This is a genomic window from Virgisporangium aliadipatigenens (assembly GCF_016863615.1).
Lineage (GTDB): Bacteria > Actinomycetota > Actinomycetes > Mycobacteriales > Micromonosporaceae > Virgisporangium > Virgisporangium aliadipatigenens.
This window is the reverse complement of record NZ_BOPF01000004.1, coordinates 1-56058: the sequence shown is the minus strand read 5'-3', so window position 1 is coordinate 56058 and position 56058 is coordinate 1. Positions and strand designations below refer to the sequence as shown.

At 71.3% G+C, this 56058-nt stretch carries 57 protein-coding genes and 1 riboswitch (1 of these 58 only partly in view); of the genes, 23 read left to right on the top strand and 34 right to left on the bottom strand.

Annotated features, from left to right (window positions below):
- On the bottom strand, positions 1 to 660 hold the 5' portion of the coding sequence (locus Val02_RS06805) for a cysteine desulfurase-like protein (RefSeq protein WP_203898057.1). The gene continues 525 nt to the left of window position 1, outside the view; the window shows 660 of its 1185 coding nt (coding positions 1–660); the start codon lies at positions 658 to 660; its stop codon lies beyond the left edge, outside the window.
- A 72-nt stretch (positions 661 to 732) separates the two neighbouring features.
- Between Val02_RS06805 and Val02_RS06800 the strand changes: the two genes are divergently transcribed.
- Positions 733 to 1092, top strand: coding sequence for an ankyrin repeat domain-containing protein (locus Val02_RS06800; protein ID WP_203898056.1), 360 nt, complete (start codon positions 733 to 735; stop codon positions 1090 to 1092).
- Here Val02_RS06800 and Val02_RS06795 read toward each other — a convergent pair.
- Entirely contained in the window at positions 1073 to 2161 is a 1089-nt protein-coding gene (locus tag Val02_RS06795) for an alpha-hydroxy acid oxidase (protein ID WP_239152494.1), read from the bottom strand. The two genes, Val02_RS06800 and Val02_RS06795, sit on opposite strands and share 20 nt — an antisense overlap.
- Before the next feature lie 51 nt (positions 2162 to 2212).
- Between Val02_RS06795 and Val02_RS06790 the strand changes: the two genes are divergently transcribed.
- Positions 2213 to 3949 (top strand): VWA domain-containing protein, encoded by a 1737-nt coding sequence (locus Val02_RS06790; RefSeq protein ID WP_203898055.1) that lies wholly within the window; start codon positions 2213 to 2215, stop codon positions 3947 to 3949.
- 11 nt (positions 3950 to 3960) lie between these two features.
- On the opposite strand, the gene Val02_RS06785 is transcribed toward Val02_RS06790, so the two are convergent.
- A complete protein-coding gene (locus Val02_RS06785) occupies positions 3961 to 4677 on the bottom strand; it encodes a DUF2470 domain-containing protein (RefSeq protein ID WP_203898054.1) in 717 nt (238 codons plus the stop codon).
- Between the two features lie 207 nt (positions 4678 to 4884).
- Positions 4885 to 5018, top strand: a riboswitch (cyclic di-AMP (ydaO/yuaA leader).
- A 148-nt stretch (positions 5019 to 5166) separates the two neighbouring features.
- Here Val02_RS06785 and Val02_RS06780 point away from each other — a divergent pair.
- Entirely contained in the window at positions 5167 to 6060 is an 894-nt protein-coding gene (locus Val02_RS06780) for a coiled-coil domain-containing protein (protein WP_239152492.1), read from the top strand.
- A 21-nt stretch (positions 6061 to 6081) separates the two neighbouring features.
- On the opposite strand, the gene Val02_RS06775 is transcribed toward Val02_RS06780, so the two are convergent.
- The 5 genes from Val02_RS06775 to Val02_RS06755 all read right to left on the bottom strand — a co-directional run bounded on the left by Val02_RS06775 (position 6082) and on the right by Val02_RS06755 (position 12466).
- Entirely contained in the window at positions 6082 to 6714 is a 633-nt protein-coding gene (locus tag Val02_RS06775) for a hypothetical protein (protein WP_203898052.1), read from the bottom strand.
- A gap of 128 nt (positions 6715 to 6842) precedes the next feature.
- Complete coding sequence (locus Val02_RS06770; protein ID WP_203898051.1) at positions 6843 to 7958, bottom strand: hypothetical protein; 1116 nt, start codon at positions 7956 to 7958, stop codon at positions 6843 to 6845.
- A 383-nt stretch (positions 7959 to 8341) separates the two neighbouring features.
- Complete coding sequence (locus tag Val02_RS06765; RefSeq protein WP_203898050.1) at positions 8342 to 9103, bottom strand: WecB/TagA/CpsF family glycosyltransferase; 762 nt, start codon at positions 9101 to 9103, stop codon at positions 8342 to 8344.
- Complete coding sequence (locus Val02_RS06760) at positions 9103 to 10098, bottom strand: NAD-dependent epimerase/dehydratase family protein (protein WP_203898049.1); 996 nt, start codon at positions 10096 to 10098, stop codon at positions 9103 to 9105. Before Val02_RS06760 ends, Val02_RS06765 begins: the two co-directional genes overlap by 1 nt.
- A gap of 61 nt (positions 10099 to 10159) precedes the next feature.
- Positions 10160 to 12466 (bottom strand): putative bifunctional diguanylate cyclase/phosphodiesterase, encoded by a 2307-nt coding sequence (locus Val02_RS06755; RefSeq protein WP_203898048.1) that lies wholly within the window; start codon positions 12464 to 12466, stop codon positions 10160 to 10162.
- A 145-nt stretch (positions 12467 to 12611) separates the two neighbouring features.
- Here Val02_RS06755 and Val02_RS06750 point away from each other — a divergent pair, with 145 nt between their 5' ends.
- Together Val02_RS06750 and Val02_RS06745 are read left to right on the top strand one after the other, a co-directional pair.
- Positions 12612 to 13139, top strand: a complete 528-nt coding sequence (locus tag Val02_RS06750; RefSeq protein WP_203898047.1) for a SigE family RNA polymerase sigma factor — start codon at positions 12612 to 12614, stop codon at positions 13137 to 13139.
- A complete protein-coding gene (locus Val02_RS06745; RefSeq protein WP_203898046.1) occupies positions 13136 to 14374 on the top strand; it encodes a hypothetical protein in 1239 nt (412 codons plus the stop codon). Before Val02_RS06750 ends, Val02_RS06745 begins: the two co-directional genes overlap by 4 nt.
- Before the next feature lie 24 nt (positions 14375 to 14398).
- Here the strand turns inward: Val02_RS06745 and Val02_RS06740 are convergent, their stop codons facing one another.
- The gene (locus Val02_RS06740) at positions 14399 to 14992 is read right to left on the bottom strand and encodes a helix-turn-helix domain-containing protein (protein ID WP_203898397.1); all 594 of its coding nucleotides are present in this window, start codon (positions 14990 to 14992) and stop codon (positions 14399 to 14401) included.
- A gap of 22 nt (positions 14993 to 15014) precedes the next feature.
- On the opposite strand from Val02_RS06740, the gene Val02_RS06735 reads away from it, so the two are divergent.
- The 3 genes from Val02_RS06735 to Val02_RS06725 all read left to right on the top strand — a co-directional run bounded on the left by Val02_RS06735 (position 15015) and on the right by Val02_RS06725 (position 18775).
- A complete protein-coding gene (locus tag Val02_RS06735; RefSeq protein WP_203898045.1) occupies positions 15015 to 15692 on the top strand; it encodes an AzlC family ABC transporter permease in 678 nt (225 codons plus the stop codon).
- Entirely contained in the window at positions 15689 to 15997 is a 309-nt protein-coding gene (locus Val02_RS06730; protein WP_203898044.1) for an AzlD domain-containing protein, read from the top strand. Before Val02_RS06735 ends, Val02_RS06730 begins: the two co-directional genes overlap by 4 nt.
- A 177-nt stretch (positions 15998 to 16174) precedes the next feature.
- The gene (locus tag Val02_RS06725; RefSeq protein ID WP_203898043.1) at positions 16175 to 18775 is read left to right on the top strand and encodes a putative bifunctional diguanylate cyclase/phosphodiesterase; all 2601 of its coding nucleotides are present in this window, start codon (positions 16175 to 16177) and stop codon (positions 18773 to 18775) included.
- A 12-nt stretch (positions 18776 to 18787) separates the two neighbouring features.
- Here Val02_RS06725 and Val02_RS06720 read toward each other — a convergent pair whose 3' ends face one another.
- The gene (locus Val02_RS06720) at positions 18788 to 19522 is read right to left on the bottom strand and encodes an ion channel (RefSeq protein WP_203898042.1); all 735 of its coding nucleotides are present in this window, start codon (positions 19520 to 19522) and stop codon (positions 18788 to 18790) included.
- Between the two features lie 16 nt (positions 19523 to 19538).
- Positions 19539 to 20990 (bottom strand): glutamate-cysteine ligase family protein, encoded by a 1452-nt coding sequence (locus Val02_RS06715; protein WP_203898041.1) that lies wholly within the window; start codon positions 20988 to 20990, stop codon positions 19539 to 19541.
- 391 nt (positions 20991 to 21381) lie between these two features.
- Here Val02_RS06715 and Val02_RS06710 point away from each other — a divergent pair, with 391 nt between their 5' ends.
- Positions 21382 to 21720, top strand: a complete 339-nt coding sequence (locus Val02_RS06710; protein ID WP_203898040.1) for a DUF6401 family natural product biosynthesis protein — start codon at positions 21382 to 21384, stop codon at positions 21718 to 21720.
- On the opposite strand, the gene Val02_RS06705 is transcribed toward Val02_RS06710, so the two are convergent.
- Positions 21670 to 22956 (bottom strand): MFS transporter, encoded by a 1287-nt coding sequence (locus tag Val02_RS06705; protein ID WP_203898039.1) that lies wholly within the window; start codon positions 22954 to 22956, stop codon positions 21670 to 21672. The two genes, Val02_RS06710 and Val02_RS06705, sit on opposite strands and share 51 nt — an antisense overlap.
- A 58-nt stretch (positions 22957 to 23014) precedes the next feature.
- Entirely contained in the window at positions 23015 to 24298 is a 1284-nt protein-coding gene (locus Val02_RS06700) for a citrate synthase (protein ID WP_203898038.1), read from the bottom strand.
- A gap of 153 nt (positions 24299 to 24451) precedes the next feature.
- Between Val02_RS06700 and Val02_RS06695 the strand changes: the two genes are divergently transcribed.
- The 4 genes from Val02_RS06695 to Val02_RS06680 all read left to right on the top strand — a co-directional run bounded on the left by Val02_RS06695 (position 24452) and on the right by Val02_RS06680 (position 27325).
- Positions 24452 to 25054, top strand: coding sequence for a nucleoside/nucleotide kinase family protein (locus tag Val02_RS06695; RefSeq protein ID WP_239152488.1), 603 nt, complete (start codon positions 24452 to 24454; stop codon positions 25052 to 25054).
- A gap of 36 nt (positions 25055 to 25090) precedes the next feature.
- Positions 25091 to 25834, top strand: a complete 744-nt coding sequence (locus Val02_RS06690) for an RICIN domain-containing protein (protein WP_203898036.1) — start codon at positions 25091 to 25093, stop codon at positions 25832 to 25834.
- 40 nt (positions 25835 to 25874) lie between these two features.
- Positions 25875 to 26693: a hypothetical protein gene (locus Val02_RS06685; protein ID WP_203898035.1), complete on the top strand. Its 819-nt coding sequence runs from the start codon at positions 25875 to 25877 to the stop codon at positions 26691 to 26693.
- A 77-nt stretch (positions 26694 to 26770) separates the two neighbouring features.
- Positions 26771 to 27325 (top strand): hypothetical protein, encoded by a 555-nt coding sequence (locus Val02_RS06680; RefSeq protein WP_203898034.1) that lies wholly within the window; start codon positions 26771 to 26773, stop codon positions 27323 to 27325.
- A 126-nt stretch (positions 27326 to 27451) separates the two neighbouring features.
- Here Val02_RS06680 and Val02_RS06675 read toward each other — a convergent pair whose 3' ends face one another.
- Genes Val02_RS06675 through Val02_RS06665 form a run of 3 tightly spaced genes read right to left on the bottom strand, consistent with a single transcriptional unit; the run spans position 27452 to position 30701 of the window.
- Positions 27452 to 28039, bottom strand: coding sequence for a hypothetical protein (locus tag Val02_RS06675; protein WP_203898033.1), 588 nt, complete (start codon positions 28037 to 28039; stop codon positions 27452 to 27454).
- Positions 28026 to 29612, bottom strand: a complete 1587-nt coding sequence (locus tag Val02_RS06670) for an extracellular solute-binding protein (RefSeq protein WP_203898032.1) — start codon at positions 29610 to 29612, stop codon at positions 28026 to 28028. The genes Val02_RS06675 and Val02_RS06670 overlap by 14 nt, the downstream gene beginning before the upstream one ends.
- Before the next feature lie 9 nt (positions 29613 to 29621).
- Positions 29622 to 30701, bottom strand: a complete 1080-nt coding sequence (locus tag Val02_RS06665) for a hypothetical protein (RefSeq protein ID WP_203898031.1) — start codon at positions 30699 to 30701, stop codon at positions 29622 to 29624.
- 169 nt (positions 30702 to 30870) lie between these two features.
- Between Val02_RS06665 and Val02_RS06660 the strand changes: the two genes are divergently transcribed.
- Both Val02_RS06660 and Val02_RS06655 read left to right on the top strand, forming a co-directional pair.
- Entirely contained in the window at positions 30871 to 31704 is an 834-nt protein-coding gene (locus Val02_RS06660) for a phosphoribosylaminoimidazolesuccinocarboxamide synthase (RefSeq protein WP_203898030.1), read from the top strand.
- Positions 31705 to 31735: 31 nt separating this feature from the next.
- The gene (locus tag Val02_RS06655) at positions 31736 to 32785 is read left to right on the top strand and encodes a sensor histidine kinase (RefSeq protein ID WP_203898029.1); all 1050 of its coding nucleotides are present in this window, start codon (positions 31736 to 31738) and stop codon (positions 32783 to 32785) included.
- A 9-nt stretch (positions 32786 to 32794) separates the two neighbouring features.
- Here the strand turns inward: Val02_RS06655 and Val02_RS06650 are convergent, their stop codons facing one another.
- The 10 genes from Val02_RS06650 to pdxH form a co-directional block, all read right to left on the bottom strand.
- Positions 32795 to 33763: a hypothetical protein gene (locus Val02_RS06650; RefSeq protein ID WP_203898028.1), complete on the bottom strand. Its 969-nt coding sequence runs from the start codon at positions 33761 to 33763 to the stop codon at positions 32795 to 32797.
- Between the two features lie 37 nt (positions 33764 to 33800).
- A complete protein-coding gene (locus tag Val02_RS06645; protein WP_203898027.1) occupies positions 33801 to 35072 on the bottom strand; it encodes an ABC transporter ATP-binding protein in 1272 nt (423 codons plus the stop codon).
- A gap of 145 nt (positions 35073 to 35217) precedes the next feature.
- Positions 35218 to 36561: an L-serine ammonia-lyase gene (locus Val02_RS06640; RefSeq protein WP_203898026.1), complete on the bottom strand. Its 1344-nt coding sequence runs from the start codon at positions 36559 to 36561 to the stop codon at positions 35218 to 35220.
- A gap of 16 nt (positions 36562 to 36577) precedes the next feature.
- Positions 36578 to 37435 (bottom strand): DUF4230 domain-containing protein, encoded by an 858-nt coding sequence (locus Val02_RS06635; RefSeq protein ID WP_239152487.1) that lies wholly within the window; start codon positions 37433 to 37435, stop codon positions 36578 to 36580.
- Between the two features lie 74 nt (positions 37436 to 37509).
- Positions 37510 to 38664, bottom strand: coding sequence for an acyl-CoA dehydrogenase family protein (locus tag Val02_RS06630; protein WP_203898025.1), 1155 nt, complete (start codon positions 38662 to 38664; stop codon positions 37510 to 37512).
- Positions 38665 to 38679: 15 nt separating this feature from the next.
- Positions 38680 to 38970 carry a type II toxin-antitoxin system VapB family antitoxin gene (locus Val02_RS06625; protein WP_203898024.1) on the bottom strand — a complete coding sequence of 97 codons (291 nt, stop codon included), beginning with the start codon at positions 38968 to 38970 and terminating at the stop codon, positions 38680 to 38682.
- A 75-nt stretch (positions 38971 to 39045) separates the two neighbouring features.
- Positions 39046 to 39699, bottom strand: coding sequence for a nitroreductase family protein (locus tag Val02_RS06620; RefSeq protein WP_203898023.1), 654 nt, complete (start codon positions 39697 to 39699; stop codon positions 39046 to 39048).
- Complete coding sequence (locus Val02_RS06615) at positions 39699 to 40634, bottom strand: aldose 1-epimerase family protein (RefSeq protein WP_203898022.1); 936 nt, start codon at positions 40632 to 40634, stop codon at positions 39699 to 39701. Before Val02_RS06615 ends, Val02_RS06620 begins: the two co-directional genes overlap by 1 nt.
- Positions 40635 to 40645: 11 nt before the next feature.
- Positions 40646 to 41899 carry an MFS transporter gene (locus Val02_RS06610; protein WP_203898021.1) on the bottom strand — a complete coding sequence of 418 codons (1254 nt, stop codon included), beginning with the start codon at positions 41897 to 41899 and terminating at the stop codon, positions 40646 to 40648.
- Entirely contained in the window at positions 41896 to 42510 is a 615-nt protein-coding gene (gene pdxH / locus Val02_RS06605) for a pyridoxamine 5'-phosphate oxidase (protein WP_203898395.1), read from the bottom strand. The genes Val02_RS06610 and pdxH overlap by 4 nt, the downstream gene beginning before the upstream one ends.
- Before the next feature lie 232 nt (positions 42511 to 42742).
- Here pdxH and Val02_RS06600 point away from each other — a divergent pair, with 232 nt between their 5' ends.
- From Val02_RS06600 to Val02_RS06585, 4 genes are all read left to right on the top strand, one after another.
- A complete protein-coding gene (locus Val02_RS06600; RefSeq protein ID WP_203898020.1) occupies positions 42743 to 43849 on the top strand; it encodes a citrate synthase 2 in 1107 nt (368 codons plus the stop codon).
- Between the two features lie 156 nt (positions 43850 to 44005).
- On the top strand, positions 44006 to 45115 hold the full coding sequence (gene serC / locus Val02_RS06595; protein ID WP_203898394.1) for a phosphoserine transaminase: 1110 nt from the start codon (positions 44006 to 44008) through the stop codon (positions 45113 to 45115).
- Positions 45116 to 45246: 131 nt separating this feature from the next.
- Positions 45247 to 46338, top strand: a complete 1092-nt coding sequence (sepH, locus tag Val02_RS06590; RefSeq protein WP_203898019.1) for a septation protein SepH — start codon at positions 45247 to 45249, stop codon at positions 46336 to 46338.
- A 30-nt stretch (positions 46339 to 46368) separates the two neighbouring features.
- A complete protein-coding gene (locus Val02_RS06585; protein ID WP_203898018.1) occupies positions 46369 to 47355 on the top strand; it encodes an aldo/keto reductase in 987 nt (328 codons plus the stop codon).
- On the opposite strand, the gene thpR is transcribed toward Val02_RS06585, so the two are convergent.
- The 4 genes from thpR to Val02_RS06565 all read right to left on the bottom strand — a co-directional run bounded on the left by thpR (position 47285) and on the right by Val02_RS06565 (position 50243).
- A complete protein-coding gene (thpR, locus tag Val02_RS06580) occupies positions 47285 to 47935 on the bottom strand; it encodes an RNA 2',3'-cyclic phosphodiesterase (protein ID WP_203898017.1) in 651 nt (216 codons plus the stop codon). The two genes, Val02_RS06585 and thpR, sit on opposite strands and share 71 nt — an antisense overlap.
- Positions 47936 to 47948: 13 nt before the next feature.
- Positions 47949 to 48407 (bottom strand): hypothetical protein, encoded by a 459-nt coding sequence (locus Val02_RS06575; protein WP_203898016.1) that lies wholly within the window; start codon positions 48405 to 48407, stop codon positions 47949 to 47951.
- A gap of 63 nt (positions 48408 to 48470) precedes the next feature.
- Entirely contained in the window at positions 48471 to 49781 is a 1311-nt protein-coding gene (locus Val02_RS06570) for an MFS transporter (protein ID WP_203898015.1), read from the bottom strand.
- Between the two features lie 15 nt (positions 49782 to 49796).
- Complete coding sequence (locus Val02_RS06565; protein WP_203898393.1) at positions 49797 to 50243, bottom strand: MarR family winged helix-turn-helix transcriptional regulator; 447 nt, start codon at positions 50241 to 50243, stop codon at positions 49797 to 49799.
- An 85-nt stretch (positions 50244 to 50328) separates the two neighbouring features.
- On the opposite strand from Val02_RS06565, the gene Val02_RS06560 reads away from it, so the two are divergent.
- Positions 50329 to 50586, top strand: a complete 258-nt coding sequence (locus Val02_RS06560) for a DUF2530 domain-containing protein (protein ID WP_373317861.1) — start codon at positions 50329 to 50331, stop codon at positions 50584 to 50586.
- A gap of 3 nt (positions 50587 to 50589) precedes the next feature.
- Here the strand turns inward: Val02_RS06560 and Val02_RS06555 are convergent, their stop codons facing one another.
- Entirely contained in the window at positions 50590 to 51429 is an 840-nt protein-coding gene (locus Val02_RS06555; RefSeq protein WP_239152484.1) for a DUF3027 domain-containing protein, read from the bottom strand.
- A 49-nt stretch (positions 51430 to 51478) separates the two neighbouring features.
- Here Val02_RS06555 and Val02_RS06550 point away from each other — a divergent pair, with 49 nt between their 5' ends.
- Genes Val02_RS06550 through Val02_RS06540 form a run of 3 tightly spaced genes read left to right on the top strand, consistent with a single transcriptional unit; the run spans position 51479 to position 54671 of the window.
- Positions 51479 to 53248 carry an MFS transporter gene (locus Val02_RS06550; RefSeq protein ID WP_203898012.1) on the top strand — a complete coding sequence of 590 codons (1770 nt, stop codon included), beginning with the start codon at positions 51479 to 51481 and terminating at the stop codon, positions 53246 to 53248.
- Positions 53245 to 53856, top strand: coding sequence for a futalosine hydrolase (locus tag Val02_RS06545; RefSeq protein ID WP_203898011.1), 612 nt, complete (start codon positions 53245 to 53247; stop codon positions 53854 to 53856). Before Val02_RS06550 ends, Val02_RS06545 begins: the two co-directional genes overlap by 4 nt.
- Positions 53853 to 54671 carry a 1,4-dihydroxy-6-naphtoate synthase gene (locus Val02_RS06540; RefSeq protein ID WP_203898010.1) on the top strand — a complete coding sequence of 273 codons (819 nt, stop codon included), beginning with the start codon at positions 53853 to 53855 and terminating at the stop codon, positions 54669 to 54671. The genes Val02_RS06545 and Val02_RS06540 overlap by 4 nt, the downstream gene beginning before the upstream one ends.
- Here the strand turns inward: Val02_RS06540 and Val02_RS48145 are convergent.
- Genes Val02_RS48145 through Val02_RS06525 form a run of 3 tightly spaced genes read right to left on the bottom strand, consistent with a single transcriptional unit; the run spans position 54668 to position 55941 of the window.
- Entirely contained in the window at positions 54668 to 55066 is a 399-nt protein-coding gene (locus Val02_RS48145) for a cold-shock protein (RefSeq protein WP_203898009.1), read from the bottom strand. The two genes, Val02_RS06540 and Val02_RS48145, sit on opposite strands and share 4 nt — an antisense overlap.
- Before the next feature lie 48 nt (positions 55067 to 55114).
- A complete protein-coding gene (locus Val02_RS06530) occupies positions 55115 to 55726 on the bottom strand; it encodes an HAD family hydrolase (RefSeq protein ID WP_275415554.1) in 612 nt (203 codons plus the stop codon).
- 11 nt (positions 55727 to 55737) lie between these two features.
- Positions 55738 to 55941 carry a hypothetical protein gene (locus tag Val02_RS06525; protein ID WP_203898007.1) on the bottom strand — a complete coding sequence of 68 codons (204 nt, stop codon included), beginning with the start codon at positions 55939 to 55941 and terminating at the stop codon, positions 55738 to 55740.
- Between the last annotated feature and the right edge of the window lie 117 nt (positions 55942 to 56058).

Here is a 56058-nt window from a genome sequence, read left to right as displayed (position 1 = left end):
CCACTTGTAGGCGCTGGTCACGTAGAAGTCGGCGCCGAGCGCGACCACGTCGGTGGGCAGGTGCGCCGTCGCGTGCACGCCGTCCACATAGGACAGCGCGCCGGCCGCCCGCGCCAGGGCGGCGATCGTCGCCACGTCGGGGCGGGTGCCGATCGCGTTGCTCGCCGCCGTGACCGCGACGAGCCGCGTTCGCGGCCCGATGACCCGGTCGAACGCCTCCGTCGGCAACGCACCCGTCTCCGGGTCGAACTCGGCCCAGCGCACCACGGCACCGACCCGCTCGGCGGCCTGCACCCACGGGCGCACGTTGGCGTCGTGGTCGAGGCGCGACACCACCACCTCGTCGCCGGGCCGCCACGTCGCCGACAGCGCACGCGACACCGTGTACGTCAACGCGGTGGCGCTCGACCCGAACACCACGCCCTCGGGCGCGGCCCCCACGAGATCCGCGACGGCGGCCCGCGCCGCGGCGACGATCTCCCCCGCGCGACGCCCCGGGGCGAACACGGTGGTCCGGTTGCCCACCGCGGCCCGCAGCGTCGCGGCGATCGCGTCGCTCACCGGCCCGGCCACGAGCGTGCCGGCGGCCCCGTCGAAGTGGACGTATCCCTCGGCGAGCGCGGGATAGGCGCCCCGCACCCGGTCGATCTCGAACGCCATGCGCTTCAACTTAGGCGCTGTCACGCGTTCGCGCGTCGTGCGTGCCGGCGACCGGTGCGATACCGATGACGCATGCCCGTCGTCGACATCGTGCTACTGAGCGTCATCGGCCTCACGCTGGCCGGTCTCGCCTGGGTCCTGCTGCGCGTCGCGCAACAGGGTCGGGCGCAACGCCGCCACGAGAACGAACTCGCCGACCGGGACCGCCGTGTCGCCGCCGTCTACACCGCCGCGGTGGAGGGCGGCACCGGCCTCGCGCGCGTGCTGGACGGCGGCGCCGACGTCGACGCGCAGGACCGCAGCGGCGACACCGCGCTGCACCGGGCGTTCTACGAGGGCGCCGCCGCCCGGTCCACGAAGCGACGGCGCCTTCCCGGCTATCAGATCGTCCGCATGGCGAACCGGCCCACGGTCACCTGGGGAACGTTCTGAGCGCCGTGCCGTCGATCCGGGCGATCGTCGGGCGTCCGGTGAGCGCCATCGCCTGCGCCAGCTCGGTGTGCAACATGTCCAGGACGCCCCGCACGCCGGCCGCACCGTCGACCGCCAGCCCCCACAGCACCGGCCGCCCGACGAGCACCGCCGACGCGCCGGCCGCCAGCGCCATGAGCACCTCCGTGCCGGTCCGGAAGCCGCCGTCGACCAGCACCGGCACCCGCCCGGCCACCGCCTCGACCACCTCCGGCAGCGCGTCCATGCCGCCGACCGCGTGGTCGAGCTGGCGCCCGCCGTGGTTGGAGACGATGACCGCGGCCGCGCCGTGTGCGACCGCCAGCGCGGCGTCCTCCCCCGTCAGGATTCCCTTGAGAACGACCGGAAGCCCGCCCCGTTCGCGCAACCACGCGAGGTCGTCCCAGGTGATCGACGCGTCGAACGCCCGGTTGGCCGCGTCCGCCACCGCCGAACGCCCCGCCTCGCCGCGCCGCATCGCGTTGCCGAGCGCCGGCCCCACGTTGGCGGCCCGCAGTTCCGGCCCGAGCACCAGTTCGTTGCGCAGGTCGCGCAGCCGTCGACCGACGACCGGGGTGTCCACCGTCAGCACCAGTGCCGTGAACCCGGCCGCCACCGCACCGTCCACCACCGAGCCGAACAGTTCGCGGTCCTTGAGCCAGTACAACTGCATCCAGCGCGCGCCGGCGCCGGCGGCCGCCGCGACGTCGGGCAGCGGCTGAGTGGAGAAGTAGCTGGTCACGTAGAGCGCGCCGGCCTCGGCCGCGCCGCGTGCGGTCGCCAGTTCGCCCTCGGGGTGCATCATGCGGTGGTACGCCGTCGGCGCGACGAGCACGGGGCCGGCCAGCCGGGCTCCGAGAAGTTCGACCGAGGTATCGATCGTCGAGACGTCGACCAGGACCCGGGGTCGCAGCGCGAACCGGTCGAACGCCGCCCGGTTGGCCACCATGCTCCGTTCCGTCCCGCTTCCGCCGGAAACGTAGCCCCAGTAGGAAGCCGGCACCTTCGCGCGGGCGAGATCTTCGTAGTCGGCAACGGTGAGCACGGGCACGCCAGCACCATATGCTCGAACTCGGCGGCAGACAGCACACGGGGAGCGTCGATGACACCGACCACGCTGACGCGGGGCGCCAACGCCCCCGTCCCGGACGGCACGATCCGCATCGCGGCACGCTGGCGCAGCGGCCCCGGCGCGCCCGAACCCGACCTGACCGGCCTCCTCGTCGCCGACAACGGCAAGGTGCGCGACGACGGCGACATGGTCTTCTACAACAACCCGCGGCACAGCTCCGGCGCGGTGACGCTGGACGGCGCCACGCTCACGGTCGCGCTGCCCTCGGTGCCGGCCGACGTGACGAAGGTGCTGCTGGCGGTTTCGGTGCACCAGGGTGGGTTCGGCGGGATCGGCGACCTGCACCTGGTCGTGGAGAACGCCCAGGCGGCGCCGCTGCTGCGGTTCGACGTCCCCGACACGGCCGGGTTGACCGCGCTGGTGCTCGGCGAACTGTACCGGCGCGGGCCGGCGTGGAAGTTCCGCGCGGTCGGGCAGGGGTGGTCGGACGGGCTGGCGGGGCTGGCCCGCACGTACGGCATCAACGTCGACGACGAACCGGCCGAAGCGCCCGTCCCCGCTCCGGCCCAGCCCGCGGCGGGTTACCCGGCACCGCCCGCCGGGCCCGTCCCGTCCGCGCCGCCCGCCTACAGTGCGCCACCCACAGGCCCCTTCGCCCCGCCCACCGGGCCGGTCCCGTCCGCGCCGCCGGGCCCGCCCACCTACGCGGCCCCGCCGACCGCCGCCTCAGGGCCCACGCCCGGCCCGCCGGACTACGCGGCGCCACCCACGGCACCCTTCGCCCCACCGACCGGGCCGGTCCCGTCCGCACCGCCCGGCCCGCCCGGCTACGCGGCCCCTCCCGTGTATACGGCGCCGCCGACCGGCCCGACGCCGCCCGGCGCCCCGCCGAGCTATCCGGCACCGCCGGGCGCCCCTGGGCAGGCGACCCCGCCGAGCTATCCGCCCGCCGGTGGCCCGACGGCCGCGACGGGCCCGGGCCTGACGGGTGCGCCGTCGGGCGCCGGCGCGACCGAGGAGCGCTTGCCCATCGACATGCGCAAGCGCCTCGACCTGCGCAAGCAGATGGTCCGCGTGGTGCTGGAGAAGAAGGGCGCCACCGCGATCCAGGCCCGCGTGATCATCGTCCTGGACGCCTCCGGCTCGATGTACTACCAGTACGAGAAGGGCATCGTCGGTCGCGTCGTCGAACGCCTCGCCGCCGTCGGCGCCCAGCTCACGCCGGACGGCGTGATCCCCGCCTGGATCTTCGCCTCGAACATGACCCAGCTCCCGCACCTGACCATCGGCGAGCTGCCCGGCTGGATCGCCAAGTTCGTCAAGCCGGGCAAGCTGAAGATGATCCCGCGGGCCCGACCGATGTTCCTGCCGGACGGCAGCGTCGACGGCCGCGAACTCGGCGGCGGCAACGAGGAACCGAAGGTGATGAACGACATCCTGCGCGTCGTGACGGCCGCCCCGCCCGGGCCGCCCGCGCTGGTGCTGTTCATCTCCGACGGCGGCATCTACAAGGACCAGGAGATCGAGCAGATCCTCCGGAGTTGCGCGGACAAGCCGCTGTTCTGGCAGTTCGTGGGGATGGGCGGCAGCTCCTACGGCGTGCTCGAACGCCTCGACACCCTCCAGGGCCGCATGGTCGACAACGCTGGCTTCTTCGCCGTCGACGACATCGAACGGGTCAGCGACGAGGAGCTGTACGAGCGGCTGCTGAGCGAGTTCCCCCAGTGGATCAAAGCGGCGCGGACCGCCGGAATCCTGCGGACCTGAGGCGTGTCGCCTTAGTGCGCGGTCGGCCGGGCCCGCCGGCAGGCGCGCGCCCGGGCGAGCAGCTCGAGCAGCCGGCTCGGCGCGTCCCCGGCCGTCTCCGCCGGCGAGGAGAACCAGAGCCGCACGTCGCGTTCCCGGCTCGGGAACTCCAGGCGCAGCTCGATCCCGTAGCGGTCCAGCCGCAGCGGATGCACCCGCCGCACGCCGTGCAGCCGGTCGGCGGGCACCAGCCGGGCGAGCCAGGCGACCAGGTCGGCATGGGCCGACACGAGGTGGCAGAGCAGGTTGGCCTCGCGGTCGGCGAGCGGGTCCGGGACCGCCGCCGCGAACGCCTCGGGCGTGACGGCGGTGACCTCGCCTCGTTCGGCCAGTTCGGCGGCGGCCAGTTCGAGCACGACCGTAACCTCGGTGCCGCCGTCGCCGACCGGCCCGGGCACTACGCTGAGGGCGCCGGCCAGGGAGGCGCGGGCCCGCACGCGGTCCCGCATGGCGACCGCGGCCACGTCGGTGATCTCGATCAGTGCCGGTAGTCGTCCGCCACTGGAGATGATCTCGAACGCCAGAACGCTGTCCCCCGGCACTGAAAGTTTCAGCAGCCCGTCGTTCCCGACCTCGTGGCGGCCGATCAGTTGCACCCGCCGCTGCGCGGCCACCACGTCGAGTGACGACTCCGCCAGGAGCAGCGTGCGCAGCCGCTCCGCGGTGGTCGACGCCGGCCTGTCTCCCATAGCCACCTCCGCCACTCACCCGCCAGCGCGGCAGGTAAGCCTTACCTTAGTTGACGCTCGAGAACGAAGCTAGACGGGTCAAATCTTCTACGGAGCGTAATTGCGTGAGGTGCAGCAGGTAGTAGCACTGTGCCGGGGATGCGGACCGCCTATGGACTTGGCTAGGCTGGCGCGCGGTTATTGCCTAAAGGCGTCCACCGACGCCGGTGATGACTGCCGCCTAATCGCCTCCGGGCGTATCGGGGACCCATGCAACACCGGGGTGAATCCGCGCCAGCGGTAGGGCCACTGTTCCGACCCGAACCCGTCAGCTAACCCGGTCGGCGGCCGACGGAGGGAACAGCTAAATCCATGGGAAACCCGACGACCTTGCGGCACCGCCATATCCGCCGATGGTGGCTCATATCTGTGGTGACGGCTTTCGTCGTCTCGTTACTCGGTGCACCCGCACACGCAGCACCGGGTGAGGACAATGGCACTCCGGCCGGTTTGAAAGCGGCACTCGACGCGGCCAATCGCGCATTTGTCGAGGCGCAGGCCACGCTGGAGGCATCCCGCAAACGGCAGTCCGATTTGCAGGCCCAGGTGGACACCACGGCGCAGCGGCTCACCCTCGCCGAGGGCGCCGCCCAGCAGATCGCCGACCACGCCTACCGCTCGACCCGGCTGCGCACCGCGTCGGCTCTGCTCAACAGCGCCGACCCGGACGCGTTCTACGACCGGGCGACCGCCATCCAGGGCGTGGCGTCCATCAACGACAAGCAGATCCGCAACTTCCGCAAGCAGCGGCAGGAACTGGCCGACGCGAAGGCCGCCGTCGACGCCGAGGTGAAGCTCCAGGAGCAGCAGCTCGCCGAGATGGACAAGCGCAAGAAGGACGCCGAGAAGGCCGTCGCCCAGGTCGGCGGCGGTTCGACCAGCGGCCCCAGCGGATCGTCCGCCTCGGCGCAGCCCGCACCGCGCAATCCCGACGGCAGCTGGCCCAAGGAGTCCTGCTCGGTCAAGCCGGACCCGACGACGAAGAACGGCTGCCTCACGCCGCGGACCAATCACGCGCGCCTGCAGGCCGTCGCCGCCGGCTTCAACCACTACACCGCGTGCTACCGCTCGGCCGAGGACGGCGGCGAACATCCACGCGGGCGCGCCTGCGACTTCGCGGCCGACGAGACGGGCTTCCAGAACGTCGCCGCCTCCGGTAGCGACAAGGACTACGGCGACCGGCTGGCGACGTACTTCATCAACAACTCCAGCAAGCTCGCTGTGCTGTACGTGATCTGGTACAACCGCATCTGGCAGTCGGCCACGGGCAACTGGAAGGCCTACAACGGCGGCGGCGACCCGGCCAGCAACCACACGAACCACGTGCACCTGTCCGTGCTGTAGCGACCCCGTGGTGGCGGCTGCCTAGCTGAACAGCAGCTTGGTGGCCGCCACCAGGGCGATCCAGAAGACCGGCATTCCCACGAAGCAGATCACGCCGCCCAGCCGCAGGTGCTTGGGATAGTCGGCGCCGCCCGTTCGGGGCTTGCCCAGCGTGGAAACGGTGATGAAGCCGGCGAAGAACGCCACGGCGGGCAGCCCGCACAGTGCCCACGGCGCCGTCTCCAGGGCACCCTCGTCGCTGGCGGTGAGCAGTCCACACTGGAGCACCCAGCCGATCATCGACCAGAACGTGTAGATGAGCGCGTTCCGGCTGCCGGGTGACAGTTCGGGGAAGAGGATCGGCTTGCTGGCGGCGTTGCCCGCCTCGCGTGCGGCGTCGTCGGCGGCGTTCGCCGCGTCGGCGGCCCGGTGCAGCGCCTCGGCGATGCTGGTGACCGGGCTCCGCCCGGCCTTGCCGATGTGCGGGGCGGGCAGGTTGAGCGTGCGGGAGAGTTCGACCAGGTGCTCCTGCTGGGCACCCAGGTGTTTCGTCAGCTTCTCCAGGTCCCGCTGAGCCGTGCGGGCGAGCGATACCCGGTCGGCGTCCGCGGCGTCGTCGGCGTTGCGCAGCTCGGCCAGTTCGCGGGCGGCGGCGGCGTATTCAGACCAGCTCACATCTCGGCCCAACTCACGAGCGTCACATTATCGGCCCCGGACGGGAGCGTCACATCACGGCCGCCTTTGTAGACGGCGAAGGCCGGCTCGTCACCGAGCCGGCCTCGCTGTTATGTGGTGGTGCAATATCAGGCGGTGAACTGCACCCGCCGGCGACGGGCGACCATCCAGAGGGCCGCGCCGCCGAGGACCAGCACCGACGCGCCGCCGGCCATGAGCCCGGCGTTGGCGCCGGTCACGGGCAGCGAGTCGCCGCAGTTGGCCGGGACGGTGTAGTCGAACTCGCCGTCGGGCTCGAAGCCTTCGACCTTGACCACGACCTTCAGCTTGTCCTGCCGTCCGATCTTCTTCGGCTCGCTCGTGGCGCCCGGGGCGACCTCGAACTTGTACTGCTCCTTGCCGTTGGCCAGGATCGTGACCTTCAGGGTGTCCCCGTCGGCCGGGTTGGTCAGGGTCACGGTGACGCCGTTGCAGTCCGGGGTGAAGGTGCCGGTGTAGTCGGCGTCCTTGCAGTCGGCCGGGGCAGCGAACTTGTACTTGCCGAGCGCCCTGCCGTTGCCGTCGTTCCTGATGGAGACCTTGATTTCGGCCGCGTCCGCCTTGGAAACCGTGATCGGCTCAGACTTCTTGCCCGCCGGCACCGTGACGTTGGTGCTCCAGTCCGTGGTCTGCGACTGGACCTTGAACTCCGTGTTCTTGGAGCCGGCCGGGTTGTCGATGACGACCGTGACGGTCCCGTCGCAGTTGGGGTCGAACGAGGTCTTCGGATCCGCCGGCGTCGTCTGGCCGCACTGCTCCTTCGTCCAGGCCTTCTCGAAGTGACCGTCATCAGGCGCGTCCGGCCGCGGCCACCTCTGGATGCTGCCGTCCTTGTACTTCCATTCGGCCGCGAAGTCCACCGTCACCTTGCCGGCGGAGGCCGGCACGGTGACCACGCCGACCGCGGACTTCTTGTCACCGTCCATCGTGAGGACGGTGCCGACCGCGATGACGCCGTGCTTCTTGAGCTTGTCTTCCGTGGTCGCCACGAACGAGCCCTGCGACAGGGCCGCCTTGGTGATCTTGCCATCGACGTTGTTCTGGCTGTTGGTCACCTTCCACGTGACCACGGCGTTCTCACCGACGCACTCGAACTTCGGAACGACGGTCAGGTGGTGAGCGCTTGCAGCGCTGGGGATCGTCAGGGCACCGAGCGTGCCGATGGCCGCGGCGCCGGCGACCGCCAGCATCCGCCGAGTGAACATGCGGCGCAAAATTCCCCCAAGAATGGTCGGACCGTCGACGAACGGTACGGTCGAATGACCGCGTCGACAGCCTGCGCGGAATGCTGATTTGCCCCCGGCCGGCGGCCTTGGGTTAGGCGCCGATCCCGGTGACCGGAGGAGCATAAAGGCTGGATAAAGAAATGTGAAAGCCGAGTCGAGGCGCCAGCACGTAGAGAAACCGAGTCGAAGCGCAATGTGCCCGGATTTACCGGGCAATTCGGACTTTCAAAGCCGGTATAAAGATCGGCGTTATCGAATCGATACGCGGAGCTCGCAACTCTCAGCTAACTTGCGCACGCAACGACCGCAATACGCAGACGGAGAGTGATCTGTCAATGCCTGAACGGCCGGAGCCCGGAAACCTAATCGCGCAGGAACGGAGGCTTGCGACTGATCTTCGCAACGAACGCGGGATTGTTCCGGAAATAGCGCTTCCACAACCGGCGTGGCTCCTTGCACAGCCGGTAGAACCACTCCAGACCGTTACGTTGCATCCAGCCGGGCGCCTGCGGCACGAGGCCGGCGTGGAAGTCGAACGCCGCCCCCACCCCGAACAGCGCGGCCGCGTCCAGCAGCCCCACGTGTGCGGCCATCCAGCGTTCCTGCTTGGGGGTGGACAGGCCCACCCAGACCAGTTGCGCCCCGGACTTGTTGATCCGGTCCACGACGTCGGCGTCCTCCTCCGGCGTCAACGGCCGGAACGGCGGACAGTACGTGCCGGCGATGCGTAATCCCGGAATGCGCGCGGTGAGCTTCTCGGCCAGCGTGTCGGCGACCCCTTCGTTCCCCCCGTAGAGGAACGACGACCAGCCCCGCTCCGCCGCCAGGGTGAGCACGGCGAGCATCAGGTCCGGCCCGTACACCCGCGACATCCACTCGGCGCCGGCCTTCTTCCCGGCCCACACCATCGGCATCCCGTCCGGGGTGGTCAGCCCGGACTCGTTGTGGATGCGCAGCAGGTCGGCGTCGCGCTGCGACTCCATGACGCCGTGCACACCGGTCACGCAGACGTAGTGATGGTGGCCGTGCTCGACCCAGCGCGTCACCTCGGCGAGCGCCATGTCCATGTTGATCGCGGAGACGCCGACGCCCAGGACGTCGACCCGCTTGATGGCCTCGGACATCAGTTTGTGTAGGCGCGGCCCTCAAGCTTGGCCTTGGCCTGGTCGAACACCCAGCGGTAGGTGACCTCCAGGCCGTCGGCGAGCCGGGTCGAGGGCTCCCAGCCGAACTCCTTCTGGATCAGCGTGTTGTCACTGTTGCGCCCGCGCACGCCAAGCGCGCCCGGCACGTGCTTGTAGGTCAGCTCGATGCCGGCGATCTCCGACACGATGCGGAACAGCTGGTTGATGCTCACCATCTCGGCCGAACCGATGTTGATCGGCTCCACGAAGTCACCGCGGGTGACCTTGAGCGTGCCGGTGATGCAGTCGTCGACGTACATGAACGAGCGGGTCTGCTCGCCGTCGCCCCAGATCTCCACCTCGGTGTCACCGGTCAGCACGGCCATGGCGACCTTGCGGCAGGCCGCGGCGGGAGCCTTCTCCCGGCCGCCGGTCCAGGTGCCGTTGGGCCCGTAGACGTTGTGGTAGCGGCCGACGCGGGTGGCCACCCCGTAGTCCTCGCGGAAGTGGCGGGCGAGCCGCTCGCTGAACAGCTTCTCCCAGCCGTACCCGTCCTCGGGCATCGCCGGGTAGGCGTCCTCTTCCTTCAGCGCCACGACGTCGGCGTCGGTCTGCTTGTCCGCCGCGTACACGCAGGCGGAGGAGGAGTAGAAGAACCGGTCGACGCCGGCCTCCTTGGCGGCCTGCAGCACGTGCGTGCTGGTGAGCACGGAGAGCATGCAGTCGGCCTTGTGGTTCTCGATGAAGCCCATGCCGCCCATGTCGGCCGCGAGGTTGAACACCTCACCGGCGCCGCCGGCGGTGATCTCGCGCGCGTTCTCCAGGAGGGAGACGTCGCGGCTCAGGTTCTGTGCGCCGTCGTGCAGCTGGTACCACTCATCCAGCGGTTTGACGTCGACGGCGCGCACGGAGCGCCCCTCGGCGAGCAGTGCTTTCGTCAGGTGACCGCCGATGAATCCACCGGCGCCGGTGACGATCGCGTCGACCCTGCCCATACCGTGTGCTCCTCACCGTGCGGTAGTCCGGACCGGTGAAGCGTACACAGCACGGGAGAGTTCAAGCCTTCTGGAGGTGGGGGGCGGAGATCAATGTGCGTACCGCGTCGGGGGTCATCGGTTCGGCGAAGTAGAAGCCCTGGCCGTTCTTGAAGCCGAGGACGGTCAGCTCGGCGGCCTGCGACGGCTCCTCGATACCCTCCGCGACGGTGTCGAGGTGGAGCATCCGGGCGATCCGGACCACGGCCTCCGCGACGGCGTTGCTGCTGCGCCCGCCGTTGATCTCCATGACGAACGACCTGTCGAGTTTGAGCACGTCGATCGGCAGGCGGGTGATCTGGTAGAGCGTGGAGTAGCCGGTGCCGAAGTCGTCCAGCGCGATCCGCACCCCGCGGGCGCGCAGCGCCTCCAGCTGCGGCACGACCAGTTCCTCGTCGACGAGTGCACCCTCCGTGATCTCCACGACCAGGTCGGCGGGGTCGAACCCGGTGCGGTCCACGATGCCGAGCACGTCCTGGGCGAAGTCCGGCCGGGCGAACTGGGACGGCGAGAAGTTCACGCTCAGGTGCAGCGAACGCCCGTCCGGCAGCATCCCCCGCCAGCCCCGCATCTGGCTGCACGCCTCCGCGAGCACGAACCGCCCGAGGTCGTTGATCAGGCCGCTCTCCTCCGCCGCGGGCAGGAACGCCTGCGGGCCGAGCACGCCCCGCGTCGGGTGGTCCCAGCGCACGAGCGCCTCCACGGCGGCGAGGTCGCCGGTGACGAGGTCGACGATCGGCTGGTAGAGCACCCTCAGCTGACCCTTCTGGATCGCGCGGCGCAGCTCGACCTCGGGCTGTTCGTCCTCGGGCAGGTGCTCCTCGGCGAAGAGCTGCCAGTCGTGACTCTGCCGGCGCTTGGTGCGGTGCATGGCGACGTCGGCGCGGTAGAGCAGTTCGCGCGGTTCGATGCCGGGCGTGTCGGCGACGGCGATGCCGATGCTGGCGCGGGTGCGGAAGCGGCGGCCGCCGATCGAGATGGGTTCGTTGGCGGCGTCGAGGATGCGCCGCGCGAGCGCTCCGGCGCCGGTGGAGTCGACGCCCACCACCACGATGGCGAACTCGTCGCCGCCGAGCCGCGCGGCGGTGTCCTTGGCCCGCACCTGCCGGTCGAGCAGGCGCGCGAAGTGCAGCAGGACGGCGTCGCCGGCCTCGTGCCCGTACTCGTCGTTGACCTCCTTGAACCCGTCGAGGTCGATGAGCAGCACGGCGACGGGTTCACCGGTGCGGTGCGAACGCGCCACGGCCCGGTCGAGGTTGTCGCGCAGCCGGCGCCGATTCGCCAGGCCGGTGAGGCTGTCGGTGCGCACGAGGCGGCTGTTCTCGTGGGCGGCGAGGGCGTGCCGGGCGGCGAACGCGGCCGTCACGACGGTGGCGGCGGCCACCAGCCCGCCCCAGGGGTGCGGCCCGGCGTGGAACGCGGCGACGATCGACACCATCGAGCCGACGCCGATGGCCAGGTAGGGCAGGGAGAGCAGCGGCCGGGAACGCCATTCGGCCACGTCGGACTCGGGGTCGTTCAGCGGGGCGGCGTGGTACTGCTCGGCGGCCGCGGCCGCGACGAGGAACACCGCGAAGACCAGCAGCAGGTCGAGCAGCGTCGAGGCGGGCTGCTCCCGGTCGGCGGAGGTGACGGCGGCACGGCCGATCACCAGGTTGATCAGGAGGAACGCCACCTGCGCACCGAGCAGCAGGATCAGCGGCCGGCGGGCGGAGGTGGCCCCGCGCAGCAGCACCGCGCCGATGGAAATGATCATGAGGATGTCGCAGAGCGGGAACGCCGCCATCGCCAGCGTCTCCGCGGCCACGTCGTGCACCAGGGCCGGCGAGATCACGAAGTACCAGAGCAGCATCGCCCCGACGCCGGTGAGCACGGTCAGGTCGAGTCCCAGCCGCTGCAGGTCCCGGCGGGAGGCGGGGCGCATCGGCAGCGAGGCCAGCCCCACGAGCAGAACCGGCACCGCCAGCAGCCGGCCGACCATGCCCACCGTCAACGACGTTCCGAAGGAAATGCCCCCACGCAGCGAGATGCCGTAACCGATGCCCGAGACGCCGAGCAGGACGACCGCCACGGAAAGCATCCGCCACGCGCGGCGCGTGGCGGGATCGATCGCGGCCCGGCCGGCGACGCCCACGCTCAGCGCCAGGGCGATGATGTTGAGCAACAGCACCGACCCGGCGGTCAGCGGCGCCCGGGTCCCCGGCACCCACGCCGTCACCACCACTCCCACCAACACCAGCGGGAACGTCAGATACGGCGCACGGTACAGCCACCGCCACTGCGACGGCGGGCTGTCCACGGCCCGCGGCTGTGGGGCGACGGCGGTCATACGCAACGCTCCGTTGGGTGGGAGGAGTCACCTTCAAGTCGGTCGCCACGGCGTGAAGCTGAGAAATCTCACGTCCACGTACAACCGCGCACGCACCCTGACCCGTCAGAGTGTCTGATGATCCCCCGGACAGAGGCGGACGCGCATGCCGGACAGGTCGAGCGACGACGACTACACGGAGTACGTCACCGCGCGGCTGCATACTCTGCACCGGCTGGCGTTCCTGCTCTGCGGTGACTCGCACCGGGCCGACGACCTGGTCCAGCAGACGATCACCAATCTCTACGTGCACTGGTCCCGCGCCTCGGCCGCGTCCAACCTGGACGCCTATGTCCGTACGATGCTGGTGCGGTCGTTCATCGACGAGAAGCGGCGGGGGTGGTCGCGGGTGCGGCTGTTCGCGGAGACGCCGCAGCAGTCGGTCGACCTGGCGCGGCCCGGCCCGAACGTCGAGGACCGGCAGCTGCTACGGGACGCGCTGACCCGCCTGCCGCGCCGCCAGCAGGCGGTGCTGGTGCTGCGGTTCCTCTGCGACATGTCGGTCGCCGAGACCGCCGAGGCCCTCAACTGCTCCGAGGGGAACATCAAGAGCCAGACCTCGCACGGTCTCGCGGCCATCCGCCGGGTATTGGGCCCGCACACACTCGCACTGCTCGCTGGGGGCACACGATGACGTCGGCCGAGGACGAGTACGGGCAGCTGCTGCTGCGCCCGCTGGACACCGAGCCGCCGCCGGTGTCCACGGTCAGCATCGCGAAGGCGCTGGCCGACGGGCGGAAGCTGCGCCGCCTCCGGCGGATCAAGATGTACTGCGCGGGTACGGCGACGGCGGTGGCGCTGGTCGCCGCGGCGGGTCTGGTGATCGCCCCGCACGCGCCGGGCCGCGAGCGCAGCGCCGCGCCCGGCGGCCTCTCCGTCTCGGGCGACGCCTCCGGCACCGGCTCCGACGCGCCGGGCCCGGTGGCGGCCGTCCCGACCTCCGGGCCGCTGCCGTCGAGCTGCACGGTCCTCCCGCTGGAGATCCCCGGCGGGTACACCACCGGTGAGGTTCTCGGCGCCGACCCCACCGGTCGCTACGCGGTCGGGACGGCCGGCGCGACCGACCCGGAGGTCATCTTCTGGGACAACGGCAAGGGAATCAGGGCCACCGTGCCGGGCCAGGATCCCGAGCTGCGGGACGTCAACCGCAACGGGGTCGCCGTCGGCACCTCCCGCGACGACGGCGGCTACCACGCCTGGATCTACCGGGACGGGCGCGCGACCGAGCTGGCCGGCCCGAACAACGCCACGGCCGACAATATCGGCGCCGGCGGTGCGATCATCGGCCACGTCTACGAGGCGAACCGCTACTACCCGGTCTTCTGGCAGTCTCCGCAGGAGAAGGCACGCCCGTTGGCGTTGCCGGCCGGAGCGACCAACGCGGTGGTGCGCGACGTGGACGACAACGGCCGGATGGTCGGCCACGTCGAGACCAAGCCCTGGCTGTGGGAGCCGAGTGGCTTCGGTCACGAGCTGCCGCTGCCGAAGGGCGTGCAGTCGGTGTCGGAAATGTGGATCCGCGGCGACTGGGTGAGCGCCAACGACGCCGACTCCGGCCTCGGCATCCGGTGGAACCTGAGCACCGACGAGGTGATCACCACCGAGATCAACTCCACGCGCCGGCGGAACAGCGCGCGGCCGATCAACGCGCAGGGTTGGATGGTCGCCAACGACCGGGAGGGCCGTCCGTTCCTGACCGCCCCCGACCAGTCCCCGTTCCGCCTGCCGTTGCTGAGCAGCGAGGCTCCCTCCACGAGCGAGTACCTCAACTACGCGGTCGAACTGAGCGACGAGGGCCGCACCGTCTACGGCAACTCCTACGACAAGGGGCTGAAGGCGAAGGCCGCCGTCGTGTGGCGCTGCCAGTAGGAGCCGCTCAGACGTGCTCCATGATCAGACGTGCTCCATGAGCAGCACGGCGACGGTGCCCGGGGTGAGCGCCTCGTACCGGTGCGGCACGTCGCCGGGGAAGCGCGCGTAGTCGCCGGGGGCCAGTTCGACGGGCTCCTCGTCGGGGCCGACGCGTAGCCGCCCGGTGGCGAGCACGATGTGTTCGACGCTGCCGGGCAGGTGCGCCTCGGCGACCCGCGGGGTGCCCGGTTCGCAGGTGATCAGGTAGAGGTCGCGGCGGGCGCCGGGCGGGCAGGCGGACAGCAGCAGGCCGGTGTAGTTGGCCTCGGCCGAACGCAGGGCGGGCCCCTCCCCGGCGCGAATCACCACGGTGGGTGTGCTCCGGGTGTCCACGAGCCGGCTGAACGGCACGTCGAGCGCGACGCCGAGCGCCCACAGCGTCTCGATGCTCGGGTTGCCGGTCCCGGCCTCCAGCTGGGACAGCGTCGACTTGGCGAGCTTCGCGCGGCGGGCGAGCTCGGTGAGGGAGAGGCCGGCGCGCTCGCGTTCCCGGCGGATGGCGCGGGCGATCGCCTCGATGGGGGCTGACGTCACCGTTCGATACTCCGTACGACTATTCGGTTTGACGAACACCATCGGGGCGTTCATCGTAGAAAACATGCGTTCGGTTCTGCGAACACCCCGGACTTTACGTGACCCGCTCCTGCGGGACGTGCTCGCGCTCGCCTCCGCCGCGGCCGTCGTGGGCCTGTCGTACGGCGCGATCTCCGTAGCGGCCGGCATCTCCCCCGTCCGCACGATCGCGATGTCCCTGTTCGTCTTCGCCGGCGGGGCGCAGTTCCTCGCCGCCGGAGTGGTCGGTGCGGGCGGCTCGGCCGTCGCGGCGGTCGTCGGCGGCCTGCTGCTCAACGCGCGGCACGTGCCGTTCGGGCTGGCGATCGGGGACACCGTCGGCCGTGGGCCGATCGCCCGCGCCGTCGGCAGCCACGTGATGACCGACGAGGCGGTCGCCTTCTCCCTGGCCAGACCCGACCCGGTCACCCGCCGCCGGGCCTACGTCCTGGCCGGAGCCGCGCTGTTCATCTCGTGGAACATCGCCACGGCGATCGGCGTCGTCGCCGGCGGCGTCATGGGTGACCCGGAGCGGTACGGCGTCGACGCGGCGTTCCCGGCCGGCATGTTCGCGCTGCTGCTGCCGGCGCTGCGGGAGGGCGACGCGGCCCGCGTGGCGCTCGGCGGGGCGCTGCTCGCCCTGCTCGCGGCGCCGTTCCTACCTGCGGGAATGCCGGTGCTCGTGGCGCTCGGCGCCCTTCTGCTCGCGGCGGCGCGGAAATGACCTGGGTCGCCATCGCCGCGCTCGCGCTCGGCACGTACGCCATGCGCCTGGCCGGCCCGCTGCTGCGCAGCCGCGTCACCGTCCCCGCGGCGGTCGAACGCTACCTCTCCCTCGCGGCCGTCGCCCTGCTCGCGGCGCTCGTGGCCACCGCCGCGCTGCTGAAGGGGGCCGAGTTCGCCGGCTGGGCCCGCCCGGCCGGGGTCCTGGTGGGGGCGGTGCTGGCCTGGCGGAAGCTGCCGTTCGTCGTCGTGGTCATGGCGGCCGCCGCGACGACCGCGCTGCTCCGCCTGCTCGGCGTGCCGTAAAGCGCTGCTCGGCGTCCCGTAACCCGCCGACCTGACGACACCGGACCGCTACCGGGCGCTCCATGATTGCCACTGTCAGTAGTACCCGGGAACCGCTCGCCGGAGTTGGTCAAGTCAGCCCTCCCGCGGCCGACCCTCCCTACGGAACGCCAGGCAGAACCGCCGCGGATGAAAGGCATGGACGCCGTGCGAACGTCGAACCCCGACTCCACCTCGGGCGGTTCGGCCACCGGTAAGACCGGTCGGTCGGCCCGCCGGGGACGGGTGAGCCCGGACCACCGGGTGATCGCCCTGAGCGTCGCGCTGGGTGTGATGGTGCTCGCCGGGCATGCGTACGTCCTGGTGACCCACCCGCTGCCGAACATCAGCGACGGCTTCGTACCGCTGTGGATGCTGGTGCTGATGTTCGCCGCCACCGAGGGCTTCGCGATCCACCTGCGCGTACGGCGCGGCGGCCACGCGCTCGGGTTCAGCGAGATCCCGATGGTGCTCGGCATGCTGGCCACCGCCCCGTCGCTGCTGCTCATCACGCGCATGGTCGGCGGGGGACTCGGCCTGGCCCTGCTGCGCCGGCAGCGCGGCGTGAAGCTCGGGTTCAACCTCGCGCTCATCGCCGTCCAGGCGAGCGTGGCACCGCTGATCTTCCGCCTGATGGTCGGCGGCACGGTCGACGTGCTCGGCCCGACCGCGTGGGCCGCGGCCTACCTGGCGATGTTCGCCTCCGACGCCCTCGCGGCGGTGCTCGTGACGGCCGCCATCGCGCTCAAGGACGACCCGGACGAGTGGAAGCGGATGGGCCACGCCCTCCGCGGGCTTCCGCTGGTCGCCGTGACCACCACGATCGCTCTCATCGGCGCCATGGCCGTCGAGAAGGACCTGCGCGCCCTGCTCCTGCTCGGCGTCGTCGCGCTGGTCACCTGGGTCACCTACCGCGCCTACGTGCGGCAGAGCCAGGGACACGCCCAGGTGGAGGAGCTGTACTCGTTCACCCGGGCGCTGGACGGCTCGCTCGACAGCGACGACGTCGCCCGCGTGGTCCTGACCCAGGTGCGCGACCAGATGCGCGCCGAGGGGGCCGAACTGATCGTCCCCGGCCCCGGCGGCCGGGGTTACCTGCAGCACCGCCTCACCGGCACGGACGAACTGGACGCGGAGTTCCTGCTGGAGATGCCGGCCGACGCCTGGTGGGTGCCGGCCGCCAAGGGCGAACCGGTGCTGCTGCCGATCGCCCGCGACCGCATCCCGACGAACGCCGTCGCGGTGCCTGTTCCGCTCGGCAACGGCACCGGAGTCCTGCTCGTCACCGACAGCCTGCCGGACACGCCGGCGTTCACGGACGAGCACGTGATGCTCTTCCAGGCGCTGGCCAACCACGCGAGCATCGCGCTGGCCAAGTCGCAGCTGGTCGACCAGCTCCGGCACGAGGTGTCGGAGAAGGAGCGGCTGGTCCTGTTCGACCCGCTGACCGGCCTGCCCAACCGGCGCCGCTTCGGCCACCACGTCGACGAGGCCGTCGCCGGGGACAAGCCGGCCGCGGTGATCCTCATGGACCTCGACCGGTTCAAGGAGATCAACGACGCGCTGGGGCACGACACCGGCGACGCGGTCCTGCGCGAGATCGGCCCCCGCCTGAACGGCCGGGTCGGCGCCCGCGGCATCGTGGCCCGCTTCGGCGGCGACGAGTTCGCCGTCCTGCTGCCCGGCGTCGCCAACGAGGACGAGGCGGTCTCGGTCGTCAACGAGCTGAACGCCGAGCTGGAGCGCCCGATCCCGGTCGGCGCGATGCAGCTGAACATCCGCGCCAGCATCGGCATCGCGCTCGCCCCGGACCACGGCAACGACTCGAAGACGCTGATCCAGCGCGCCGACGTCGCCATGTACGCGGCGAAGGAGCACCGCACGGGGCGCCGCGTCTACGAGGCGGAGCACGACCGCAACACGCCGCGCCGGCTCGCCCTGATCGGCGAACTGGACCAGGCGATCAACCGCCGCGACCTGCTGGTCGTCTTCCAGCCGAAGCTGGACCCGGTGACCGGCCTGGTGACCGGCGCCGAGGCGCTGGCCCGCTGGCACCACAACGAACAGGGCTTCATCCCGCCGGACCAGTTCATCCCGCTGGCGGAGCACTCGGGGCTGATCCGGCCGCTGACGCTGCACGTCCTGGAGGTGGCGCTGCGCCGGTGCGCGTCGTGGCGGCGCAGCGGCCGGGACCTGAGCGTCGCGGTGAACCTGTCGCCGAACAGCCTGATGGACACCAACCTGCCGGACATCGTCGCCCGGCTGCTGGGCCAGACCGGCGTTCCGGCGAGCGCACTGACGCTCGAGATCACCGAGAGCAGCATCATGGCCGACCCGACGGGCAGCCTGCGCACCCTCGAGCGCCTGAACACCCTCGGGGTCAAGCTGGCGATCGACGACTTCGGGACCGGCTACTCGTCGCTGGGGCGGCTGCGTGAGCTGCCGATCCACGAGGTGAAGATCGACAAGTCGTTCGTGCAGCGGATCTCGGTCGACCACCGGGACCGGGCGGTGGTCCGCTCGGCGGTGCAGCTCGGGCACGCGCTCGACCTGGAGGTGGTGGCCGAGGGCGTCGAGGACGGCGAGACCATGGCGCACCTGACCAAGGAGGGCTGCAACATCGTGCAGGGGTACTACGTGTCCCGCCCGCTGCCGGCCGACGAGTTCCTGGCCTGGCTGACCGAGCGGGAGGCGCAGGCGCCGGCGATCCTGGAGGCCGCGGCGGACGGCAACGTGGTCTACCCGAGGTTCGGCACCTGAGGCGGGCGTGCGTCAGGCGGCGCGCTCCGCGCGGAGTGAGGCGATCTCGGCGCGCAGCGCCCGCACCTCGGCCACCAGGTCGGCCACGTCCTCCCGGGTCTCTTCCTCGCTCTCCTGCAGCTCGCTGAACTGGTCGATGAACCAGCTCGCCAGCGAACCGGTCACGAAGCCCAGGAGGCCGATCCCGCCGACCATGAGGCCCATGGCGAGGAAGCGCCCCTCGACCGTCACCGGGAAGTGGTCGCCGTAGCCCACGGTGGAGACGGTCGTCATGGTCCACCACAGCGCGTCGAGGTACGTGTGGATGTTGCTGCCGGGGGCACGCCGCTCGGCGTCCAGCACCGCGAGGCTCGCCACGAAGATGATCAGTGCGGTGGTGCCGCCGACGTACACGCTCAGTCGCAAGCGGCTGGCGCGGGTGACCCGGCGGTGCACCACGATCAGCAGCGACAGCACCCGCAGCACGCGCAACGGCCGGATCATCGGCAGCGCCAGCACCACTAGGTCGAACACGTGCGTGCGCAGGAACCGGCGCCGGTCCGACGTCAGCCGCAGCCGCACCGCGAGGTCGACGGCGAGGGCTCCCCAGGTGACGTACTCGATCACGGCGATCACCGTGTGGCCGGTCGACGAGAGGCCGGGGCGTAGCACCCGCACCGCGTACGCGGCGAGGAACAGCGCACCGAGCACCGTCAGCGCGGCCCCGGTACGCCGTTCCCACCGGTTGAGGCGATCGTCATCAGGCACGGAGCAAAGGTAGGTGCTACGAGGGCCACTCGTGAACCGGCTGGTTGGCGTGCATCAGTTCGCGGTACTCGCGCAGCATGCCGGCCAGCCGGCCGTGGTGGCGCGCCGCGGAGCCGACCTGCCAGGTGGCCCCGTTGGCGAGCGTGACGCAGCGGCGTTCGATGACGCCGAGGAGCCGGTCGCGGTGTGCCGGGTCGACCCCGCTGCGGTCCAGTCCCTGGTGCGCCATCGGCAGGAGGTGGCGCAGCACCAGTTCGGCCGCCGAGATGTGGCCGAACCCGGGCCAGAACAGCTGGGCGTCGATCCCGTTCTTGGCGCCGGCGTGGAAGTTCTCCTCGGCGGCGTTGAACGACATCCGGGTCCACACCGGCCGGTCGGCCTCGGCGAGCGTGCGCACCAGCCCGAAGTAGAACGCCGCATTGGCCATGATGTCGACGACGGTCGGCCCGGCCGGCAGCACGCGGTTCTCCACGCGCAGGTGCGGCCGGCCCTTGACGACGGCGTACACCGGCCTGTTCCAGCGGTAGATGGTGCCGTTGTGCAGGGTCAGCTCGCCGAGCTTCGGCACGCCGCCGTCGGCGAGCACCGCGATGGGGTCCTCGTCCTCGCAGATGGGCAGCAGCGCCGGGAAGTAGCGGACGTTCTCCTCGAACAGGTCGAAGATCGAGGTGATCCAGCGTTCGCCGAACCAGACCCGGGGCCGCACGCCCTGCGCCTTCAGTTCCTCGGCCCGGGTGTCGGTGGCCTGTTCGAAGAGCGGGATGCGGGTCTCCCGCCACAGTTCCCGCCCGAACAGGTAGGGCGCGTTGGCGCCGAGCGCGAGCTGCACGCCGGCGATGCACTGCGCGGCGTTCCAGTACGTCGGGAAGTTGGCCGGGGTGACCTGCAGGTGCAGCTGCGCGCTGGTGCAGGCCGCCTCGGGCGCGATGCTGTCGCAGCGGGTGGCGAGGCCCTCCGTTCCCTCGATCTGGATCAGCATGTCCTCGCCGCGGGCGGCGAAGATCTGCTCGTTGAGCAGCGCGTACCGGGGGTTGGCCGACAGCGAGTCGTGGGTGAGGTGGTCCTGGCGCAGCGTCGGCAGAATCCCGATCATGACCGTGTGCGTACCGATCGCGGCCGCCTTGGCCTCGGCGGCGTTCAGGCTGCCGCGCACCCGCTGCTCGAACCGGTGCAGCCCGTCGCCCTCGAGCACGTCCGGCGGCACGTTGATCTCGATGTTCCACTGGCCCAGTTCGGTGACGAAGTCCGGGTCGGCGATCGCGTCGAGCACCGCCTGGTTGCGCATGGCCGGTGCCGCGTCCTCGTCGACGAGGTTCAGCTCGATCTCGAGGCCGGTGAGCGGCCGTTCGCACTCGAACTGGACCTCCTCGAGCATCCGCGTCAGCGCGTCGAGGTTGGTGCGCACCTTCTCCCGGTAGCGCATCCGGTCCGCGCGGCTGAATTCGCGCCGTTCGACATCCTGTCCCACTGGTTCACCTCCCCCCTCTTCTTTCCCACTTCCCGCGACGTGACTCACGGTAGTTGAAAGAGCACCATAATGGACAGATGCGCGGGGCTCTCGTCTTTGTCACCGTTGTCGCCGCGGCCGCCCTGGCCGCCTGTTCGGCTCCCTCCGGGGGAACGTCGCCGGCGCCGGCGCCCAGCGTTCCCGGCCCGTCGACATCCCCTGAACAGGTGGGAATCTTTCACGAAGAGGCGCCCGACGACGGGATGATCGGCGCCTCAGAAGTGCCCTTGACCAGGGAAAATGGGGTCGGCTGACCGAATCGGCGGGACTCACGGTTGCGAATCGGTGCATCCGTGAGTGCGGGACGGTTGCTCAGGGGTATGCCGGGGCCATGCGCCCCTACGGTTTCCTCATGACGCACTCAGCCCGGGTTCTTACCGCCCACGCCGTTCTCGACCAGCTCATGGCCCAGGTGGGCGTTGACGGGCTGGTCGCCGCCCTGCGCAACCCCGGCCTGCTGGCCGCCGTGGACCAGCACGCCGCCACTGTCCGTGAGTCCCTGCGGGCCGCCGACCGCGAGATCAGCATCGTCTCGCTCGCCTCGTACGCCCGTTCCGTGCTGGCGGCGCAGACCCGCTGCGGCTACACCCTGCCGGAGAACTCCGCCGGGCTCGACTGGGCGCGCGCCGACGCCACCGTGCTACGCCTGCTCGCCGTCTGCCTTCTGGCCGAGGAGCACGGGCTCCTGTAGGAACTCCCGATCCCCCCGCACGGCGGCCGGCCCGAGCGGGGAGAGGACCAGCGGCAGGGTCGCCACGACCAGGAGCGCGCCGGCCGTCCAGAGCGTGGGGCGCAGGCCTATCGCGGTGCCGAGCACCCCGCCGAGCAGCCCACCGACGGGGGTCGTGCCCCACATGAGGAACCGCATCGTGGCGTTCATCCGGCCGAGCAGATGGTCCGGGCAGATGCGCTGCCGATAGCTCACCTGCGTGACGTTGTAGGCCACGATCGACGCCATCTGTAGCGTCTCGCCGACGACGAGGAAACCGAGCGCCCAGCCGTTGCCGGTAAGCGGGATCAGCAACGATCCGGCACCGGCGATCCCGCAGAACCCGATCAGCGCACGGGGCGCCCCGAGCCGGCGCGCCAGCCGCGTGGTCACCATCGCCCCGCCGATCGAGGCGACGCTCCCCACGGAGAAGAGCAGCCCGATCGTGCCGGCGGTCAGCCCGAGCTGCCGCACCAGGAACAGCACCAGGATCGCGCGCGAGATGCTGATTCCCACGACGGCGATCGCCCCGGTCGCGGCGACCGCCCGCAGCACCGGGTTGCGCAGCACGAACCGCAGCCCCTCGGCGATCTCCACCCGCAGCGGCTGCCGGTCGGCCCGCGGCGGCAGCACGTCCGGCGCGCGGATGCGGGACAGCCAGGCGGCCGACCAGAGGTAGCTCACCGCGTCGGCGACCAGCGCGAACGGCGCCTTCAACGCCTCCACCAGGAAGCCGGCGAGGGTCGGGCCGGCGGCCAGCGCGACCTGCCGCGCGGACTCCATCTTGCCGTTGCCCTCGATGAGGCGCTCGCGCCCGATCAGGCTCGGCAGGAACGCCAGCCCCGACACGTCGAAGAAGACGGTGCACGCACCGTGGATCAGCACGACGGTGTAGAGCTGCCAGACGCTCAGCACGCCGAGCGCGGCCGCCACCGGGATGGACAGCAGGGCGCCGGCCCGGACGAGATCGGTGGTGATCAGAACCCGTCGGCGCCGCATCCGGTCGCACCACGCGCCGGCCGGCAGCCCGATCACCAGGAAGGCCAGCGACTCCAGCGTGGTGAGCACGCCGATCTCGAAGGTGCTGGCATGCAGATAGGTGATCGCCACCAGTGGCAGTGCCAGGTAGGTGACCTGGGCGCCCAGCTGGGAGACCCCGTGCGCGAGGAAGAGCCGTCGGAAGTCGGCGTGGCGGAACAGGCCCCCGCGGCCAGGCACCGTATCAACGGACATCGCGGGTCACTCTTCTCAGAGCGACCCGCGATGTCAATGCGATTTAGCGCTCGCCCATCGCGACGAACGTGCGCTCCGCCTGACCGGTGTACACCTGACGCGGACGCCCGATCTTGGTGTCCTCGTCCTTGATCATCTCGCGCCACTGCGCGATCCAGCCCGGCAGCCGGCCGAGCGCGAAGAGCACCGTGAACATCTTCGTCGGGAAGCCCATCGCCTTGTAGATGAGGCCCGTGTAGAAGTCGACGTTCGGGTACAGCTTGCGGGAGACGAAGTAGTCGTCCGCGAGCGCGATCTCCTCGAGCTGCATCGCCAGGTCCAGCAGCGGGTCGGAGGCGTTCATCCGGGACATGACGTCCTGCGCGGCCTTCTTCACGATCGCGGCGCGCGGGTCGTAGTTCTTGTACACGCGGTGCCCGAAGCCCATGAGCTTGACGCCCGGCTCCTTGTCCTTCACCTTGCGCACGAAGCTCTCGACGGTGTCGTCGCCCTTGTGGATCCCCTGCAGCATCTCCAGCACGGCCTGGTTGGCGCCGCCGTGCAGCGGCCCGAAGAGCGCGTTGACGCCCGCCGACACCGACGCGAACAGGTTGGCGTGCGACGAGCCGACCAGCCGCACGGTCGACGTGGAGCAGTTCTGCTCGTGGTCGGCGTGCAGGACGAACAGCATGTCGAGGACCTTCTCGACGACCGGGTCGACCTCGTACGGCGTCGCCGGCACCCCGAACGTCATGCGCAGGAAGTTGGCCACGTAGCCGAGCGAGTTGTCCGGGTACAGCATCGGCTGCCCGATGGACTTCTTGTAGGCGTAGGACGCGATGGTCGGCACCTTGGCGAGCAGGCGCACGGTCGCCATCTCGACCTGTTCGTCGTCGAACGGGTTGAGCGCGTCCTGGTAGAAGGTGGAGAGGGCGCTGACGGCCGACGACAGCACGGGCATCGGGTGGGCGTCCCGCGGGAAGCCGTCGAAGAACCGGCGCAGTTCCTCGTGCAGCATCGTGTGGTGCTTGACCCTCGTGGAGAACTCGTCGAGCTGCGCGGCGGTGGGCAGCTCGCCGTAGATCAGGAGGTAGGAGACCTCGAGGAACGAGGCCTTCTCGGCGAGCTGGTCGATCGGATATCCCCGGTAGCGCAGGATGCCCTCGTCGCCGTCGATGAAGGTGATCGCCGACTTGCAGGACGCCGTGTTGACGAATCCGGCGTCGTAGGTGACCGCACCCGTCTGCTTGAGCAGCGGTGCGATGTCGATCCCCGGAGGACCTTCGACTGCGTCGTGGGTGGGCAGCTTGAGCGTGCCGCCGGGGTAGTCCAGCGTGTACTCGGTCATGGTCGGAGCGCTCCCGTTCGGGTGTACGTCGGCGGCTTGTCGACCATTCTCCCCCGGCCGACCGGCCGATGTCGCGTGCCCCCCGGAAACGAGAGATCTTGAACAACCCGCCAGGATGGACGGGTGCGCTATGAGCCGCTATCACCCGAACGGATGATCGAACACCTCGCCGACGCGATCGCCGAACGGGCCACCGACGACGCACGCGTGCGGGTGGGCATCGACGGGCCGCCGGCCGCCGCCCCGGGCTCGCTGGCCCGTTCCCTGGTCGGCCCGTTGCGCCTGCGGGGACTCGCGGCGTTCCTGGTGGAGGCGGCGGACTTCGTGCGACCGGCGTCGATCCGGTACGAGCTGGGGCGCACCAATCCGGACGCGTTCTACGACACGTGGTTCGACCTCTCGGCACTGCGCCGGGAGGTGCTGGATCCGGCGGGGCCGGGCGGCACCGGCAAGATCCTGGAGACGTTCTGGGATCCGGTGCGGGACCGCGCGACCCGTGCGCCCTACACGGAGCTGCCGGAACGCGCCGTCGTTCTGCTCAGCGGGCCGCTGCTGCTCGGTGCCGGGCTGCCCCTGGAGTACACCGTCCACCTGGTACTCACGCCCCCGGCCCTGGAACGCCGCACCCCGCCCGAGGAGCGGTGGACGCTGCCCGCGTACGCGCGGTACGCGGAGGAGGTCGACCCGACGCTCTTCGCCGACGCGGTGATCCGCTACGACCACCCGACCCGCCCGGCGTTGCGCGTCGACCACTGATAGCGGCGGGTGGCGCGGATCGGCCATCATGGCGCCGTGACCGGGTCTCCGCCTCCGCATGAGCCGCGCCCCGCGGTGTACCGCAGCGGCGGCGAGGAACACACCTCGCCCGGCCTCTACGGCGCCCGCCGCAGGCGCCCCGATCCGCTGCTGCTCATCGGCGTCGGCGTGCTGGTCCTGGGGCTGTTCGTCGGCGGGGTGCTGGCGCTGCAGGCGCTCTCCGGCCCGGCGCCGAAGACGGCCCTGGACGACGTGTCGCCGTCGAGCGCGGCCGCCCCGAGCAGTGCGCCGAGCGCGCCGGCCTCCAGCGCGGCCCGGCCCTCGTCCGCCGCGCCGTCCCGATCCAGCGCGGCACCCGTCGATCCCAACGCGCCGCAGCAGCTCGGGGCGATCAAGGGTTCCGCGTCGGGGCTGTGCGTGGATCTCGCGCCGGGGCAGCCCGGGCCGGGTGGCGCGGCGGCGATCGCGGCGTGCGGCGGGGCGCCGGCCCAGCGGTGGTTCCTGACGCCGGCTGGTGCGCTGGTCAACGTGGCCAACGGGCAGTGTCTCGGCGTCGCCGGCGGGGCGGGCCACGACGGCGCGCCGATCGTGCTGGAGCCGTGCGCGCAGTCGCCGGCCCAGCAGTGGCGGTTCGCGGCGAGCCCGGACGGGCGGATCGCGTTCCAGGTGGTGCACTCGGGCAAATGCCTGGACGTGGTCAACGAGGGCACCGCGCCCGGCACACCCTTGCAGCAATTCACTTGCAACGGGCGCACCAACCAGAGCTGGCTGACCGGGTGACGTCGCTGCCGTAGCCCCGTTCGCACAATGGGTTATGCGCTTGCGACTGTTAGTGATCCTCCTGGTCGGGGCGCTCGTTCCCGTCGTGCCGGGCACCGCCCACGCCGCCACGCCCGCGGCCGACGTTCGCGGGATGTGGCTCTGGACCCGGCCGTCGGCCGTCGACGCGGTCGCCTTCGCCGCGCAGCGCCGCGTCAAGGAGATCTTCGTCCATGTGCCGACCTCGCCGGACGTTCCCTACCTGAGGGAACTCCGCCAGCGCGCATCAGCGGCCGGGATCAAGCTGGCGGCGCTCGGCGGCGAGACGTCCTGGACCACCGACCACGCCGCGGCGCTCGCCTGGCAGCGGGCCGCGCTCGGGACCGGCCTCTTCGACGCGGTGCACGTGGACGTGGAGCCCTACCTGCTGCCGGAGTGGCAGACCGCGCAGGCGACCCTGGCCCAGCAGTACCTCAACCTGCTCGGCAAGCTCGCCGCCGCCACGACCAAGCGGGTCGAGGCCGACGTGCCGTTCTGGCTCGGCCAGTTGACCGTCGGCAGGAAGAACCTCGCCACCGAGGTGCTCAGCCGCGTCGACGCGATCACGGTCATGAGCTACCGCAACACCGTCACCGGCCCCAACTCGGTCATGGACATCGGCCGCGACTTCCTGACCCGGGCGGCCGCCGCCCGCAAGCCCGCGCGGCTGGCCGTCGAGACCCAGCCGCTGGCCGAGTGCGCGCACTGCACGTTCTCCGGGATGAGCGCGGCCACCCTCGACCGGGCGCTGACCAGCATCGACACCACCGGGAACGCCACCTCGACCGGGTACGCCGGCGTGGCCGTGCACCACTACGACTCGTGGAGATCCCTGGCATGAACCCGTGATTCCGCCGCCCCGCAACGCTTCTACCTTCGGACTCCTACAGCGAGTCCACATAGAAGCGAGGCGGAGCGATGAAGAAGGCAGTGCGGTCCGGCATGATCGCCGCGAGCGGAGCGGTGGCCGTTCTGGCGCTCGCCGCGTGCCAGAGCCCGAAGAGCAACGCGGGCACGGCGCCCAGCCCCGCCCCCTCCAGCGCGGCGGCTTCCCCGAGCGCGAGCGCCAGTGCGTCGGGCCGCGCCGGCAACGGCCAGGGCGCCGGCACCGGCGAACGCACCGGCAGCGGCCGGCCGAGCACCACCGCGAACACCGGCACCGGCGCACCGAAGATCGTCTACTTCAAGCTCACCAAGCAGCCCAAGTGCGGCCCGAACGGCCAGGGCAGCGTGCCGGCCGAGATCAGCTGGAAGGTCACCGGCGCCACCGGGATCGCGCTCTCGGTCGACCACCCCGACAAGGTGGGCAGCTACGGCAACTACGAGGCCGAGGGCTCCATGGAGTTCCCGTTCAGCTGCGGCGGCCAGCGCACCGAGACGCACACCTACCGGATCACCACCCGCGGCGGGAACGGCCCCGCGGCGACGTCGCCGGTGCTCACCGCGACGGCCACGGTGCCGCTGAACTCATAGCGTCGCTGAACTCATAAGCCTTGATCCCCCCGAAGCCCAGCCCCGGCCGGTCCCGACCCCGGCCGGGGCTGGGCGCTTTCCCCCTGCCCCCTTGCCCTGACGACACGCGCATCGACACCGGTCGGTTCACTCCTCCTCGGCGCGTTCGGCGAGCCGGCGGCCGTGTTCGACCATCCAGCGGGCGGGCCCGCCGTACACGTCCTCGGCCACCCTGGTCAGGGTCGCCTCGATCGACTCCAGCTGGCTCATCAGCTCCGCCCCGATGTCCCGGTCGACGCCGGGCAGGTGCCGCCGGCCGTGGTACCAGTGGCGCAGTTCGAGATAGGAGTCGACGGTGGTCGGCAGGTCCTGGCGCACCGCCCGGTCGACCGCGAACCAGTTCTCCGGGTCGGCCGTCAGGGCGTCCTCGCGCTCCAGCAGCCCGTCGACGATCGCGGCGATGACGTCCACCCGTCGCCGCGCCCGGTCCGGCAACCGGTTACGGGGCAGGGCGCGCAGCTGCTCACGCAGTTCCCGCGGACCGATGCTCTCGGGCCTGGGACGGCGGTCCGGGGGCCCGAGCAGAACGCCCACGACGTAGAGGCCCGCGACCGCCAACGGCCAGAGCGCGCCGGCCACCCCGGTGATCGCGATCACCAGGCCGACCAGCGCGCCGCCGCACCCGACGAGATGCCGGGTCGAGGTGAGGTACCGCCGATATCTACTGATATCCACGGATCTCCTTGAACACCGCCTGCAGGGACTCCTGCCGCCCGTCGAAGGTCCGGCCGCCGGTGACCCGGGCGACCTCCTCCATGTCGGCCACCGTCGACTCGCCGAAGAGCACCGGGAAGACCGGCACCCGCCGCACGTCGCCGGTCAGGCCGTCGAGATGCCGCTTGAACGCCGCCAGGTCCCGCCCGGCCGTCTTCGCCCCGTCGGTGAGCAGCACGATCGTGGTGAACCGGCTCGGATCCTTCGCGATCTCCGTGGCCGCCTCGGTGTAGCCGGTGATCAGGGCGTCGTAGATGGCGGTGTCCCCGTCGGCCTGGAACCCGTCGACGGCGTTCCTGATCCGGCCCAGCTCCGTGGCGGGGTTCTCCGCGGGAACTTGATAGCGCATCGTCGGCTTCACCTTGCCGCTGAACGGGATCAGCAACACCTGTTCCCGCCCGGCGAACTTGGAGAAGCGGCCGGAGAGCGAGTTGTCCTGGCCGGTGAGGGCGTTCATCGCCGCCTTGAGCTTGGCCAGCCGTTCTCCCTGCATCGAGCCGGAGAGGTCCAGCACGTACAGCGTGCGGGGCGCCCGGCGCAGCGTGTTCATGTACGAGTCGATCAGTGCGTCGGCGGTCGCCAGCTTCACCGGGAACGGCAGTTCCACCAGCGACCCCGGGAACTTCTCCGGCTCGGCGGCGGACGCGGTCACCGGCCGGCGGTTCACCGGGCCGGCGAGCTTCTTCTGCACATCGTCGCGGCGCAGATAGTCGGCGACCCTGCGGTACCTGTCCTTGGCGGCCTGATCGGCGCTCTCCAGCACGGTCAGCGGGTAGTCCGCCGTGACGACGCCGTCGCTCGGGTACACCAGCGTCAGGTCGGTGCCCTGCTGCTTCAGGTTCATGAGCACGGACTCGTAGTTGATCAAGCCGGTCACGTCCGGGCGCGCCTTGAACGCGTCCGCGAGCCAGCCGGAGGAGCCCGACGTCAGCACCTGTGCCGAGAAGAAGCCCTGCAGCTGCGGGGTGACGGCGCGGACCTGCTCGTCGTTCAGGGCCGTGGTGGCGCCGGACAGGGCCGAGGCCGCGCCGACGAGAGCGGAGAAGCCGGAGTTGGACGCCGCCGGATTGGTCATCCCGTAGGTGAACTTCTTCGCGGCCGCCGCGTCGGCGATCTCCTTCCAGGTCGGCCGCTTGGCGTCCCAGCCCAGTTCGCGCGCCTGGGCGGTGCGCAGGCCCAGGATCACCGGCGAGGACATCACCTTCGTCGAGGTGCCGATCTTCCCGTTGGCGCCGTCCTGGAGTTCGAGGTAGCGGTTCGAGGAGAACCAGATCGCGTCGAAGTTCTTCCCGGCGGCGCCGGAGGAGACCTGTTCCACCCCGTCCAGGGTGCCGGTGTAGGTGAGCCGGACGGTGATGCCGGTGGCCTTCTCGACGTCCTTCAGGATCGGCTGTTCGAGGTCGGCGAGTTCGCTGCCGGCGAGCACGCGCAGGACGCCGCCCGGGCTCTGCTTCTCCGGGGTGGTGTCCGCGGGGTCCGCGGTGCAGCCGCCGACGAGGGCCAGCGCCGCGAGCAACGCCACATATCTACGCATCGTTGCTCCTCAGTTCTTGTACTGCTGGGCGATGGCTTCGAGCAGGGCTTCCTGGATCTCGAACCCGGGCGGGTCGACGACCCCGGCCAGCGTCCCGGGAACGGCGAGCTTCTTCGCCGCGACGGCCTGGTCGAAGCCGTTCGTGCGGAAGCCGTGCCGGGCGGCGAGGCGGCGCAGCTCGGGATCCTCGGTGAGCAGCCGGCCCACGCGGTCGCCGCTGTCGTTCAGCGCCAGGAGGGTGTGCTTGGACAGCACGGTCGGCGTCGGGTAGGCGAGCACCATGCCGTCCTTGATCGCCTTGTCGTCGTTGAGCTGCTTCCCCACGAACTGCGCCTCGTAGACCCACACCAGCGGCGCGGCGTTCAGCCCGTTGGCGAGGTACTTCTCCCAGGGCGCCTCGGTGCTGCTCTCCAGGTAGCCCTGGTCGAGGAAGAGGCGGCTCACCTTCGGCTGCACGGCGCCGAGCTGGGTCTGGTCGCGGATGACGTTCTCGCCGTTGAGCACGTACGACATCACGGCGGCGTACATGGCCGCCGAGTTGGAGTCGCGCGGCTGGGTGGTGGTGACGAGCACCGTCTTGCGCGCCGGGTACTCGGTGTTGTTGGGGATGGCGTCCCAGCGCAGTCCCCGCTCGACGGCGCCCAGATAGGCCTTCACGTCGAACTCCCAATAGCCCTGCGGCGCGATCCGGGTGATGCCCTGGCTCACGAGCAGGTGCGCCAGGGGCTTGAACGTCGCGATCGCCATCGGCGAGTAGAACGGCGCGTAGGTGCCCTTGACCTTGACGTTCTGCTGGATCTTCTCGGCCGAGGGCGCGCTGGACGGGAAGGCGAAGTCGTAGTCGCCCAGGTCCGTCTCGGCGATCCGGCGCGAGCCGGCCCCGTCCACAGTGATCTTCACCCCGTGCGCGGCGAACGCCGCCGCCACGGCCGGGTCCGCGAAGAACGCGCTCTTCTCCGAACCGATCACCCCGCGAACCGTCGCGAGGTCGCCGGCGCCCGCTCCATCGGACGCCACGTTGGCCCAGATGATCCCGCCGACACCGCCGAGGATCGCCAGGGCCAGGAAAGTGCTGAGTAGTCGTCGCACCGGCTCAGGGTGTCGGCGGAGGGGACGCGTTACGTCAGACGTGGCGTGAGCGTCTGGCGAACATCGGGTTAACGGCGCCGATCTGTTCACCTTCACCTGGTAAAGGCGCTGCCCGGACGGGCACACCCGGCGACGGCGGGCGCCCCGGCACCCGATAGCGTTCGCCCCGATGGAACTCATCCACCGGGGCAAGGTCCGCGACGTCTACCGCGACGGGAAGGACCTGATCCTCGTCGCCTCCGACCGGGTGTCGGTCTACGACGTCATCCTGCCGACCACCATCCCCGACAAGGGCAAGCTGCTGACCGCGCTGTCCCTGTGGTGGTTCACCGAACTGGGCGACCTCGTCCCCAACCATGTGCTGTCGGCGACCGACGTGCCGGAGGAGTTCGCCGGGCGGGCGATCCGCTGCCGGCCGCTGACCATGGTGACGGTCGAGTGCGTGGCGCGCGGCTACCTGACCGGTTCGGGGCTGGCGGAGTACCAGGCGACCGGCTCGGTGTGCGGGATCAAGCTCCCGCCGGGGCTGCGCGAGTCCGACCGGCTGCCGGAGCCGATCTTCACGCCGACCACCAAGGCGCCGATCGGCGAGCACGACACCGCCATGACGTTCGACGAGGTGGTCGCCGCCGTCGGTGCGGAGTTGGCGGAGGAACTGCGCCGGATCACGCTCGCCGTCTACGAACGCGGTGCCCGCATCGCGGCCGGACGCGGCATCATCATCGCCGACACCAAGATCGAGCTGGGCTTCGACGACGCCGGTGTGCTGACGCTCGGCGACGAGGTGCTGACCTCCGACTCCTCGCGCTTCTGGCCGGCCGACGAGTACACGCCGGGCCGGGTGCAGCACGCGTTCGACAAGCAGTTCATCCGGGACTGGGCACGCTCGACCGGCTGGGACCGCAACCCGCCCGCGCCCGAGGTGCCGGCGGAGATCATCGCCGCCACCCGTGGCCGCTACGTCGCCGCGTACGAACAGCTCACCGGTCGAAGCTGGGGCTAAGTTTCCGCGCGCTCCGGCCGATCGGAGCGGAGTGAAGGTAGCCGCGGAGAGTTCCGCCCTGGCGTGGGACGTGCTGGAGCTCATGCCCGACGCGGTCACCCTCGCCTCGGCCGTGCGCGACGGCTCCGGCACGGCCGTCGACATGCGCGTCGACTACCTCAACGCCGCCGCCCGCGCGGCCCGCCCGACCGCACTCCTCGGTGCGCTGTGCAGCGAACTCTGGACCGACCTGCGGGCGAACGGCTGCCTCGCGCGCTGCCTGGGCGTGCTCGACTCCGGGGTGCCGATCTCCGGCGAGTGCAGCGACGGCACCACCGGCTTCGACTACCGGGCCACCCGGGTCGGCACCGACGTTCTCGTGTGGGTCGTGCGCGACAGCTCCGAACGCCTGCGCGCCACCGCCACCCTCGCCCGCTCCAACGCCGACCTGGCCGCGTTCGCGCACGTGCTCGCGCACGACCTGCGGCTGCCGCTCACCACGATCCTGGGCAACGCCGAACTGCTCGCCGCCGAGCAGGCGCTGCCCGCCGAGGAGCGGCGCACGTTCGCCGCCATCAGCCGCAACGCCGCCCGGATGAGCGAGCTGATCAGCGCCGTGCTGGCGTACAGCCGGCCGGGCGGGGACGGGGTGCCGGAGCCGGTCGTCGACCCGACCGCCGTCGTGAGCGAACTGATCGACGACCTGCGGCCCGCGATCGAGTCGGCCGGCGCCGTGGTCAGCCTGGCGCCGATGAACGCCGTGCGCGCCGACCCCGTTCAGCTCTCCCAGCTCATGCAGAACCTGCTCTGCGGCGCACTCGCGGCGGCGTTACCCGACCGGCCGTTGCGGATCTCGATCGACGCCGTCCCGGCCGGCACCGGCTGGGTGGAGTTCAGGGTCGCCGACACCGGTGCGCCGTTTCTGCCGCAGCCGCGCGCGCAGGCGTTCGCCCTCGTTCACCGGGAACGCACCCCGGACGGCCGCGGCGGCACCGGGATCGGCCTGGCGACCTGCGCGCGGATCGTGGACCGCCACGGCGGACGGATCTGGGTGGGCGACCCGTCCCCCGCGACAGTTCACTTCACTCTGCCGGCGGCGTAGCCGCCGGGCCTAGAAGAGGTGCCCGAACGTGCGCACGATGTCGACGTAGAAGTTCCCGTCGATCGACCGGAACAGCTCGAACTTCTGGTCCGGGCTGCCGAAGAACGGCCGCAGCGTCCAGGCCAGCTGCGTGCCGACGAACCCGAACAGCAGGATCCACACGTACAGCAGCGTCATGCTGGAGGACCCGTCGGGCGACTCCACCTGGTGCGGCGAGCGCGGCGCGACCGACCACTGCGGGATGGCGTTGGCCGGCACCGGCCGGTCGGGAGTCGTCAGCGCGCGTTGCAGCGCCGGCGTCGACGCCGCGGGGCGGGCCGCCGGAGCCGGCGCGGCGAGCATCCCGTCCAGCGCGTCGACGCCCTCCGCGGCGGCCGCCTCGCCCGACGGCAGCGCGTGCACCGGCTGCTCGACCGGCTTCTGCGCCACCGCCGCGCTGGTCCCGTTGACCGGCGTCGCCGGCACCGTGCGCAGCGCGTTGTACCTGTTCAGCGACGCCATCCCGCCGGTCAGGAAGCGCAGCCCCACCAGGGCGGTGAGCGTGAGGATGCCGACGTTGAGCAGCTTGAAGAACTGGTAGTGGTTCGCCGTGATCAGGAAGAACAGGCTGATCGGCGCGAACGCGAACGACAGCGTGCTGATCACCGTGATCGCCACGAGCACCAGCGCCAGAGCCTGCTTCACCTGCAGCTTCGCCCCGAAGACGAGGTTGAACAGGTACAGCGTCGGCAGGCAGATCGCCAGCGTCACCAGGAACAGCAACGGCAGCTTCACCGACGACACGAGCGCCTGCAGCGCCGCGTTGCGGGTGTTTGACGCGCCGAGCACGGCGCCGTAGCAGGCCAGTGCGGCCACGGAACTGCCGAGCATCTGCAGGCTCAGCTTTCCGAGGTCGCGTTCCTCCCCGATCTGTTCCCACACGCCGTCGCGGTCGCGCAGGATCCGTTCGATCACCAGTAAGCCGGAACTTGCCGCCATGCCGCCTCCCCAGGTCGGTGTCCGTGGGCCGGTGGTCCTACCGCCAGCCCACGTCGATTCGTTTGCCGCGCTCCTCGAAGAAGTGCAGCGCGTTGACCTTTACCGAGACCGCGAGCGGGTGCCCCGGCCCCACGGGCGGATACGGCGCGAGCCGCACCGCCACATCCGCCGGCCGGCGATGGTGCCGGCCGCCTTCCAACGCGGGCTGTTCGGTCACGGCGCCCCGGGTGCCGTTGCCGGACAGCTTCCTGACCAACCCCCGCCACCCGCCCTGGGGAGGACCGCTGGTGGCGGCGGGGCCCGCCATCTCGTCGACGACCACCGCGGTGGCGCCGATGTCGAGGAACGCCAGGGACTCGTGCCCGTGGTGTTCGAGGTGCCGGATGCGCCCGCGCAGGACGTCTCCCGGCGTGTTCGCGGCGACCGGGGTCAGGGCCTCCGGCCGCACGCCGACGACGATGCGTTCGCCGTGGTAGTGGGCCACGTGCCGGGCGCGCAGGTCGTCCCAGGGGATGTGCACCTCCTGCTCGCCGAAGCGCAGCGCCACGTGGCGGTCGAGCGCCACCGAGACCTGCGCCTCCAGCAGGTTCATCCGGGGACTGCCGAGGAACGCCGCGACGTACAGCGTCGCCGGCTTGCCGTAGACCTCGGTCGGCGTGCCGACGTCCTGGAGCACGCCCTTGCGCAGGATCGCGACCCGGTCGGCCATGGTGAGCGCCTCGGCCTGGTCGTGGGTGACGTACACGCACGTGACGCCCAGCTCGCGGACCAGCCCGGAGATCTCGGCACGTAACTCGGCGCGCAGCTGGCTGTCCAGGTTGGACAGCGGCTCGTCCATCAGGAACAGCTTCGGCCGGCGCACTATCGCCCGCCCCATCGCCACCCGTTGCCGCTGGCCGCCGGAGAGCTGGCCCGGCCGCCGGCCCAGGACGTCGCCGATGCCGAGGGCGGCCGCCACTTCCCGGATCTGGTCACCCCGGCGTTCCTCCGCCACGCCGGATACCTTCAGCGGGAACCCGATGTTGTCGTTGACGCTCATGTGCGGGTAGAGAGCGAAGTCCTGGAAGACCATGGCGACGCCGCGTTCCTTCGGCGTCAGCTCCTCGGCGGCGGCGCCGTCGAGCAGCACGGATCCGGACGAGGCATCCTCCAGCCCGGCGATCATGCGCAGGATCGTGGACTTCCCGCAGCCCGACGGGCCCAACAGGACCATGAACTCGCCGTCGCCGACCTCGAGATCCACTCGATCGACAGCGACGGTCCCGTCCGGGAAGACTTTCGACACTTCACGCAATTCGACTGTTGACACGCCACCTCCGCCCCCTGCTACACCCTGCCCCGAATTGAGTACTGTGGTCGCCCTGTCCCTGGGTAACCATCGGGTGAATGACCCATGTGCGGAAAGTAGTCGCGTTACTACTACGTTTCCCGAGAGTCACGAGGCAGGCACATTGTCAGCACTCAATAACGTTGACGGCAAGACCACCACGAGCGGTTTCTTTGTATTTGACCTTCATGTCGGCGCCGGTCTCACGCATCGTCTTGATGACCTTGTCCAGGGACACAGTGTGCGTGCCGTCGCCACGGAGCGCCATCCGAGCGGCCGTGATCGCCTTGATGGACGCGACGGCGTTGCGCTCGATGCACGGGATCTGCACCAGGCCACCCACCGGATCGCAGGTCAGGCCCAGGTTGTGCTCCATCGCGATCTCGGCGGCGTTCTCCACCTGGGCCGGCGTTCCGCCCAGCACTTCCGCCAGTCCCGCCGCGGCCATGGAGCAGGCCGATCCCACCTCACCCTGGCACCCCACCTCGGCGCCGGATATCGAGGCATTTTCCTTAAATAGAACGCCAATAGCAGCGGCCGCCAGCAAAAAGCGCACGACGCCTTCGTCGTCGGCCCCTGGGACGAAGCGGGTGTAGTAGTGCAGAACGGCGGGAACAATGCCGGCCGCCCCGTTCGTCGGCGCGGTCACCACCCGCCCACCGGCGGCGTTCTCCTCGTTGACGGCCAACGCGAAGAGGGTCACCCAGTCCAGGACGCGCAACGGATCTGTCGAATAGGGGTCACCGACCAGCGACGCGTGCAGTTCCGGCGCCCGGCGTGGAACTTTCAAGCCGCCGGGCAGTGTCCCGGACGTGGCGCAGCCCTTGGCGACGCACTCCTGCATGACGTTCCAGATGTGCAGCAGCCCGTCGTGCACCTCCGGCACCGGTCGGCGGACGGCCTCGTTGGCCAGCATCAGCGCGCCGATCGAGAGCCCGCTCTCCGCGGTCAGTCGCAACAGCTCCACCCCGGTCGTGAACGGATACGGCACCGGCGTGCCGTCCTCCACGATGCGACCGCTGCCCTCGTCCACCACGAAGCCGCCGCCGACCGAGTAGTACGTGCGGACCCGCAGCACCTCGCCATCGGGGCCGAACGCCGTGAACGTCATGCCGTTCGGGTGCTCGGGCAGTGTGCGTCGCCGGTGCAGCACCACCTCGACGCCGCTGTCGTGCACGCCCAGCAGCGGGGCCTTCTCGCGCATGCCGGCCGCCCGTTCGGCCGCGGTGTCGGTGTCGACCGTCTCCGGCGCCTCGCCGGCGAGGCCCAGCAGCACCGCCTTCTCGCTGCCGTGGCCGTGTCCGGTGGCACCGAGCGAGCCGAACAGCTCCGCCCGCACGTGCGCCGTCGCATCGAGCAGGCCGTCGTCGGCCAGCCCGCTCGTGAAGCGCCGGGCAGCACGCATCGGCCCGACCGTGTGCGAACTGGACGGGCCGATGCCGACGGTGAACAACTCGAAGACGCTGATCACGCCTCCGAGCCTATGTCTACGGCGCCTGGTACTTCACGGTGACGGCGGTGTACCCCAGGGACTTGAGCAGACCCTCGAGCATCTTCGTGGTGTTCTCCTGCGCCCGTTCGCGCAGCCCGCTCTCCGTGGCGGCGGCGGTCAGCCGTTCCTCGGCGAGCTTGTAGACCTCCTGCATCCGGCTCGGGTCGTCCTTGAACACGTCGCCCAGCCGGTTGAGCAGGCCCCGTTCGCGGGAGTAGACCTGGGACCTCGCCGGGTCGAGGTTGGGCTTGCCCAGCTGCGGCGCCGGCAGCGTCACCTCGACCGAACGGCGGTCCGCCGACTCCTTCAGCGCACCGGAGCCGATGTTGCCGAAGTCCACGTAGGAGTCGACGGTCCCGGCCGCCACGAACAGCACCCGGTCGTTGACCAGGAAGTCCGGCACGTACTTCTGGTTCTGCTGCACGTCGATGATCACCTGGAAGTTGCCCTCGGCGGCGACGTAGCGGCTCAGGTCCTGGATGGACTGCAGCAGCGGCGGCTGGGAGCGATCGGTCGTCTGCTCCTTGAACGGGTTCTTGAACTCCGGCAGCCAACCCACCGACTGCGCACCGACCACCAGCGCCAGGACCAGCCCGACGGTGGCGACCAGCCAGAACAGCCCGCGCAGCGCCCTGGTCGGCAGGCCCATCCGGTCGCCGCGCGCCGGCGCGTCGCGGTAGGCGCGCTCGCGCGCGTCGAGGTCGTCCCGCTCGTCCGCGTCCCTGGACGTGACCTGCGGATACTCGCGGGTGCTGTGCTCGGGCACCGATGCCCGGCCGGCCTCGTAGGCCCGCTCCCCCGTCTCCTGCGTCGTCTCCGGGTCGGTGTCGGTCTTACCCCTGTCCACCGTCATGGCTCGGCCCTCCGGTCGAGATGTGGTCCTGGCGCTAATAGTGCCCAGTCGCGCACAACCCGACACCTGACCGGTCAGGTGAACGCGGCAAGGCCCGTGAGCTGCTGACCGATCACCAGCTGGTGCACCTCGGAGGTGCCCTCGTAGGTCAGCACGCTCTCCAGATTGTTAGCGTGCCGCAACACCGGGTATTCGCCGCTGATGCCGTTGGCGCCGAGGATCGTGCGGCACTGGCGGGCGATCGCGATGGCCTCGCGCACGTTGTTGAGCTTGCCGACGCTGACCTGGTGCGGCTTGAGCCGCCCGGCGTCGTGCGTGCGCCCGAGGTGCACCGCGAGCAGGTAGCCCTTCTCCAGCTCGACCGCCATGTCGGCCAGCTTCGCCTGGGTCAGCTGGAACCCGCCGATCGGCCGGCCGAACTGCTCCCGCGTCCGCGCGTAGTCGATCGCGGTGTCCAGGCAGTCCCGGGCGGCCCCGAGCGCACCCCACACGATGCCGTAGCGCGCCTCGGTCAGGCAGCTCAGCGGCGCCTTCAGCCCCTTGGCGAACGGCAACTGCGCGTCGGCCGGCAGCCGCACGTCGTCGAGCACGATCTCGCCGGTCGACGAGGCGCGCAGCGACAGCTTCTGCTTGATCTCCCGCGCGCTGAACCCGGGCGCGTCGGTCGGCACCACGAAGCCGGTGACGCCCTCCTCGACCCGCGCCCAGATCACGGCCACGTCGGCCACCGGCGCGTTGGTGATCCACATCTTGGAGCCGTTGAGCACCCAGTCCGAACCGTCGCGCCGGGCCCGCGTCGCCATCGACGCCGGGTCGGAACCGTGATCGGGCTCGGTCAGCCCGAAACAGCCGATCGCGTCGCCGGCCGCCATCGACGGCAGCCAGCGCTGCTTCTGCTCCTCGCTGCCCCACTTCCAGATCGCGAACATCGCCAGCGAGCCCTGCACGCTCACCAGCGACCGCACGCCGGAGTCGCCGGCCTCCAGCTCCAGGCAGGCCAGCCCGTAGGCGACCGCCGAGGCGCCGGCGCAGCCGTACCCCGAAAGATGCATCCCGAGCAGGCCCACCTCCGCGAACGCCTTCGCCAGGTCGCGCACGGGCACGTGCCCGTCCTCGTACCAGCCGGCGACGTGGGGGCGCACGTGCTCGTCGACGAGCCGACGCACGACCTCCCGGATCTGGAGCTCCTCGTCGGAGTGCAACGAGTCGAGGTCGAGCAGGCCGGTCATATCGTGTGCACCCCGTCAGAGCTGGTAGACGCGAGCGTGGATCGACGTGCGCTGCTGGAGCGCGGCCCGCAGCGCGCGGTGCAGGCCGTCCTCCAGGTACATGCCGCCCTCCCACTGCACCACGTGCGGGAAGAGGTCGCCGTAGAACGTGGAGTCCTCGGCCAGGAGGCGGTCGAGCGCCAACTCACGCTTGGTGGTGGTGAGCTGGTCCAGGCGCACCGGCCGCGGGGGAATCTCGGCCCACTCCTTGAGAGTGAGCCCATGCTCCGGGTAGGGCCGGCCCTCGCGGACCGCTTTGAAGATCACTGCGCTTTACCCTCCCCTGAGCCCGACGCACGACAGCGTACCGACCTTCACCGACAATTCTCGGATTCGCAACGGTCAGTACGGAACCGCCCACCGTCCGCGGTATGTCACCTGTCCGACCGGTTTTCGCCCCCTCCGTAGGGACGGTGACCGTGGGCCGGGGGCCGGATAGCCGATCGTCAGCGCCCCGACCGGCGCGAACTCCGCCGGCACCCCGAACGCGGCCCGGTAGGCGTCGACGTTCCCGGCCGGGATGCCGAAGAAACACGCGCCCAGCCCCTCGTCGACGGCGCCGAGCAGCATCAACAGGCTGGCGAAGCCCGCGTCGACGTACCAGTACGGCACGTCCCAGGGCACCTCGGCGCGGCCCCTGCCGGCGGAGCCGGCCCGCTCTTCCGGGCCGGAAGGCATAGGCCCGGATGAGAATTTGTCCGGCTGCGCGTAGCGGTCGACATACGCCTCGCGGCTGCCGTGCGGAACGACGATCACCGGCGCGCGGCTCATCCGTTCCAGCCAGCCGGTCCGGCCCCGGTCGGCGGTCACCGCCCAGAACAGCTCCCGGTCGGCCGGTTCGGTCAGGACCAGGAAACCCCACCCCTGCGTGAACCCGGCCGACGGCGCCCGCACCGCGTGGTCCAACAGCCGGTCCAGCACCTGCGGCGGGACCGGCCGGTCCGGGTCGTAGTTGCGCACCATGCGCCGGCCCCGGACCACGTCGGCAAATCGCATCAGGCCGCCAGCGGGCGCACGCCCCACGCCCCGCGCCAGGTCTGGCCGGGCGCCAGCACCAGCAGGTCCCGCCCCGAGCGGAACGCGTCCGGCGGGCACGTCATCGGCTCGATCGCCACCGAGCGGCGGTGCCGCGGCGGGGCCAGCGTGTCCCCGGTGAAGACCTGCCACCAGCCGAACGCCTCGTCCGCCCACATCTCCACACCGTTGCCGTCGGGGCCGCGCAGGCGCGCCACCGAGACGCCCGCGTCGTCCTGCGCCGGTTCGTTGAACGCCAGGTCCAGCACCGCCGGCCCGATCCGGCGCGGCGTCGCGAAGTCCAGGTCGGTGCCGGCCACCTTCGCCGCGCCGATGGGCAGCAGCCGGCCGTCGAGCAGGAGCCGGTTCTGACATGCCAGTTCGAGCGAAAGATCCTCGACCTTGACGCCCGGAACCTGGAGATACGGGTGCGACGCCAGCCCGAACGGCGCCGGCTGCGTCCCGACGTTGGTCACCTCGTGGTGCGCGGTCAGCCCGTCGGCCCCCACCCGCCACGTGGTGCGCAGGACCAGCGGCCACGGGTAACCCGGCAGCGGCACCAGCTCGTGCTCCAGCGTCACCGCGTCCGGCTCCACCGACACCGGCACCCAGCGGCTCCAGTTGACCAGGCCGTGGATCGAGTTGTGCCGGGCCGGCTCGGTGAGCGGCAGGTCGTACGTCGTTCCCTCGAACGTGTACCGCCCGTCGCGGATCCGGTTGGGCCACGGCGCGAGAATCTGGCCGGCGGAACCGGGGCAGATCTCGTCCGGCCCGTACCCGTCGACCAGGTCCTGACCGGCGTGGCGGTACTCCCGCAGCCCGCCGCCCACCTCGACGACGACGGCCTCATGGCCGTCGGCGGAGATGGACCACTGCTGACCGGTGAGCGTGCGGCTGAGAGCGGAGGCGGCGTTCATGGATCGGCACCCTACCCGGCCGATTTCGTGGGGGTATAGCGAAGCAGTGCCGGGTACGCCACACCGAGTAGGACCGCCACCAGTGCGGCGGCGATTCCACCCCCCACCCAGGAGACGGTTGCGCCGGTGACGACCGCCGTGGCGCCCACCCGAAGATCACCCAACCGGGGCCCGCCCGCGACGACCGCAATGAACGCGCCTTGCAAACGACCGCGCATCTCGTCCGGCGCGTAGGTCAACAGGACCGTCTGCCGGTACACCGCGGAAATCATGTCGGCGGCCCCGCCGACGGCGAGCAGCAGCACCGCCAGCCACAGCCACGGCGCCAGCCCGGCGGCCGCCACCGACAGCCCCCAGATCGCGACGGCCACCACGATCGCGATCCCCTGCCGGCGCACCCGGCCCACCCAGCCGGACGCGACACCGGCCACCAGCGACCCGATCGCGATCGCGCTGAACAGCCACCCGACCGCCGCCTGGCCGCCGAAGCGCTCCTCGGCCACCTCGGGGAAGAGCGCGCGCGGCAGCGCCAGCACCATCGCCGCGATGTCGATCACGAACGTCAGCAGCACGATCGGCGTCGTCCGCAGATAGGCCAGCCCGTCGACGAGATCCCGCCAGCGGCTGGTGCCCACCTCGACCAGCGGCCGCATCTCCGGCAGCCGGAACACCGCCCACATCGCCACCGTGAACATCGCCGCGTCGAGCCCGTACGCCAGGGCGATGCCGCGTTCGTCGCCGCCGGCGAGCACCACACCGGCGGCCAGCGGGCCGAGGATCGCTCCCAGGGTGGAGGCCGTGTAGTTGAGGGTGCTCGCCGAGGCGATCTCCTCCTCCGGCACCAGCCGCGACACGACGGCCGACCGGGTCGCCGAACTGACCGCGAACGCGCCGGACTGCACCGCCACGATCACCAGCAGCAGCCACCGGCTCCCGACGCCCAGCAGCGCCTGCGCGCAAAGCGCGGCCGTGCTCGCCCACGCCACCGACGAACTGGCCATCAGCACCCGCCGCCGGTCCATGGCGTCGGCCATCGCCCCGCCCCACAGCGAGAAGCCGATCAGCGGGAACAGCCCGGCGAAACCCAGCAGCCCGACCCAGAGCGAACTCTTCGTGATCAGGTACATCTCGACGGGCACCGCGACGGCGGTGAGCTGGTATCCGAGGAACGAGAAGACGTTCCCGACGAAGAGCCGACGGTACGCCGCGTGGCGCAACGGCCGGACGTCGATCGCATGGCGACGGACAACGTCGATCAGACTCAAGGCGCCAGCCGCTCGATCACCCAGCCGCCGTCGGACGCGCGGAACCGCAGGCGGTCGTGCAGCCGGTCGCGGCGGCCCTGCCAGAACTCCACCGTCTCCGGGGTGAGCCGGTACCCGCCCCAGTGCGGCGGCGCCGGCACCTCGTCCGGGAACCGTTCCTCGACCGCGGCCAGCGACTCCTCCAGCGCGGCCCGCGACGGCAGCACGCTCGACTGGGTCGAGGCCCACGCGCCGAGCTGCGCGCCCCGCGGGCGCAGCGCGAAGTACTCCTCGGTCTCCGCCCTGGTCACCGGCGCGACCGAGCCGGCGGCGTGGACCTGCCGGTGCAGCGGATACCAGGGGAACGTGAGCGCGGCGAACGGGTTCTGCGCGAGCTGACGGCCCTTGCGCGAGTCGTGGTTCGTGTAGAAGACGAAGCCCCTCTCGTCGTAGTCCTTCATGAGCACGGTGCGGGCGCTCGGCCGGCCCGCGGCGTCGGCGGTCGCGAGCACCATCGCGTTCGGCTCGGACACTCCCGCCGACACCGCATCGTCGAACCAGGCACCGAACTGCGTCGGCCAATCGGCGGCTATATCATCCTCGGTCAATGTCCCGGAGTATTCGTGACGCATCCGGGCAAGGCCGTCCCGCCGATGACGCGCGATGTCCTCCGGTGTGCTCGGTGTCACGTTCACATCCTTTCTCCGTACTGGCCGGATGCGTGAAGATGTGCGGCGTAACACATCTGAACACCCGTTCAGTCATCGCGTACCCGCGACTGGGGACAAGATGGCGCAGAGCACATCCGCACAACGGAAGACCGCCGCCACACCACCGCCGCCATGAACCCACCCGGGAGAACGAATGTCTGACTTCAAACCAGGCCTCGAGGGCGTGATCGCGTTCGAGACCGAGATCGCCGAACCCGACCGTCAGGGCGGCGCGCTGCGCTACCGGGGTGTGGACATCGAGGACCTGATCGGCCAGGTGTCGTTCGGCAACGTCTGGGCGCTGCTGGTCGACGGCAAGTTCGGTCCCGGGCTGCCGCCGGCCGAGCCGTTCCCGGTGCCGGTGCACTCCGGCGACATCCGCGTCGACGTGCAGTCCGCCGTCGCCATGCTCGCGCCCTACTGGGGCCTGGGCCAGCTGCTCGACATCTCCGACCCGCAGGCCCGCGAGGACCTCGCCCGGGTCTCCGTGACGGCGCTGTCGTTCGTCGCCCAGGCGGCGCGCGGGCTGGGCCTGCCGGCCGTTCCGCAGAAGGAGATCGACAAGGCGACCACCATCGTCGAACGGTTCATGAAGCGCTGGCGCGGCGAGCCCGACCCGCGCCACGTGAAGGCCGTCGACGCCTACTTCATCTCCGCCGCCGAGCACGGCCTGAACGCCTCGACGTTCACCACGCGCATCGTCGCCTCCACCGGTGCCGACGCCGCCGCCTGCATCTCCAGCGCGATCGGTGCGCTCTCCGGCCCGCTGCACGGCGGCGCGCCGTCGCGGGTGCTGTCGATGCTGGAAGCCGTCGAGCGCACCGGCGACGCCCAGAGCTACGTGCGCAGCGTGCTGGATCGCGGCGAACGCCTCATGGGCTTCGGCCACCGCGTGTACCGCGCCGAGGACCCGCGTGCCCGCGTGCTGCGGCGCACCGCCCGCGAACTGGGCGCGCCCCGGTTCGAGGTGGCGGAGGCGCTGGAGAAGGCGGCCCTCGAGGAACTGCAGGCCCGCCGCCCCGACCGCGTGCTCGCCACGAACGTCGAGTTCTGGTCGGCCGTCGTGCTCGACTTCGCCGAGGTGCCGGCGCACATGTTCACGTCGATGTTCACCTGTGCGCGGGTCGCCGGGTGGAGCGCCCACGTGCTCGAACAGAAGAAGCTCGGCCGGCTGGTCCGCCCGAGCGCGACGTACGTGGGGCCGGCGCCGCGCAAGCCCCAGGACGTGGAGGGCTGGGCCGAGATCCCGCACGGCGTCTGATCAGGTCCGCCCGTAACGGGGCTCACGCCCGTCACTCGCACGGGTGTGAGCCCCATCGCGTAATCGCCTCGTCGCATCGGCGTGACCGTGGGTCTGGTGGCAGGATCGTCCCCGGCATCCCGCCCATCTGCGAGAGGACTCCCCACCGTGGCAGACATCCGGATCCCGGACGACCTCAAGCCCGCCGACGGCCGGTTCGGCTCGGGCCCCAGCAAGGTGCGACCGGAGGCCGTCGAGGCGCTGTCCCGGGTGTCCACGACGTTCCTCGGCACCTCGCACCGGCAGAAGACGGTGAAGAACGAGGTCGCCCGGCTGCGCCGGAGTGTCGCGGAGTTCTTCGGCGCGCCCGACGGCTACGAGGTCATCATCAGCAACGGCGGGACGACGGCCTTCTGGGACGCCGCCACGTTCGGGCTGATCAAGGAACGGGCGCAGTTCGCCAGCTTCGGTGAGTTCGGCGCCAAGTTCGCCAAGGCCGCGCAGACCGCCCCGCACCTGGGTGAGCAGTCGATCCGCAAGGCCGAGCCGGGTTCCGCCCCGGAGCTCGTCGCCGAGGCCGGCATCGACGCCTACGCCACCCCGCACAACGAGACGTCGACCGGCGTCGCCGTGCCGGTCAAGCGGGTCGCGGGAGCCGACGCGGGCGCGCTCATGCTGCACGACGCCACCTCCGGCGCGGGCGGTCTCGACGTCGACCTCAACCAGTCCGACGTGTACTACTTCGCGCCGCAGAAGGCGTTCGGGTCGGACGGCGGGCTGTGGATCGCGCTCTTCTCGCCGGCCGCGATCGCGCGCGTCGAGGAGATCAAGGCGACCGGCCGCTGGACGCCGGCGTTCCTCGACCTGGCGACGGCCGTCGAGCAGTCCCGGCTGGAGCAGACGTACAACACCCCCGCGCTGGCCACGATCTTCCTGGCCGCGGAGCAGACCGACTGGTTCAACGCCAACGGCGGGCTCTCCTTCGCCGCCAAGCGCAGCGCCGAGAGCGCCGGGTTCCTGTACGGCTGGGCCGAGCGTTCGCAGGTGGCGACGCCGTACGTCAGCGACCCGGCCCTCCGTTCGAACGTCGTCGGCACGATCGACTTCGTCGACGGCCTGGACGCCTCCGCGATCGCCAAGGCCCTGCGCGCGAACGGCATCGTCGACACCGAGCCGTACCGCAAGCTGGGCCGCAACCAGCTGCGCATCGCCATGTACCCGACGGTCGACCCGGCCGACGTCGAGGCGCTCACGAAGTGCATCGACTACGTGGTGGAGCAGCTCTAGATCCAGCTCGATGGGTGGTTTGTCCGCGTGAAGTCTCGGCGTGCCTTCCGCGAACCCGCTAACGTTGCCCGTACTGTGTCGATGGGACAGTGGCCGTGCGGGCGGGCACTGCGGATGGACGGAGGCACGCGATGCGACCGGTCCGGTTCGTCGCCCTCTCCGAGGACGGGCAGGCATTCGTCCTCGCCGATGAGGTCGGACGTCTCCTCGCGCTGCCCATCGACGAGCGGATCACGGGCGCCATGCGTCCCGAGCGCGCGTCCGGCGCCACCGCCACCCTGACCGCCCCCGCCGCACCCGATGCGGCGCCGTCGTTGTCCCCGCGCGACATCCAGGCCCGAATCCGCTCCGGCGACTCGGCCGAGGAGGTCGCGCGGGTGGCCGGCGTTCCGGTCGACCGCGTGCTGCGCTACGCCGGCCCGGTGCTGCAGGAGCGGGCCATGCTCGCCCAGCACGCGCGCCGGACCAAGCTGCGCACCTCCGCCAAGGGCGCGACCCTCGCCGAGGTCGTCGACGGTCGGCTCGGCCAGCACGGCATCGACGTCGAGAAGATCTCCTGGGACGCCTACCGCCGCGACGACGGCACGTGGCGGATCATCGCCACCTGGGCCAGCGGCAAGGCCACCGCGCAGGCGGTGTGGGAGTTGGACAAGCCGCGCCAGCAGGTCGCCCCGCACGACGACATGGCGCACTACCTCTGCGGCGAGCGGCCGGCGGGCGTTCCCGAGCCGGGGCAGGCGCTGCCCGGGCGCGGCGAGCCGTCCCGCGGGGAGCCGACCCGCGGCGGTCACGAGCCGATGCGCCCGGCCGCCGACACCGCGCGGCGCGAGCCGATGCGGCCCGGTCGCGGCCTCGGCGCCCCGGATCCCATCCGGGCCGGTCGGGACGCGCTGTTGGCTTCTCTGGAACGCCCGTTGGGCAAGCCGAAGGAGACCTCGGCCGAGGGGGAGGCCCCCGCGGCACCACCCGCCGCGCCGGAGGCACCGCCGCGCCGGGCCCGGGGTGCGGCCGCGTTGATCGGCACCTCGATCTCGGCGTTCGACGACGATCCGGCCGACGCCTCCGACGCGCCCACGGTGCCGTCGTTGGCCGTCCTGCGGCCGCGGCTCAAGAGCCACCCGAGCGGTCCGGAGCGTCCGGCCAGCGACGACAAGCCGCGCAAGCGCCTGCCCAGCTGGGACGACGTGCTCTTCGGCAGCGCCCCGGCCCGCGAGACCTCCTGACGGAGAGCTCCGCGAAGTAGGTTTTTCCCTATGGAATACACCTACCTCGGCCGGACCGGGCTGCGCGTGTCGCGCCTGTGCCTCGGCACCATGAACTTCGGGGTCGCCACCACGGAGCCGGACAGCTTCGCGATCATGGACCGCGCGGTCGAGACCGGGATGATCTTCTTCGACACCGCCAACGTCTACGGGTGGAAGCTCGGCGAGGGCATCACGGAGAACATCATCGGACGCTGGCTCGCCCAGGGCGGCGGCCGGCGCGACGAGATCGTGCTCGCCACCAAGGTGCACGGCTCGATGGGCAAGGGGCCCAACGACCAGGGCCTGTCGGCGCGGCACATCATCCGCGAGTGCGAGGCCTCGCTGCGGCGCCTGCAGACCGACCACATCGACCTGTACCAGATGCACCACGTGCGGCGGGAAGTGCCGTGGGAGGAGATCTGGCAGGCGATGGAGATCCTCGTCGCCCAGGGCAAGGTGCTGTACGTCGGCTCGTCCAACTTCGCGGGCTGGCACCTCGGCCTGGCGCAGGCCGCCGCCGAGAAGCGCAACTTCCTGGGGCTGGTCTCCGAGCAGTCGATCTACAACCTGATGACCCGCGCGGTCGAACTGGAGGTGATCCCGGCGGCGCAGCACTACGGCATCGGGATCATCCCGTGGTCGCCGCTGCACGGCGGGCTGCTCAGCGGCGCCCTCCGCAAGCTTGAGTCCGGCGAGGCGGGGCGCTCGGCGGAGGGGCGTTCGAAGGAGACGCTCGAGCAGCACCGCCCGGCCATCGAGGCCTACGAGAAGCTCTGCGCGGAGATCGGCCACGACCCGGCCGACGTCGGGCTCGCGTGGCTGCTGTCCCGCCCCGGCGTGACGGCGCCGATCGTCGGGCCGCGCACGATGGGGCAGCTCGACGCCGCGCTGCGCGCGTTGGAGGTGACGCTCGACGAGGCCACGCTCACGCGGCTCGACGAGATCTTCCCCCCGCTCGGAAAGGGCGGCCCCGGCCCGGAGGCGTGGGCCTGGTAGGCGCCACGAGCGGCCAGCTGGCGAGCCGTTCGTAGGTGATCTGCGGACCGAGGGTGCTGCGGACCAGTTCGATCGCCTCGACCGTCCACTGTGGACCCTGGTGGCGGCCGAGGCGGTCGAGGTCGGCGGCCAGTTCCTCCTCGGAAAGGCGGTCGGCGGGGCGGGCCAGCGTGACGTGCGGCCGGTACGCCTTCGCGTCGAACGGCAACCGCGCCCGCCGCAGCTGCTGCCGGATGTCGGTGACGACGTCGCCCAGTGCCGCGGTGTCGCCCCGCACGCCCGTCCAGACGGTGGTGAACCGGCCCTTGCCGAACCGCCCGCCGCCGCACAGCGCGACCGACGGGGCGGGCCGCTGGTCCGGCCAGCGGGACGCGGCGGCGGCGAGCGCGGTGTGCACGTCGGGGAGGCGCTCGTCGGCGACCTCGCCGAGGAACGCGAGCGTCAGGTGCCAGCGTTCCGGCGGCACGAGGCGCAACGACTCCCCCGCCGCGCGGGGCTGCCCGATGGCCAGCCCGGACACCAGGCCGGCCAGGTCTTCCAGCGCCTCCGCGGGCGGGTAGGCGGCAACGAAAAGCCTCATGAAGGTGCGCGCCTCAACGAGCCACCGGGCCCAGGCGCAGGCCGGCCGCTTCCAGCTCGCCCTCGACGCGCACCCGCTCGATCTCGCGGTCGATGCCGGTCAGCTCCTCGATGTGGGCCTCGATGTCGAGCCGCTCGCAGGCCATGCCGAGCCGCTCGTCGTAGGCCTTCTCGACGGCGGTGAACCACACCGGCGAACGCTGGGCGACGCCGTCGCGCTGGCGGCGCAGCCGGCGCAGGTCGATCGCGATGGTCTCGATGGGCGGCCCCTGGCAGACGGGCCACGCGGATACGCGCCGGTCGGACAGCGTGCGATCGAGCCGGGCCAGACGCCGCCGCTGGCGGATGGTCAGTCCCCGGTACGGCCGGTGCCGCTGGACCTGGCGCCGGCAGAACCGGGAAACCCGCTCGTGCACCCCGTCCCACGACATGACCAGCATGATCAGCGACGGCAGCGTGACCACGATCGTCACAGCCGTCATGATCAGTAGCGGGCGGAGGACGGCCACACACAGAGGCTATTCAGAGTGTGACCTCTATCGCAATGTGGGGACCCGAAGTTCGAGCGCCGGACCTTCCGCGGAGGCCGGTTCGGCGAGGTGAACGTGCGGCGACGGCCGCAGGTGCACCCGGACGCGGGCCTTGCTGCGACGCACCTGGATCAGGGCGATGGCCAGCGCGGCGACGAGCGAACCGAGCCCGCCGGACCAGATGCCCACCCGCGGCCCGAACTCCTCGGAGACCCAGCCGACCAGCGGCGCACCGAGCGGCGTGGTACCGAAGAAGACGAGCACGTGCAGCGCCATCACCCGCCCCCGGAACAGCGGGTCCACGCCGAGCTGGATGCGCTGGTTGGCGGCCTGCATGAAATAGATCATGAAGAATCCGGTCGGCAGCGCCAGCGTGATGGCGAGCCAGAACGTCGGCGCCAGCCCGAGCAGCGTCTCCAGCGTGGCGAACGCCGTCGCGGCGGCGAGCACGACGTACACCGTCGGCCGCCCGCGGCGCACGGTGCTGGCGAGCGCGCCGCCCAACGCCCCGCACGCCAGCGCCGACGTCAACACCCCGAACGCCTCGGCCCCGGTCCGGAACACCGTCTTGGCGAGCACGGCGAGCGTGAGCTGGAAGTTGAAGCCGAGCATCCCGATAACGAGCACGAGAGCCATGATCAGCATCAGGTCGGGCCGGCGCTGGACGTACCGCAGCCCGCCCTTGATGCTCGTGTCGGCCTTGGCGGGCGCCCGGTCGAAGTCCCGGTACAGCTCGTCGGCGCGCAGCCGCAGCTGGAGCACCACGGCGACGACCGCCATCGCGGCGGTGATCAGCACCACCGTGCCCGAACCGAGCGAGGCGATCAGCACGCCGGCCACGGCGGGACCGACCAGGCGCGCCAGATTGAACGTCGCCGAGCCGAGCGACAGGGCGTTAGGCATCAGCTCGGGGCCCACCAGCTCCGACCAGAACGCCTGCCGGGTCGGGTTCTCGATGGCGGACACGCAGCCGATCAGTGCCGCGAAGAGGAACACGTGCCACAGGCGCACGGCGCCGAAGGCGACCAGCAGCCCGAGGGAGAGCGAACAGGCGGCGAAGAAGACGTTGGCCAGCATGATGACGTGGCGCTTGTCGTACCGGTCGGCGAGCTTGCCGCCGTAGAGCGTGAGCAGCAGTACCGGGGCGAACTGCAGTGCCGTGACCAGGCCCAGTGCGGTGGCGGAGTCTCCCGACAGCTCCAGGACGAGCCAGTCCTGGGTGACGAAGAGCATCCAGACGCCGACGAGTTTGACGATCTGACCGGTGATGAACAGCCGGAAATTGCGGACCTTGAACGACCGAAAGACCCTTTGCACCCGGTATGCGCCTCCTCAGCTCCGTACGATGCGCTCCAACAACTCCGCGGCGCGGCGCAGCACCTCGCGCTCCTCCGCGGTCAACTCGGCGAGCCGACCGGCCAGCCAGGCGTCCTTGGCCCGGCGGTGCGAGCGCACCATCTCCCGGCCCGCCTCGGAGCACGACAGGATCACCTGCCGGCCGTCGGTCGGATGCGGGGTGCGTTGCACCAGGCCGCGTTCCTCCAACTTGCCGACGATCTTGGTCATCGACGGCGGCTGAACGCGCTCGATCTCGGCCAGCTCGCGCGGGCTCAACGCGCCGTGCATCTCCAGGCTGTTGAGCGCCGACACCTGACTGACCGTCAGGTCGCCGACCGGCTGCGACCGGCGCACCCGCCGGTTGAGCCGCATGATGGCGTCGCGCAATGACGCCGCGAGCGGGCCGGCTGCCGGCCCTCGTCTGGTGACCTGGCGAACCATCACGATCGTTAGCCTATCTAATGAGCCAGGCTAACGACCTGTGTGCTGCCTCACGGCGCCGGCGGGCATGCGTACCCTGGTGGACGTGCCGAAAACCGCCCCACCGTCCGAGGGCAAGACCGGGCTGCGCCCCGCGCCCGAGCCGCTGGACCCGCCGATGACGCCGTTCGTCGTCGCGGGGCTCGTGGCGTTCACCGTCGCGGGGTTGGCGGTACTCCCGTGGCGGGACAGCCACCCGGAGTGGTTCTGGACATGCGTCGCCGGGGACCTGTGGGGCCTGGTCGGCCTCGTGACGATGCGGCGCTACGACCGCCGCCGGGCGGCCCGCCGCGCCGCCGAGTAGCACTCAGCCGTGGCCGTACGGCTCCGCGTCGTCGGTGCCACCGTCGGTGACCGAGCCCTGCGGGTGGCCCTGCACCTGGTCGACCTCGCTGTCGTCGTAGACCGTCGGCAGCTCGGTCACCACGGCGACCGGCTCCACCAGCACCTCCGAGTGCGCGCCGCACCCGTGGTCCGCGCTCACCACCCGACCGTCATCCGGCGCGTAGGCGTTGCCGCAGGCGCCGAAGAGCTGCCGCATCGCGCCGGCCAGCGGCAGGTAGAAGCCGCACCCGCCGCAGCGGGCCGAGTTGGGCGCCGCCACCGAGATCGGCGCGTTGGGCCCGTTGTCCCCGTCGTACCAGCGCTGCGCGACGTCGATGCGCCCCTCGCGGGAGAGCACGCGCGGGCGGCCGAGCCCCAGCTCCCACGCGACCTCCTCGACCGCCGGGTCGTCGGACTGCAGGTAGCCCTGCTGGAGGCGTTCGTCGTCGGGCGCGGTGGGCAGGATGTCGCCGACGCCGAGGTCACCCGGCTGAAGCCGGTCCTGCCACGGCACCCACGGCGGCGCGGCCAGCGCGTCCGGCCCCGGCAGCAGCGCCGTCTCGCAGATCGTGACGTGCTTGCTGCGCGACACCCGGGCGACGGTCACCGCCCAGCGCCAGCCCCGGTAGCCGGGCTGCAGGCACTCGAACTGATGCGTGACGATGCGCTCGCCCTCGGGCACCACGTCCAGATGCGCGCCGACGAACTCCGGCGGCACGCCGTCGACACCATCACGGGCCAGGTCAACCGCGTCGGCACACACCTGATCCAGCTTCGGGGTCCGGCCACTGCTGCGGGTCGCTGTGCGGGTTCCGCTCGTCACGAGGCACATTCTTCCCTACCGTGGGACGAACATCGGAGAGGATCCCGGTATGGCGTTCATCCAGGTGGTCGGGCAGGTCCTGGGCGCCCTGGCGTACGCGCTCCTGAACCTCGCAAAAGGGTCGGCGGTCGTCGGGCGGCACCTGGGCAAGGGCGTGCGCGGGCTGCGCACCCGCGGCGGTGCCGGCGAGCCCGGCATGATCCGGCTGCTGGACCTGCACGCCGCGTCGATCGCCGGTGACGCGCTCGTCGCCATCGGGCTCGCGGGCACCATCTTCTTCAGCGTTCCGGCCGGGGAGGCGCGCGGCAACGTGGCGCTGTACCTGGTGGTCACGATGCTGCCGTTCGCCGTGCTGGCGCCGGTCGTCGGGCCGGTGCTGGACCGGTTCCGGCACGGACGGCGCTACGCGCTGGCGACGACGTTCCTCGGGCGCGCCTTTCTCGCATACATGATCTCCGAGAACATCGACGGGATCGCGCTCTACCCGGCGGCGTTCGGGGTGCTGGTGCTCTCCCGCGCCTACGGGGTGGCCCGCAGCGCGGCCGTGCCCCGGCTCCTGCCGGCGAAGCTCGGGCTCTCCGAGGCGAACGCGCGCGCCTCCGTGTTCGGCACGCTCGCCGGGGCCGTCATCGCGCCGGTCGGGGTCGCCGCCGCCGCGTGGGGCGGGCAGGCGTGGCCGCTGCGGATCGCCCTCCTCGTTTTCCTGTACGGCATGGTGACCGCGCTGCGCCTGCCGCCCCGGGCCGACTCCGACCCGCCGGAACGCGTGCCCCGCCCGATGCAGCTGCGCGGGCCCAAGGGAGCCAAGGTGCTCTCCGCGCCGCTCGTGGTCGCCACGCTCATCGGCAGCGGGACGCTGCGCGCGCTGTACGGGTTCCTCGCGCTGTACGTGGCGTTCAGCGTGCGAGAGGGGCATCTCGACCGGACCGTCCTCGGCGCCGACGTGAAGGAGACCGCGGCGATCGGGCTGCTCGCCGGCGCGCTGGGCGTGGGGTCGTTCCTCGGGACGGCCGTGGGCACGTCGGTGCGCATCCGCCGGCCGTTGCTGCTGCAGGCGGGTGCGATCGTGGCGGCGGCGCTCGTCGCCGTGGTCGCCGCCCGCTGGTACACGCTGCCGGCCGTGCTGCTGGTCTGCCTCGTCGCGGCCGCCGGCAGCGGGCTCGCGAAGCTGACCGTCGACGCCGTCATCCAGGAACGCACCGGCGACGAGACGCGGGCTACGGCGTTCGCGCACGCCGAGACGCTGCTGATGATCGCCTGGGTGACCGGGGGCGGGCTGGGGCTGATCCCGTTCGGCGGGCGGTGGGGGATGCTCGTCGCCGCCGCCGTGCTGGTCCTCGGGGCGCTGCGGGCCGTGTGGGTGGCCGGGCGCCTGCGCAAGGAACGCCTCACCGGCGCGAGCGTGGAGCCGGAGACCACCGTCGACCTGACGAAGGACGAGCCGCCGCCGACCCTGGAACTGCCCGCCGGGCCGGGCGACGAGCCGACCGTGATCGAGGGCGAGATCACCACGCCGGCGCGGGAGACGCCGGCCGGGACGACGCCCGAGAAGCCGCGCCGTCGCTGGCTGCGCCGCCCTAAGCGGGCCGCCGAGGTGATCGAGCACGAGAAGGCGGAGCCGGCCGAGGAACCCACCCGGGTGGCCGTCCCCACCGCCCGCGCGCCCGAGCGGCTCGTCCCCGAGGTCGCCGACCCCCGCGGCCCGGCCCCGACGCGGCGGCTCCCGGCCGACCCCGGCAGACTCGACGAACCGGACGACGACGAGTCGCCCGGGTTCCACCTGTACCGTCCGTCGAGCCTCCCGGAGGAAGAGCGTTGATCCTGGTCGTCACCGCCGTCGACGCCGAACGCGACGCCGTCCGCAAGGGACTGCCGGACGGGTGTGCGGTGGACGTCGTCGCCGTCGGGGTCGGGCCTGCCGCCGCGGCCGCCGGCACGGCCTGGCACCTGGCGCGTGCGCCCCGGCGGGTCGACCGGGTGGTGTGCTGCGGCATAGCCGGTGGCTTCTCCGGCCGTTCCCACATAGGGAAGCTGGTGATCGCGACCCGTAGCGTGGCCGCGGACCTGGGGGCCGACGGACCGGAGGGGTTCATTCCGCTGGACACGCTCGGCTTCGGCGCGACCAGCCTGCCCGCGACGGCCGTCGGCGTCCCGGGCGCGGCGACCGGCGCGATCCTCACCGTCTCGACCGTCACCGGCACCGCCGCGACCGCCGAGGCGCTCGCCGCCCGCTACCCCGACGCCGTCGCCGAGGGCATGGAGGGATTCGGCGCGGCGTCCGCGGCCGCCCTCGCCGGAGTCGCGTTCTCCGAGATCAGAGCCATATCGAACGTCGTAGGGCCGCGCGATCGCGGCGCCTGGAGGATCCGCGAGGCGCTGGACGCCCTGGGCACACTGGGCCCGCTGCTGGCTACCGTGGACGGGTGAACCTCACCATCTCGCCCTGCCCCAACGACACGTTCGCCTACCACGCGCTCGTGCACGGGCTGGTGTCCGGCGCACCGCAGGTCACGGCGCACTACGCCGACGTCGACGTCACCAACAACCTGGCGTTGACGGCCGATCTCGACGTGGTGAAGGTGTCGTACGCGGCGCTGCCGTGGCTGCTCGACCGGTACCAGCTGCTGCCGTGCGGCGGTGCGCTCGGCCGGGGCTGCGGGCCGCTGGTGGTGACGGCTTCGGAGGTCACGTCGCTGGAAGGGCTGCGCGTGGCGGTGCCCGGCGACCGCACGACGGCGTACCTGCTCATGCGCCTGTGGGCCGCCTCCGGTGGGGGCACACCGGCGTCGGTGGAGGTGGTGCCGTTCGCGGCGATCATGCCCGCCGTGGCGGCCGGCCGCTACGACGCCGGCCTGGTGATCCACGAGGCGCGCTTCACGTTCGAACGCCACGGGCTGCGCGCCCTCGTCGACCTCGGCGAATGGTGGGAACGGGACACCGGCCTGCCGATCCCGCTCGGCGCGATCCTGATGCGGCGCGGGTTCGGTGAACGGGACCGCGTGGCCGGCTGGGTGCGCGCCTCGGTGGAAGCCGCGTTCCGCGACCCGGCCGCCTCGCAGAACTACGTCCTCGCCCACGCCCAGGAGATGGAGCCGGCGGTCGTCGCCCAGCACATCGCCCTGTACGTGAACGACTTCACGCTCGACCTCGGCGCGGAGGGCTACGGCGCGGTGGAGGCGCTGCTCGGCCGCGCCGCGAAGGAGGGCCTGGTCCCGGCCCTCCCCGCGGGTGCACTGAGCTAGATCTCCAGCTCCCGGGCGACGGCGTGGACCAGCTCGGCGACCGTGCGAGCGGTCTTCTTGTCCGGGAAGCGGCCGCGCCGCAGGTCCGGCTGGACCTTGGACTCCAGGACAGTGATCATGTCCTCGATCAGCCCGTGCAGCTCCTCGGCCGGGCGGCGGTTGCGCTCGACGCTCCGCTCGGCCAGCGACGGCGGCGCGTCGACCAGCTTCACCTGGAGCGCCTGGTTGCCCTTGCGGCTCTCCACGATGCCGAACTCGACCCGCTGCCCCGGCTTCAGCTCCGACACGCCGGCCGGCAGCGCGGCCTTGTGCACGTAGACGTCGCCACCCTCGTCACGGGTCAGAAAGCCGAAGCCCTTCGTCGTATCGAACCACTTCACTCGACCCGTCGGCACGTTGATCCCTGCTTCTCGTCTCGGTCCCCGTAACGAAAACCAGGCTAGTCACCCGTCGGCGCGTGCTCCAACCGAGATAGCGCCGAAGAGGAGCGGAAACCGGGTCAGATCGGGCAGTACGTCATCGGCTCCGGCGACGCGTAGCTCATCCGGGGAACACGGACCGGTGGCCACCGCGATCGCCCGAACCCCCGCCGTCCGGGCGGCCCGTACGTCTGCCACGTGGTCGCCGACGTACGCGAGGCCGCCCCGCAGCGGCTCCGCCTTGCCCTCCGCCCACAGGTCGCCGACCACCTCGTCGACCTCCAGCCCGACGTAACGCAGATGCATCTGCGCGAACCTCGTCAGCTTGGCCGTCACCACCACGGCCCGGAGCCCGGCGGCACGCACCGCCGCCACGGCCTCGACCGCGCCGGGCAGCGGAACGGACGGCGCGATCGCGTGCTCGGGGTAGAGACTCCGATACAACGCGATGGCCTCCGGCACCTCATCGGCCGGGAACCACTCCGACATCTCCTGCTGCAACGGCGGGCCGAGCCGGCTCACCGCCAGGTCCGCGTCGACGTGGACACCCGTCCGGGCCGACAGCGCACGGTACGTGGCCGCGATCCCGGGACGGGTGTCCAGCAGCGTCATATCCAGATCGAAGCCGACGAGCACGGCTCCCGAGTCTAGGAGTGACGATAGGTCAGTGAAGTGGTCGGCAGGGGGAACGTCACATCGTCACCGAACGGCGAGGCCGCGCCGGCGCGGAAGTACAGGAACTCGTTGACCGGGAGCCGGCCCGGCTTGACCGGGTTGCGCGCCGGCTCCTCGGCCGGCTCCGCCTTGCGGCGCGGACGAGGCTGCGGGCGTCCCGCGTGGGGGGTCGACATGGCGTAAATCGTGCCCTACTAGGGCACCGGGTCGGAGGTGCCACGCGGAACTTCTCCCGTACAGCGGGAGATCCGCCCGGCCGCCAGCCGGGATCCCTGCCACAGCCCGTACCGCCC

What these genes read in the sequence shown, in the direction of transcription:
- Val02_RS06800 (WP_203898056.1), top strand. Translation starts at nt 733, where the DNA reads ATGCCCGTCGTCGACATCGTGCTACTGAGCGTCATCGGCCTCACGCTG.
- Val02_RS06790 (WP_203898055.1), top strand. Translation starts at nt 2,213, where the DNA reads ATGACACCGACCACGCTGACGCGGGGCGCCAACGCCCCCGTCCCGGAC.
- Val02_RS06785 (WP_203898054.1), bottom strand. Translation starts at nt 4,677, where the DNA reads ATGGGAGACAGGCCGGCGTCGACCACCGCGGAGCGGCTGCGCACGCTG.
- Val02_RS06770 (WP_203898051.1), bottom strand. Translation starts at nt 7,958, where the DNA reads ATGTTCACTCGGCGGATGCTGGCGGTCGCCGGCGCCGCGGCCATCGGC.
- Val02_RS06765 (WP_203898050.1), bottom strand. Translation starts at nt 9,103, where the DNA reads ATGTCCGAGGCCATCAAGCGGGTCGACGTCCTGGGCGTCGGCGTCTCC.
- Val02_RS06760 (WP_203898049.1), bottom strand. Translation starts at nt 10,098, where the DNA reads ATGGGCAGGGTCGACGCGATCGTCACCGGCGCCGGTGGATTCATCGGC.
- Val02_RS06755 (WP_203898048.1), bottom strand. Translation starts at nt 12,466, where the DNA reads ATGACCGCCGTCGCCCCACAGCCGCGGGCCGTGGACAGCCCGCCGTCG.
- Val02_RS06750 (WP_203898047.1), top strand. Translation starts at nt 12,612, where the DNA reads ATGCCGGACAGGTCGAGCGACGACGACTACACGGAGTACGTCACCGCG.
- Val02_RS06745 (WP_203898046.1), top strand. Translation starts at nt 13,136, where the DNA reads ATGACGTCGGCCGAGGACGAGTACGGGCAGCTGCTGCTGCGCCCGCTG.
- Val02_RS06740 (WP_203898397.1), bottom strand. Translation starts at nt 14,992, where the DNA reads ATGGTGTTCGTCAAACCGAATAGTCGTACGGAGTATCGAACGGTGACG.
- Val02_RS06735 (WP_203898045.1), top strand. Translation starts at nt 15,015, where the DNA reads ATGCGTTCGGTTCTGCGAACACCCCGGACTTTACGTGACCCGCTCCTG.
- Val02_RS06730 (WP_203898044.1), top strand. Translation starts at nt 15,689, where the DNA reads ATGACCTGGGTCGCCATCGCCGCGCTCGCGCTCGGCACGTACGCCATG.
- Val02_RS06725 (WP_203898043.1), top strand. Translation starts at nt 16,175, where the DNA reads ATGGACGCCGTGCGAACGTCGAACCCCGACTCCACCTCGGGCGGTTCG.
- Val02_RS06710 (WP_203898040.1), top strand. Translation starts at nt 21,382, where the DNA reads ATGACGCACTCAGCCCGGGTTCTTACCGCCCACGCCGTTCTCGACCAG.
- Val02_RS06700 (WP_203898038.1), bottom strand. Translation starts at nt 24,298, where the DNA reads ATGACCGAGTACACGCTGGACTACCCCGGCGGCACGCTCAAGCTGCCC.
- Val02_RS06695 (WP_239152488.1), top strand. Translation starts at nt 24,452, where the DNA reads ATGATCGAACACCTCGCCGACGCGATCGCCGAACGGGCCACCGACGAC.
- Val02_RS06680 (WP_203898034.1), top strand. Translation starts at nt 26,771, where the DNA reads ATGAAGAAGGCAGTGCGGTCCGGCATGATCGCCGCGAGCGGAGCGGTG.
- Val02_RS06670 (WP_203898032.1), bottom strand. Translation starts at nt 29,612, where the DNA reads ATGCGTAGATATGTGGCGTTGCTCGCGGCGCTGGCCCTCGTCGGCGGC.
- Val02_RS06660 (WP_203898030.1), top strand. Translation starts at nt 30,871, where the DNA reads ATGGAACTCATCCACCGGGGCAAGGTCCGCGACGTCTACCGCGACGGG.
- Val02_RS06650 (WP_203898028.1), bottom strand. Translation starts at nt 33,763, where the DNA reads ATGGCGGCAAGTTCCGGCTTACTGGTGATCGAACGGATCCTGCGCGAC.
- Val02_RS06635 (WP_239152487.1), bottom strand. Translation starts at nt 37,435, where the DNA reads ATGACGGTGGACAGGGGTAAGACCGACACCGACCCGGAGACGACGCAG.
- Val02_RS06630 (WP_203898025.1), bottom strand. Translation starts at nt 38,664, where the DNA reads ATGACCGGCCTGCTCGACCTCGACTCGTTGCACTCCGACGAGGAGCTC.
- Val02_RS06620 (WP_203898023.1), bottom strand. Translation starts at nt 39,699, where the DNA reads ATGCGATTTGCCGACGTGGTCCGGGGCCGGCGCATGGTGCGCAACTAC.
- Val02_RS06615 (WP_203898022.1), bottom strand. Translation starts at nt 40,634, where the DNA reads ATGAACGCCGCCTCCGCTCTCAGCCGCACGCTCACCGGTCAGCAGTGG.
- pdxH (WP_203898395.1), bottom strand. Translation starts at nt 42,510, where the DNA reads ATGCGTCACGAATACTCCGGGACATTGACCGAGGATGATATAGCCGCC.
- Val02_RS06600 (WP_203898020.1), top strand. Translation starts at nt 42,743, where the DNA reads ATGTCTGACTTCAAACCAGGCCTCGAGGGCGTGATCGCGTTCGAGACC.
- sepH (WP_203898019.1), top strand. Translation starts at nt 45,247, where the DNA reads ATGCGACCGGTCCGGTTCGTCGCCCTCTCCGAGGACGGGCAGGCATTC.
- Val02_RS06585 (WP_203898018.1), top strand. Translation starts at nt 46,369, where the DNA reads ATGGAATACACCTACCTCGGCCGGACCGGGCTGCGCGTGTCGCGCCTG.
- thpR (WP_203898017.1), bottom strand. Translation starts at nt 47,935, where the DNA reads ATGAGGCTTTTCGTTGCCGCCTACCCGCCCGCGGAGGCGCTGGAAGAC.
- Val02_RS06565 (WP_203898393.1), bottom strand. Translation starts at nt 50,243, where the DNA reads ATGGTTCGCCAGGTCACCAGACGAGGGCCGGCAGCCGGCCCGCTCGCG.
- Val02_RS06550 (WP_203898012.1), top strand. Translation starts at nt 51,479, where the DNA reads ATGGCGTTCATCCAGGTGGTCGGGCAGGTCCTGGGCGCCCTGGCGTAC.
- Val02_RS06525 (WP_203898007.1), bottom strand. Translation starts at nt 55,941, where the DNA reads ATGTCGACCCCCCACGCGGGACGCCCGCAGCCTCGTCCGCGCCGCAAG.